This window comes from Shewanella sp. SW32 (assembly GCF_025653365.1).
In the GTDB taxonomy this organism is placed as follows: domain Bacteria; phylum Pseudomonadota; class Gammaproteobacteria; order Enterobacterales; family Shewanellaceae; genus Shewanella; species Shewanella oncorhynchi.
The window spans coordinates 1-57,671 of record NZ_JAKKSJ010000012.1 but is presented as its reverse complement, the minus strand read 5'-3'; the positions used below and the strand labels follow the sequence as shown (position 1 = coordinate 57,671).

The following is a 57,671-nucleotide window of genomic DNA, read 5'->3' as shown; positions in this document are numbered from 1 at the left end:
TCTAACAACTCTGCGCCGCTCAGGCTAAATGCTTGGCCAAAACCTTTGACGTAAAGACCCTGATGGGGCGCGAGCTTGTATAAGTTAAAATCGGTTAACGCCGCAAGGTTATCGGACATTTCGCCAAAACGTGCCGATAACACACCAACACCTTTACTGAAGGCGGGCGTATCGCGGGGCACTGCCTCGGCAATCGCATCGAAGGTTAAACGCTTGCGGGCAAAAACCGATTTGGCCGCAGTTTCGTCTTCAACTAACATCACAGAGACCTTAGATGAGTGCTTTAAATTATGACCGTGACGGGCTAAGTCACTCACCAAAATATAAAAACCATCATCTGCCAGTGCGAAGGGCGCATAGCTCGCATTCGGCTGGCCATCTGTACCAATGGTGGCCAGTTGCAAGGTCTCGCGCTGCTGTTTAAAGGCTTCGATTTCGGGTAAGAGTTTGTCTCTTAAACGCTGTTCTTGTTCGGTAATTTCAGGCTTCATTTGCTGTTTTCCTTAATACTTTTGTTAATGCTGCAATTCAGATGTGTGATTGCACCGAGGCAAAGGCAGTCGCGAGCGCTTTAAATTGGCGAACTTGCTCAGGAAACAGTGCTCTTTGTTTATCTCGACCTAAATACACTTTGAACACCACCTCACCCTCACTGCCGAAAAAGTTAATCGAATGGCTCTCGCTGCCTCTAAAAGGTCTGCTGATCAAGGCGATGCCGCGCATGGCATCTAATTTGAGATGACCATGCAAACCGTCGCCCTTGCTGTAGAGGTTGTAATAACCGTGGGCGTATTTCCCCTCGGGGAAATCCCCTTTAAATTCAAATACGCTGCCAGATAACATCACAATAGTGGTTAACTTTCCCCATTTGGGTAAGGCTTGCAGTAATGTATCGAGCTGAGTTAACGGAACAAACACCACTTGTTCGGGCGGCAGCGCAGCAACCACTTCAAGCTCGGCAATGCCTAATTCACTGGCGAGCTGCGCTGGCATTAAATCAGCTTGTTGTTCAAATCGTTGTCGCAATTGCGCCTGTTGCTCACTTAGCTGACGTTGCTCAGAGTTTAAATCTGGCGCGACATCGAGCTCGGTATCGAGTGTCATCTTCATTTTACTGTCTCCAGCGGTAGTGACTATTGAGTGGCTTAGAACATATAGCGCGCCGATAACTTCATATTACGACCCGGTTGATACAAGGTTTGCCACGCTTGTTGATACTTCTCATCACCGATATTTTCGATTGCGAAATCCACTCTCACGCCCGCCATGGGTCCCATAGTCGGTTCCCACGCAACATACACATCCCATAGGGTGTAATCGTCGTATTTCGCCACTTTAAAGCCGTCAGGCGTATTCGACTGAGTCGCCACATAAGTGACGCGAGTGCCGAGTTTCATGTCGCCTTCCATAATGCCTTGGGATAAATCGACATTGAACTTATTGGCGGGTATACCTTCTATGTCATCGCCCGTTTGACGATCTTCGCCATGGGTTTGGCCGTAATTCATCGCTAAGCGAGTTTGGCCAATACGGTAACGACCGCTAATTTCAAAACCTGTTAAACGTGCATCTTCAACGTTATTCCATGAGGTCGTTTGCTCGAATCCAGGAATGCCACGCCAAGGATTAGACACTTGCTGCACGATAAAATCGTCCACATCGTTACGGAAAACGTTAAACATTAGCGCCAGTTCATCATCACCCGCTAACTCACTGAAACGTAAGTCCGCTTTGATTTCTTTATTGCGCGCAGTCTCTGCTTTTAGATCCGAATTCACAGCGAAGGTGTTACATAAACCTTGGGGTAAAAATCCGGGGATTGGCGGGATACAATAATGGGTGCCGCTGGAAAACATTTCCTCTACCGTAGGTGCGCGGAAGGCTTGATCGTAACGGGCGCTTAAGGTCAGCCAAGGCTGAGTCTGCCACACCAAGCCAAGCGATGGTGATAACTCATTGTCATCTGAGGATAAGTTGAGATTATGGCTGTCATTTTTAAAGCTGTCATAACGCAGACCCGCATCAAGATTTAACGTCTTAGTCAACTCAATATCTGCCCGCGTAAAAGCGCCCCATACTGTGGTTTCGCCATCGATATTCTCTGGACGCTGGCCCACTTGGCCCGAATCATCACGCGTCGTTTCTATGGTATCGCGAAAACCATCGACCCCGTAGGTCAACAGAGTATTACCTAAACGCGAACTGTTATTAAGGTTAATCCCCACAGTGCGGAACTCAGTACTGTCTTGCTGACCTTTCGTAATACGGTCTTCATCGTAGTCGGTACTGTTCCAATACACTTGCATCTTAGTATCCAGATACGGGTTATTAGCAGGATTGAGACTGTAGTTTAGGGTGAGGTTTTGATCGTCAGTTTTGCGACGCACCAAAGGCACTGAACTACTCACAGCAGCAGAAGGATTGCTCGGTACTAATTCATTGTTTTTGCTGGCTCTTGCAGATAACTCTAACCGTGATGCCTCGTCGGCTTGCCAACCGAATTTAGCTAAACCACTGCTGCCTTGGGATGCACTGTTGTTTAGAGTTTCATCATTACCGGTTTTTATATTGTTTGAATCGTAATAGGAACCATTGAGTAACCAATCGATGCTGTCTTGTTGACCATAAATAGCGCCACTGGTTTTAGTGCGGGAGCCATTGGTCTCATAACCTTGTTTGAAATAACCACCAAAGGTCTCGTCTGGTGCTAAAAAATCTTGTGCCGACTTAGTATTCTGCGCTACGACGCCACCGAGGGCACCACTGCCCCACAAGCTACTGGCAGGGCCGCGCAGCACTTCGATGGATTTGAGCAACTCTGGGTCCATAAAGTAAGTACCTCTGTGACCAGAGCTGGTATTTTGTCTTGCGCCGTCAATTGTTTGCAACACACGATCGCCACTTAAACCACGGATTTCAACCCCTTGAGATGACGCTCTTGGGCCATTGGTCAGCGTAATATTCGCCTCATTTTTAAGGGCATTGGCAACTGATGATGCTTGGGCGACCGTAAGTTGCTCTTCATCCACTACTGCCACGCTACGGCTGGTTTCGGAAGCTTTTTCACTGATGCGTGTTGCACTCACCAATACTTCATCAAATTCAGTCGTGACCAGTTTTTTATTCGCATCCTGTTGAACAACAGGCTTAACACTTTCCTCTGCCGCTAACGTAAAACTTAGGGCCGTACCACTCAGTGCTATCGCCATGGCGATCACTAACGGCTTTTTTTTCATCTCTTCATCCTCAAGTGATATTCAGCTGTTTCCGTGCAATTTAATACTGAGCCTAGACTCTCTTTCCAGACGCCAATCCTTTCGAGATTGAGTCTGTTACAGATGATCCATTCCAGATTTGGCTCTTTCGAGATTGAACCCCTTCCAGATCGAGCCCAAGGCAATCAGTACCCATAAAGTAGGATAAATTGTCGGTTTAGCTGCTTTTTTAAGCGCTCATTCGAGCTATTGCAGGCACTCTACCTGAGATAATAAAATAGATCAAATGCAAATCATTATCATTTGCGATCTTGTTTATATTGAGATATCTTAATTAGGAAAATGGCTTTCATTGGAAAAAGAGGTTGCTGTGACACCAAAACGATATCTTGCCTTTGGCGCGTTAACGGTTGCCATCCAGACGGGTGTTATCGCCTCGCAACCCGCTATGACTATGCAGCCAAGCGCCCAAACATCGAGCGTAAACCAAGCATCACTCACTCCCAGCGCGAATACTGTCACCCTTAATTTTTCTACCGCGACTAGCGCTACAAGCAACACGAATGCAGAGCCCATCAAGCAAACAGACGCCAAAGTAGCCACTGTGAACAGTACAGTGCAAAAAAACATTACAGCGCAAAAAGTATCAACAGCAGAATCTGTCGATAAGGCGGTTATCCCGAAAACTAAAGCTGATCAACGAATTGACAGCCAACTCGCCAAAAAATCTTCAGCAACAAAACCCACGGCTAACAATCTTCCGGATACAGCTCCTTTAGCGACGAACGATTTAGAACCAAGTGCTTTAGCACATAAGCGACTTGAACAAGTTGAACAACAAACAGAACCAAAAACAGCACAAATGGATTTAATCGCTAACGCTGCCAAAGTTGATGCAAAAGCGACCCCAAATGTAGCCAGTGCAACAACTGACAGTGCCCAAACTAACATAGTGGAATTAGCCAAACCGCTGTTCGCTGCAGCACCACCGCAACCGACTTATCCAAAGATAGCGCGTAAAAAAGGGCTAGAAGGCACCGCAACCATAGAAGTGATGTTTAACGAACTTGGTGAGCAACTGGCACTGACGTTAGTAAAAAGCTCAGGGTTCAGTCTGTTAGATCAAGCCGCGTTAGATGCAGTTGAAAACTGGCAATTTGCGGCGCCAGCGCAAAGGCTAGCGAGTCATTATAAGGTCAGAGTGCCTATTCGCTTCGCGCTCAACTAACAGGCCCAATGTTGCCACTGAAAAATTAGCTCGTGGGAAGTTAGCTCGTGGAGTATTAGCCACCGCACAACTAGCCTGATTTTTGTTTTACTAACTTACATATAAAACTACTTTTTCAATCGATTGGAGAGGCTTAATGCCCGTAACTGATTTTTCAACCCTACAGACTCAGCTTGGCGTGCTCACTTGGCCCTTGTTGTTATGTGCTTTTTTAGCTTTGATGATCTGCCTTGAACGTAGCGCCTTGTTTTTGCATCAAACTTTGCTGTCAATCTGGCCCAAAAAACAGGCCTGGGTAAAAGCATTGCGTCAATCAAGCTCAGCGGCAACCACTGAAAACGTTAGCGCCCTGCTAGCGCAAACCAGCGCACAGCAAGATTTACTCGCCCGTGGCGCGACCTTGTTACTCAAACAAGTCCACCAGCCAAAAGTGCTAAGGGAAGAATTACTCAGTCTATGGCTCAATAAGCAACAACGCGACTTGCAAGCCGGACTCAAGGTTTTACAAGTGATTGGCATCATTAGTCCACTACTCGGTTTGCTCGGCACAGTATTGGGACTCATCGAAATGTTTGCCCAACTCGGGCAATCACAAGGCCCTGTCACGCCAGCACAACTCAGTGCTGGACTGGGCCTTGCGATGAACACCACAGCAGCCGGACTCATGATCGCCGTGCCCGCCATTACCGCCGCCCATCTTTTTGGGATCTGGACTCAAGGCCAATGCCTGCGCGCTGGGCATGTGCTCAATCAACTCAATCTCTGGTTAGCGGGTATCGAAGATATTTCAATTGATGCCAATCATTACCAAGCATTCACCCGAGTCAGTAAAACCAGCGTCGAGCAAAAATTAGCATCCAAGCCCCATTCTCAAATTGAGCCACAGACATGATAAGTGCAGATAAATCATTCTTATCGCAGGCTGGCATTGCTTCGCCTGAGCAACTTCCGAGCCTAGATTTAACCGCGTTAATCGACATTATTTTTATCGTGCTGGTGTTTTTACTGCTGACGGCAAATAGCCAATTATTGAGTTTGCCGGTAGATGTGCCACAAAGCCCAAGCTCAGCTATCACGGCAATCGACAACAAACAAACAATTGCCATCAATATCATGGCAACAGCGCCTTATTGGGCTATTGATGGCAAAGAGTTTGATGACTTAGCCACTTTTACCACTGAATTTACTGCACATTTTCAGACTATGCCGAAGGCGACGGTTGTCATTGCCGCCGACAAAGCCGCGCCAGTGGAACCTTTGATGCAACTGCTTGCACTGTTACAGACGCAGTCCATCAGTCAGACCCAAATTTTGATGGAGCACTAGCGTATCCGAACCAGCCATTTAAACGAGAAAGCAAAAGTCTGACATCAAAAAACGGCATCTAAGCCTGTGGCGAACAAGTTGTATTAGGAGTTTAACCATGTTGTTTCAAGCAACTAAAATACCAGTAAACAAAGGTTCCATTGCTCAACGTTATCAACATAGACGCACATATAAAGCATTGGAAAAAATTATTTTTTTCACGTCAGCACTTACGACCTTACTATCCTCAAGCGTTTTTAGCGCTGAACTGAGTGCCGAGCCAGAGATAAGACTCGTGAGTGCAGGTACAGGAGTCACAGAGCTCGTGCTCGCCCTCGACGCAGGCAATGAGCTAGTCGCCATCGACTCCACCAGCTATGTGCCTGAAAGTTTGAGCCATGTGGCTAAGCTTGGTTATCACAGAATGCTCTCCGCCGAAGGCATTATTGCCCTCTCCCCAACGCTGGTTGTCGGTTCAGATGTGATGGGACCAGAAACCACACTTAAGGTATTAAAACAGGCGAATATCCAAGTCGTGCAATTACCCGCAACAAATGATGAACCACAACTGATGAACAATGTGGATACCTTAGGTCACTTACTCAATCGCCAAGAACATGCGGTTAAATTAAAACAAGATTTACATCAACAACTGCAAAGCTTAGCGGGTAAAAAACAACAAGTGCGCGATGCGGGCTCTCAGCCAAAAATTCTCTTCATGCTGTTACAAGAAGGCCGCGGTGCACGGGTTGGCGGTAAAGGCACAGCCGCAGATACTATTATCGAGCTGTCTGGAGCACAAAATATCGCCGAGTTTGATGGCTACAAAAGCATGTCTCAAGAAGGGATTCTGTCCTTGCAGCCCGACATTATTTTGCTGTCAAAGCGTAGCGATAAACCCACAGATCAAACTAATGCACAAATTGCTCAAGAACTGTTGAAAGAGATGCCACTACTCGCCCATACCCCAGCAGGTGAAAACGGCCATATTCAAACACTAGCACCGCAAGCCCTTCTCGGTGGTTTAGGCATCAGTGCCATAAGCGCCGCGGATACGCTCGCCAGCACATTGCTCAAGCAAAACCATTCACAAACGCAGCGATGAGTACAGTTAGCACTAATTAACCCCAGATAAAAATAGAAAGGATATTTGAGATGTTCCTCAACCGCTGGCTCTGGCCGAGTCTAGTCACACTGTTAGCCCTAAGCGGCTTACTCTCGGTCAGCACTGGCCCTGTTAGCATCAGCTTTGTCGACGCCCTAAATGCAGTGTTCAATTGGGCTACCCAGCAAAATATCGGCAATATTGCGCCCCACGAGCAACTAGTAATCAACAATGTGCGCTTACCACGGACATTACTGGCGTTAGCAGTAGGCGCTACGCTCGCACAGTGCGGCGCGGTAATGCAGGGGCTTTTTCGCAATCCCTTAGCGGATCCCGGTATTATCGGAGTGTCATCCGGCGCAGCACTTGGCGCAGCCATCTGTATCGTGCTGTTACCCAACGCGAATCCGTTGATGATCCCCATCAGTGCGTTTGCATCGGGATTAGTGACCACCCTTATCGTCTACCGACTCGCCAGCAGCCCAACAGGTACATCGGTCGTATTATTACTTTTGTCGGGTGTTGCCATAGCTGCGCTGGCAGGCGCAGGAATAGGTGTTCTCACATATCTTGCCAACGACATGGCGCTACGTGACTTAACCCTATGGCAAATGGGATCGATTGCAGGTGCGCAGTGGCTATATGTCAGTCTGTGTCTTGTGACCTTAGCGCTACTGAGTTGGCGATTCCACCAAGATGCGGCGGCACTTAATGCCTTGCTGCTTGGCGAATCCGAAGCACGCCACTTAGGGATAGATGTCGATAGGCTCAAACTTAGGCTTATTTTGCTTTGCGCCTTAGGGGTTGGCGTAAGTGTAGCTGCAACAGGAATTATCGGCTTTATCGGCCTCGTCGTGCCGCATTTAGTGCGCATGATGTTAGGCCCAGATCATCGCCAACTGCTGCCCATCAGCGCACTTTTAGGTGCAGCCCTATTGGCATTGGCCGATATCGGCGCGCGCGCTTTTTTACCGCCTGCCGAGTTACCCGTTGGACTCGTCACCGCGCTCATCGGTGCGCCTTTCTTCATCTTTTTACTACTGCAACAGCGCAGTAAGCTAATCTAAGCGAGTTTTTATGGCTGCAACATCCTTTGCAAATCAACCATCACAATCGACAACTTATTCAGCCAAGGCGCAATTTGATCGCACCCAGCTCAGCATTTGTCAGCTCGATGTCAACATCGGTCCAAAAACCGTGCTCAGTGATATTAATGTACAGTTTCAATCGGGTGCAGTAACAGCCCTACTCGGCCCAAATGGTGCGGGTAAATCCACCCTGCTTAAAGCCCTTTGCCAAGAAATCAGCACACCAAGGCAAAGTATACGGCTAGGCCATAGCCAACTGGCGGATTGGCCTAGGAGCGAGCTGGCAAAATCCTTAGCTGTACTGCCGCAACACGCCAGTCTCACCTTTCCCTTCACTGTGTCAGAAGTCGTAGCAATGGGCTTATATCCCTTAACCATCAGTAAGATAGAAGGAGATGCGTTAGTTGCCGAGCAACTGGCGCAAGTGGGCTTAACCCACCTGGCTAAGCGCAGCTATCCAACCCTCTCAGGCGGCGAGAAACAGCGAGTCCAACTCGCCAGAGTCTTAACTCAACTCAGGCAATCGCCGTTTCCACCCGTACTATTACTGGATGAACCAACATCGGCGTTGGATCTTGCCCAGCAGCACAGAGTACTTGAATTAGCCCAAAACTTAGCTCACCAACAAGGCTACACTGTAATAGTGGTACTGCATGACTTAAACCAAGCAGCGCGCTATAGCGATCAATTAATTGTGTTAAAACAAGGGCGAATAGTCAGTGAAGGCAAGCCATCCGATGCACTGTCGGTTGATACCATTAGGGAAGTATGGGACTACGAGCCCGTATATATCCCCGCCCCACAGGGTGGACACCCACTGATTTTTTAATGGAAAGAAGATATTCATCTTACGTTTTTGAGGTCTAATGTGGGTATAATCGCTGCGTTTACACTTTAGCTATCACCTTTTAGCCACAGCCGCATTAATTTAGGCAGAGCCCAGATGAAACCCACTATCTCGACAGAAACTCAACAAGAAGCACTAGTCGCAGCCAAAGCCACCCAAAAGCCGGGCCAAACCAAAGAGCAAACTAAACTCATTGCCCAAGGGATTGAAAAAGGCATAGCTGAATATAAAAAGCTGCAAAAAGCCAAAGCTCGCGAACGGGATAAAGCACGTAAACAACAGTTGAGAGCAAAATCTCGCACAGTTAATGACACTGATGAACTAGAGGATTCAGACGAGTTATTCGAATCTCAACGTCAGTTCACCACCGCGACTTGGATTGCCATAACGCTTTTACTATTAAGTTGGGTAGGGTTTGCCACATATATCTTTGCAGATTAAAAGCTATGATTTATATATAAAAATTAAGACATCCATATATCACTTGTTAGGCAATATCCTCTAATACCTTACACACATCATTAATTGAAAAAATATTACCGTTAAGGCTTGCTCGGTCTTTTGATATATTCAGAACGAGCCTAAATACGTTGTTCGCATCAGGATAACGGGCAAGTTTTAAAATGATGTCATCACCATTTTCTTCTGCAGACCGAAAATCCCAGCCCTTCCCTGATAAATCAAAAAGCACTTCCGCCGTTTCAGTATTGATTAACACTGGCGCATAAACCCAATGCGACATTCGCATCTCACTGGGGTTGATATCCAGTGTTAACTTACCATTTTGAAAAAACAGCTTAGTGTCCATAAACAGTCCCTGAGTAACAAGTGCACAAGCGATAGGCCGATAGCTTGTATATTGAACCCCTTATCCATTTGTTGTCCATACCGCATCACTTCTAAAACGAACCGTTTACGCTCATTGCCATCAGGCAAAACCGTTAAATGCTTAAGCGAAAAAAAGACAAAAAAAAGCCTGCTCAATGAGCAGGCAAAGACATATTTCAAGCGTCCCTTTCGGGGAAGTACATTACCGCGCTAGCGGGAAAAACCTGGCATATTCATGCAAAAACATCAATGTGCTACTTGAGTCTAAACACGCCAAAAAAGGCGATACAAAGGTTGATGGATGATGGAAACTCAAACTTTAAGGAGGGTTAGGCCTTAAAGCTCATGGCGAATAAACCGCCACGCAAAACATCAGTGTTAAACCAAGTGTTTTGCCAATAAATATGGTTGTTGCCTGTATAAGACATAGTCAATACTCCTAAATTAGTTGTGATTAAGTACTCTAGTGAAGCTTGGCTCGGTTCCTTGGAACTAGAGATTCTCATATCCGTTGAGACGACTTGTCACTCAGGTCCTTGGAGAAAAATATCCATCCTGGATAGACTAGAGAGGAAAGGCGTAGTGCCTAATCCACGAAAGTAATTATATGGATTTGTAGTTTTATTACAACCTTTATTTGTATTTTTTTTGATTAAGGCTTTTTAATGTAATTAAATTACACAATTATAGTGAGGTTAATGGCGACCTGCTTCACAGAAAAACAGAAATAACCCTGTAAATATCTAATAAATAAGATATTACAGAATTATTTCTATTTGTTACCACAAATCGTTAGCGATTGATCAGATATTGATACAAGCCCACCAGCGGACTCGCTGTAGGTTTGCCGTAGAGCGGATCACCTTCTGTTGCACTGCCTGCGATATCTAAGTGTATGTAAGCCAATGGAATAGGGGCTGTTACACCATGGTCAAATAGCCCCGACGCTTTCAGTAAAAACGCCGCGGGATATTGATGTCCACGGGCGGTAATCGATGATGGCGCATTATTGGAAGATAATATTTCAGCAGCGCCTGACACATCGCGGATCTTAGCGAAGTCTTCAGGGCGTAATGTAGACACTTCAAAGGGTTCGCCCCATTGAGTCGCCTGCTGTTGTAAAGTGACAGCGCATTGCTGTGAACTCGCCACTGAGTTTTCCACCGCCGCGGGATAGCTGCCATAACAACGCACGACATGACCTGTGAGTGTTGCTACCGAAAACATCTCAGGCTTCACTGCCGACACGGCTTTGATGCGTAAATGGCTCAGTAAATCCGCCAGCACTAAGCGCCCTTCAGCATCCGTATTACCAATTCGTACCCGCACACCCGCATGGCTCGTAATAATTTCATCGGTCACGAAGGCTTCGCTGCCTATGCTGTTACGCACTAAACCTAACTCGGCAATCACTCGAATACCTTTAGGCTTTAGCATTGACAGAGTTTTAAATAAACCCGCCACGGCAGAAGCGCCGCCTTTATCACGACTCATACCCGCCATAGCGCCGCCGACTTTCAGATCGGCGCCGCCGGTATCGTAAATCACGCCCTTACCCGCAAACAGGAAAGTGCGAGTCACTTGACCCTCCGGCAGATACTCTAGTTTCACCACGCGAGGCTGATGACGACCGACGGCAAAAGAAGAACGCGCCACGGCGCTGAGTAGCGGATAATCACGCTCTAAAATATCTCTATCTTCTACCACTGCGGTTTTGATCACGCTGCCCGCTAAGGATTGCAGACAATAATCGGCAAAGGCTTTAGCCGACATGCGCTCAGGTTCAGTACCACACAAATCCCGCGCTAATAGGCGGCCAGCTTCTAAGGCATTGAGCAAATTGCTGTTATGGGTTGATGAAGATAATAACCCTATGGCCTCAAATGCAGGCGTTAAGCCAGTCGCTTCACGCAGCTCTAAGGTTTGCCACAGTTCTTGACCGCAGGCTAATGCTGCGACTTCAGAGGCAAAACTAAAACGTGAGTCCTTCGATGGCACTACATATAACAATGGACGTTTTGCGCCTGCGTCTTTTGCAATGGCAATCGCAGCCCTTGCAGCATTGGCATAGACTCGCACGTCCACATACTCGTCATTCACTTGGGTGACAGGGGCAATGATCAAACGCCCTCCCGCAAGCCCTGGGGCAAACAGTAATGTCGGGCTCTTACCCACGCGCTTATCCACGTGGGCACCGTGCTGAGCCAATAAACCTATCTCATCAAAACCGATAGAATCCAGATCGGGCGTCACCACCACAACCGCATCCCAGCCTTCACCATCAAAAATGGCATTTTCTGCTTTTACATCAACGAAGTTAACTTGAAACATGACCCATCCTTTTTCATTATTGTGCCTGCATTATTCCCGCTCTATCGCTTAATTACCAATCTAAAAGTGGTACCGACACTCCCAGAAAAAATCGAACTGGAAACTTTGGCTGCCAGCTCACCAAAAGCCTGTGACGCTGAGATTATTTGGCTGCACAGAATGTGGTAGAATGGCCGCAAATTTGCCCTATACCCACAAGACCTTATGAGGGACACTCAAGTGACAGCCTTAAGTCAGTTATACCCGCAGCCATTATGGCAATGGTTCGAACAAATTTGCGCGATTCCCCATCCATCTAAGCATGAGCAAGCCTTAAGCCAGCACATTCAAGCGTGGGCTAAAAGCAAACAACTTGCCGTCGTTGAGGATGCCGTTGGCAACTTGATCATCCGTAAACCTGCGACGCCGGGTATGGAAGATCGTAAAATAGTGGTTATTCAAGCTCATATCGATATGGTGCCACAAAAAAATGCCGATAAAGTGCATGATTTTACTAAAGATCCTATCGAAGCTTATGTCGATGGCGATTGGGTTAAAGCCAAGGGTACAACCTTAGGTTCAGATAACGGTATTGGCATGGCATCGGCTTTAGCCATTTTAGGCTCTGATGATATCAAGCACGGTCCATTAGAAGTGCTGCTGACGATAGATGAAGAAGCGGGCATGACAGGCGCCTTCGGTTTACAGGCTGGCATGTTAGACGCTGATATTCTGATCAATACCGACTCAGAGCAAGAAGGTGAAATCTACATGGGCTGCGCCGGTGGCGTTGATGCTCAAATCACCCTGCCTATGGTGTGGCAAGCCTCTGAGCAAAGTTACTCAGCCTTTAGCCTGCACTTATCTGGCTTAAAAGGGGGTCACTCTGGTGTGAACATTCACTTAGGTCGTGGTAATGCCAACAAGCTATTGGCGCGTTTCCTCTTTGAAAACGCAGATGATTTAGCGTTGGAGTTGACCCAATTTAGCGGCGGTTCACTGCGTAATGCGATCCCACGTGAAGCCAACATCAGCTTTATGTTGCCAGAAGAAAACGTCAGCGCCTTAAACGAAAAAGTCGCTGAGTTTGAAGCGCTTATCCGCACCGAACTCGCCATTGCCGATCCCGATATGCGTTTAGTGTTAAACACTATCCCCACGCCAAAACGTGTGATGAGCGAAAACAGCCAAAATACCCTGATCGATTTGCTGCATGTGTGCCCGAACGGCGTGATCCGCATGAGTGATGAAGTCGAAGGTGTGACTGAAACCTCGCTCAACGTTGGCGTTATCAGCACTAACGATGAAGAAGTCACTATCCTGTGCCTTATCCGCTCGCTGATCGATTCTGGCCGTACTCAAGTCGAAGGCATGTTAACTGCGCTGACCAACTTAGCCGGAGCCGATATCGATTTAAGCGGTGCTTACCCAGGCTGGAAGCCAGATAACAACTCACCTGTAATGGCAATAGTGCGCGAAACCTATCAAGACATTTACCACAAAGAGCCAGTGATCATGGTGATCCATGCAGGTCTCGAGTGTGGCCTATTCAAGAAACCCTATCCAGACATGGACATGGTCTCGATTGGTCCCACCATTCGATATCCACACGGTCCAGACGAAATGGTAAACATCACCACAGTCGGCCAATATTGGACCTTATTATTAGCCGTACTCGAGCGTATTCCAGTCAAGGCTTAATATTCTAACCTTACCCTAGCTCACTCAATTCAAGGCCATATCTGCTCAAGTCAGATGTGGCCTTATTTTTTACCGCGGATTCTATTTGTGTAGAAATGCCATCGATAAAATTTTTATGAAAGAACTGAATAACTTGAATTTTCTACTATAGTTGTTCTGTCTGACCCTAACGTATTTTTGCTTATCGCGCTTTTAGAGATAACCGCTTTCCCCTTCAATACTGTGACCTTAAGGAATAGAGATCATGAAATTTGGTAAAATCTTGTCAGCCGCTGCACTACTGCTCAGCAGTAACCTCAGTTTCGCCGAAGAAGTCCCCAAAGCCGTTATAGACCTAGCCGATTCACTGATGCCATTAGGCAGAGAAGTGGTACTGGTGAATGCTGTTAAAGCGCAAAATGCCCAAGGCAAAAGCTTAGATTCAATCAAAACATTAGATGAAAAATGGATTGCCACCGCAGGTATTGATGACTTTATGTCATCCCTGATGAACAACGAAGCGGCCAAGTTTCTCACGACCTTCGAAGCCAGCAAACCTTACTACCAAGAAATTTTCCTCATGGACAATCAAGGCGCGAACGTCGCCATGATCAGTAAAACTTCAGATTATTGGCAGGGTGATGAGGATAAATGGCAAAAATCATTCGCCAATGGCAAAGGCGATAAACACATAGGTCCGGTCAAATTTGACGAGAGCTCCCAAGCCTATCTAGTACAAATTTCTATTCCAGTGATGGATGGCGATGCTGCAATTGGTGCTATCACGATTGGGATCAACCTAGATCAATTTGGACTCTAATTACCAGAGAACGCCAGTGATGGGCTGCATCCTCTTACCACAGAGGTTATTGCGGCTCTCACCTTTTCAGTGCATCAATCAAGGAGGGCGTGACTATGGAATGGTATAAAGATCTATCCGTTAATCAGAAACTGACTTATCCGAGTCTGCTACTCGCTGGCGTAGTCATCTTCGCCTCTTCAACTGGTATTTTAGGACTCAAAGCCTTAAATCACAGCGCGAATACACTCGCGCTTGAATACTTACCTAGCCAATCTGAACTCCTACAGGCCGATAAAGAGCTTTATCAAGCTCAAGTGGCCGAGCGCAGCCTGATGTTTGTTAACGTGGGCACAGACTCTTACAACGACCTTTTAAAGCAGCACACTAATAGTATCTCTCTGGTTAAAGAACATATTGATAAGTTTGCCGATGTGACCACAAGTCCCCTCGCTAAAGATAAGCTCAATGAATTAAATCACAGTTTCGATAATTGGCGAGCGACAACCACAGAAATCAGTAATCAACGCACCCAAAATGGCCGTAACGGTAGAACGACGGCGATTGATCTTAGTTTCGGTCAAGCAGCAACGCAATTCGAGCAACTACACCAGAACATTAATCATTTAATCAATGATTTAAATAGTAATACTACCGCAGCGATAGCCCAAGTAGATGATGATGCCAATCATGGACAACAGATGCAGTTAATAGCCTTAGCCATCAGTCTCTTGATCTGCATACTCTTTATCGTTGCACTGCCTAAACTCATCAGCAAACCGCTGGCGGTTTTACTCGCAAAAATCCACGACATTACCGATGGTGATGGCGATTTGACCGAACGAGTCCACTTAACCTCTAAAGACGAGCTTGGTGATCTCGCCAAGGCATTCAATCATTTTCTCGATAACTTACACGGTATTATCTCGCAATTTAAACAGTCTACATCAGAGCTCAACACCGCTGCCGAAGGTCTAGCCAAAACCAGCGCATCAGCAAAACATAACTTGATGGATCAACAAGCTGCCACCCACAGAATCGCCGATGCCAGCGATCATATTGCCGCATCCGTGCAAGAAGTATCAGTCAGTGCCAGTCATGCCGCCGATGCCGCTAAACAAGCCGACGTATTTACCGCCGACGGTCAGGCAAGAGTGAAAAAAACCATCAATGTGATTCGTGAACTTGCGGGAGATGTAGGCACGGCAGAAATGCAGATCAATAAACTCGAACAGGAAGGCCAACATATTGGCCGCGTGCTTGAGGTGATTCAAGCCATTGCCGAACAGACGAATCTATTAGCCCTTAATGCTGCAATTGAAGCGGCGCGCGCGGGCGAACAAGGACGCGGCTTTGCAGTGGTTGCCGATGAAGTGCGCTCCCTTGCCTCTAAGACTCACCAATCAACCGAAGAAATTAAATTGATGATCGCCAATGTGCAAAATGGCACTCAAAGCGCTGTGGCAGCGATTAATATCGGTAATGAAAAGGCTATCTCAAGCGTAGAAGCCGCCAGTAATGCCGGTGAAGCCTTAGCGCATATTGCAGAAATGGTGAGCCAAATTAGTGAGATGAACAATCAAATCGCCCTCGCAGCCAAAGCGCAAACCACTATGGCCAATGAGAGCCATCAAAATATTCAACACATTGCCGAACAGTCGGAGGAGAGTCTACGAACCACTGATGAAATCTACGCAGCAAGCGTACAACTCTCGTCAATGGCGAGTAATCTCACTGCGCTGGTCAGCCGCTTTAAACTGTAATTTGTTGAGAGTGAAAGCTTTTATATAAGTTACCTTTTGTAAATCAGTGATGTTTGAAAGGTCCCCTCAAACGAATAAGGGAGCATAAACCTGTCGCAGTGATTATCTGAATTCAGGTGCTCCCTTATATTTAAACAGCAAAGCTAGCACCGATTAGCAGCGCTTAACCACTAAGCCTCTTGCCGCGCGTAAGTTGACTAACATAGGTAACATCAACGCAAGGATCACTATCAGCATCCCTACCAATTGAATTTCCGTCACCGCCTGCCCCATGGCTAACGCCGTTAATGCTGCAAAAACGGGCACGAGATTAAAAAAAATCGATGCCTTAGCGGGGCCAAGCGCCTTAACACCGTTAATCCAAAACAGATAACCGAGCACAGTGGCGAACAAACCTATGTAGAGCACGCTAGAAAAAGCCGTTGCCGACAGTTCCATCAACTCCAGCCAAGGGTGAAACTCACCTCGGCCAAGCCCAACCACGGACATAGACACACTGGCAGCTATCATACTCAGCAAGGTAAAGGGCAACACAGGCAACCAATGGCCGACCCGTTGCGAACAAATGGTATAACCACTCCACGCCAACATGCCGGCGGCAATCATCACATCACCTTGGTTAAAACTAAAGTTGAGCAACTGCTGCACACTACCGTTGGTGATCACTAGCAGTACGCCCGCCAATCCACCCACTAAGCTAAACACTTGTTGTCTGCTGAGCCATTCACGCTGTAATAGCGCATTGACGATTGAAGTCACCAGCGGGCTGAGCGCCATAATCAAGGCACCATTGGCAGCAGAGGTATGCTGCAGGCCATTAAATAACGCCAGATTTAAGCCGCCCACACCAATCACACCCACTAACGCTATGACAATATATTGCACCAAACTCAATTTGGGCCAAGCCTGACGAGTAAAAACGATATATAACGCTAGAGTCACAGCCGCAATGGTAAAACGCCAGAAGACGAGGGACTCTCCTGACATCTCCTCCAGCACTCGCTTAGCAATCGGAAACACACTGCCCCAGCTAAAAACGCAAATCAGTAGACAAACGAATGTCATGTAAGGTGTATGGGATTTCATATCGGCCTCTAGGGAGGTAATTGGGATTGAGCTTAGTTTATAAGTTTCATATATTATTAAAACCAACAAGATTGAGAGCTTAAATTCCAAATATGAAACTTAATTATTCCTTAGACGATATGCGCTTATTTTGGGTGGTGGCACAGCAAGGGAGTTTTAAGCTCGCGGCGCAGCACTTAGGCATTCCACCTTCAACCTTAAGCCGTCGAATCAATCTGTTAGAACAATCCTTAGGTCTGCGTTTACTGCACAGAGACGCCCATAGAGTCAACCTTACCGCCACAGGTCAGCGGTATCTCGAACGCTGCGGCCCGCTATTTATCGAGTTAAACCAGGTATCTGGTGAGTTGCATGCGGATAAACATCAAGCGGTTGGCAAATTGCGGATCTCGGCGCCCATCAATACAACCTATCGCTGGCTAGGTGAATCACTCAACGCCTTCCAACGGCATTATCCCAATATTGATATCGATTTAAGTCTGTCGAACATGAATATCGATGTCAGTGAAAACGCCATCGATATCGCCTTTCGAGTGGGCGAACCTAAAGATCCCGATTGGATTGCAAGGCCACTTACCACGATTAGCTTTGTACTTTGCACCAGCACATCGGCAACGCAGTGGCATGCGCTGCAATCCATTGAAGAGCTGGATCAGCATCCGGTTATCATCGCCAAGCCCACAAAAACGTGGCGTTTACAGCACAATAGCACAGGGCAAAATGTCGAGTTTGAACCAAGGGGGAATATCAAACTAGCCGTCGATGATATGGCGATTGCCTGTCAGGCCGTGGTGGCGGGGCTTGGGATTGGACTCATACCCATCAGCATGGCGAGTGAACAGATACGAAGTGGCAAACTCATTCAAATACTGCCCGAGTGGCAAGGTATTCCGCGCACCGCCTACTTGATGTATCGCGATCGGGACAACCTGCCCTTACGGGTCAGACTGTTAATTGATTTTATGTTGGCGAATCCACCCGAGGCTTATTGAGCCAATGCAGGCATGAGTCTGCGGCTTATCGACTCAATAAACGGCTAGAGTGCTAAATCCAGCTGAGTCTGGCCGTTTAAGCTTGTGGCGACGACAAGAGTAGAATCAGTAAGGCCAACTGAAATCCCCAATAGACGAATGCCGCGGCCTTCTTGCCTTTCCATAGCCTGTGCGAGTAGCTCATAGAACATTACAATCGAGACTTCATCGCTGCGGTGCTCAATTGTAGTCTGCTTGAAATCGTTAAACTTAAGTTTGACCACCTGTTTATGTATTTTGCGTTCCTTAGCACTGCGACTTAAACGCAACGACAGTTCTTGGATCAAACTCGGCATCACCTGCTGGCACTGCTCTAAGCTATAAATATCCTTTGCTAATGTGGTTTCAACCCCCACTGATTTGCGCTCTCTGTCGGCAGAAATCCCCCGTTCATCTATGCCTTGGGAACGCTCAATCAACACACCACCAAACTTACCGAATCGCGCTAAGAGCTCAGGTTTAGAATAAGCTTGCACATCACCACAGGTATTGAGCCCGAGCAAAGAGAGCTTTTCTGCGGTGACTTTACCAACACCGGGAATTTTACGCAGCGATAAGGTCTTAACAAACTCAGAAAGCGTCTCTGGCGTAATGACATATTGGCCGTTTGGCTTGTTCAGATCCGAGGCGACCTTAGCTAAAAATTTTACTGGTGCGATACCAGCCGATGCGGTTAAACCCGTTTCGGCTAAGATATCGCGACGAATCGCTTGGGCAATCAAGGTCGCAGAGCCCTTATATTGTTGGCACTCACTCACATCCAAATAAGCTTCATCTAAGGAAAGCGGCTCAATTAATTGGGTATAGCGAGAAAATATTTCACGAATTTGTAGCGACACTTCTTTGTAAACCTGCATCCGGCCTGGTACTAAAATCAGCTCAGGGCACAACTTAAAGGCATAAGCCGTTGCCATTGCTGAACGTACACCGAATTTACGTGCCTCGTAACTGCAAGTACTGATAACACCGCGACGGTCGCTACTGCCACCCACGGCTAAAGGCTTGCCACGGTACTCAGGAAAGTCGCGCATTTCCACTGCAGCAAAATAGCAGTCCATATCGATATGAATAATTTTTCGCACGTTGAATTCCTCCAACGCCAAAATACTGTATATAAAAACAGTAATCAAGTATTCCTGATAGATTTGGGGCCAATAAGATGTGGCCTAGCGCTGAAAAAGAGAACAAGACAAGTGTGAGGAACAACAGACATGCTTAATAACTGAGTTTCCTAGGCCATTACACTCAGTGGCCTAGGTATTTACTCAACCTAACAATCTAAGGCTCACATCTTAGTTTGCAGGTAGTTTTGCAGCCCAACACGGTCGATAAGCCCAAGTTGTTTTTCGAGCCAATACATATGGTCAGACTCTGTATCGTCGAGTAATACTTCAAGGATTTCACGTGTCTGGTAATCTTGCTTCTGCTCACACAGTGCAATCACTTTGCGCAAATCGTCCGCGACCTTGTATTCGTAGGCGAGATCATTACGTAGCATCTCTTCTACATCTTTACCTATGTTCAATGCCTCACGGGCGGCAACATTGGGTGTACCTTCGAGGAATAAAATGCGCTGCACTAATTTGGCTGCATGGGCTTTCTCATCATCTGACTCATGGGCGATACGCTCATAGAGTTCATTCAGGCCCCAATCTTCGTACATATGGGCATGGACAAAATACTGATCCATTGCCGAGAGTTCTCCCGTTAGGAGTCGATTTAACGCATCGATAACGTCTTTATCGCCTTTCATATCTTGCTCCTATTGGTCGCTAATTTGCGATTGTAGATAATTTTGAATACCGGTTAGCGTAATGAGCTCTTGCTGCGACTCGAGCCAATCTAAGTGCTCTTCTTCGTCTTCGAGAATATCTTCCAGCAGATCGCGGCTCACATAGTCCTGTTCGGCTTCACACAAGCTGATCGCATCACGCAGCAATGTAAGCTGCTCTTGCACCATGGCCAGATCGCAGTCGAGCATCTCTTGGCTATGTTCACCAATGCGAAGTTTTTCGAGTTGTTGCAGATTCGGCAGACCTTCCAAAAACAGCACTCGCTCGATGAGCTTATCGGCATGCTTCATATCTTGGATGGATTTTTTGTATTCGACGTGGTTTAACTTCTCTAAGCCCCAATGTTTAAACATGCGGGCATGGAGGAAATATTGATTGATGGCGGTCAACTCACAGGTAAGCACCCGATTCAGTTGCCCAACCACTTTAGGATGACCTTTCATAAGTTACTATCCTTGGTAAGCGTGAAAAGATTGATCTAAATCAAGCTTCTAGCCTAGTACAATTTATCGACCAACTCAAATTATCTTTATATTTCACTCACTTAATGATGAAAAGCATTCTCATTCCAGCTTAGATTAACTTGCTATCCCACTCTAATCCCAAGGATAAATCTCAAATGATTAACCCGTGTAAGAAAATACGAGGCAAAAAAATAGCCCCCTAAATCGGAGGCTATGATCGAATCAAGACTATTTAGATAATGCGGTCTTTCGTTAACTTTTCACGACGCGCTTCTTCAGCGGCCATACGACGTTTACGTTTGTCACAAGGGTCATCACAATCACACGCTTTTTCAATCCCTAGAACACCTAAACCGCCACAACTTCCTTCAACGGCTTTGCGCTTGATGAGATAACCAATCGACATGAGCAAAAAGAAGACTAACAAGATCACAAATGCCGCGATAAAAGAGGTCATGGTTTACTCCAAAAACTAAATAAGGAAAGGCTTGAAGGCGTCGCTGTAATAGACCTTAAATCCGTCGCCTTGCTTTTCGATTAGCATTATCGCCAAGTGTTCCTTCTTGGCAAGCTCCAATGATGCTTCTGTGCCCAAAACCATCATGGCCGTCGCAAAACCGTCGGCCGTCATACAATTTTGATGCAATACAGTCACGGATGCTAACTTATGATTTATCGGCAAACCAGTACGCGGATCGATTATATGCGTAAAACGTTGGCCGTCTTCTTCATAATAATTACGATAGTCACCAGAGGTCGCCATCGCCATAGTACCAGGTGCAATAACCTGCTGTACGGCTTCAGAGCCATCATTGGTCGGTTGCTCTATAGCAACACGCCAAGAGCTTCCATCACCTTTGGCACCTTTGATACTCAGTTCGCCACCGATTTCAACTAAATACCCTGTCGCGTGGTATTTATCAAGAATGGAAGCGATCTTATCAACCCCAAATCCCTTCGCGATTGATGATAAGTCTACATATAAATGGGTGTTGTGCTTACTTAGACGGTTACCTTCAATGGAAAGTTCACTAATCCCTGTTTTGGCTTTAGCCGCATCAATATCAGCCTGTGTCGGAACTTTCGTTGGACGCTTATCAGGTCCAAACCCCCACAGATTAACTAAAGGACCTAAGGTAATATCAAGTGCCTTATCCGTCACTTGATATAAACGTATTCCCTCTTGCACCACTTTTATGGTATCCGGTGAGACTTCAACGCTTTGCTCCAATGGCAATTGGTTGAAACGGGATAATTCTGAATTAGGCCGATAGGTCGACATCTGGTCATTGACCAGCTCAAGGGCTAAATCAATTTCCGCTTGAAGTAACTGCGCCGTCGGCATCTGCTCATTCGGGACGACTTTAATGTGATAAGTCGTGCCCATAGTGCTGCCGGCCAACGAAATGACTTCGTTTTGCTTTGAACAGGCTGAAACAAAAAAGGCCAGTCCCACGAGGACTAGCCAGTTAAATGAATGCTTTAGTGCTGAGGTATTGATCTTTAAGGTCTGAAACATAGTGACCTACTACTCTTATTTGGGCCCTTAAATGCAAAAGTTGCAGATGAAAGGTTAACCTCAACATCTGCAACTTTTCTATCTAGGACTAATGAACATTAGCCGCCGAAGTCATCCAACAGGATGTTTTCGTCTTCGACACCAAGATTTTTCAACATACCAATGACGGCAGCGTTCATCATTGGAGGTCCACACATGTAGAACTCACAATCTTCTGGAGCATCATGGTTTTTCAGATAGTTTTCATACAATACGTTATGAATAAAACCTGTGTAACCATCCCAGTTGTCCTCTGGTTGAGGATCTGAAAGTGCCACATGCCATACGAAGTTATCATTCTCAGCCGCTAGGCCGTCGAAATCTTCTACGTAGAACATTTCACGCTTAGAACGTGCACCGTACCAGAAGCTCATCTTACGTTTAGACTGAAGACGCTTCAGTTGGTCGAAGATATGTGAACGCATTGGCGCCATACCCGCACCACCGCCGATAAACACCATTTCTGCATCGGTATCTTTCGCGAAGAATTCACCGAATGGGCCAGAAATTGTCACTTTATCGCCAGCTTTTAAGCTCCAAATGTAAGATGACATCTTACCGCAAGGCAGTGTCAAGTTACGTGGTGGAGGCGTAGCAATACGCACGTTCAGCATAATAATGCCGAACTCTTCTGGGTAGTTAGCCATTGAGTATGCACGGATAGTTTCTTCATCAACCTTAGATTCAAGATTGAAGAAACCGAAGTGTTCCCAGTCGCCACGGTATTGTGCAGGTACATCAAAATCTGCATATTTAATATGATGAGCTGGTGCTTCGATTTGAATATAACCGCCAGCACGGAATGGTACAGACTCGCCATCAGGAATTTGCAGCTTCAGTTCTTTAATGAAAGTGGCTTTGTTATCGTTAGAGATAACTTCACATTCCCATTTCTTGATACCGAAGATTTCTTCGTCAAGCTCGATTTCCATATCGTTCTTAACGTTAACCTGACAAGAAAGACGACAACCTTTACGGGCATCACCTTTGCTGATGTGGTCAAGTTCCGTTGGCAAAATATCGCCGCCGCCAGACTTAATCACCACGCGACATTGGCCACATGAGCCACCGCCACCACACGCACTCGATACGAAGATACCGCTATTAGCCAAAACGCCTAACAACTTACCGCCCGCACCGGTTGTAATCGCTTTTTCAGGATCGTCATTAATGCCGATCGTGATGTCACCACTAGCCACTAACTTAGACTTAGCGAATAAAATCACTAATACCAAGATGAGGACGATAGCAGTAAACATACTCACACCGAGGTAAACCTCGAGCGGAGTAGATTTAAAAATACCAAGAATATCCATTAACTTATCCTTAGAAGGTCCAATTCAAGAAGCCGTTATGTGTCTCTTACAGAGACACACCTGAAAACGACATGAAACCTAAGGCCATCAAACCAGCGGTGATAAAGGTAATCCCTAAACCACGTAGGCCGTTAGGCACGTCGGCATACTTCAGCTTCTCACGGATACCGGCCATCAATACGATAGCTAATGCCCAACCCACTCCTGAGCCGAAACCAAACACCACACTCTCGCCCAGCTTGTAATCACGCTCAACCATGAATGATACCGCACCGAAAATCGCGCAGTTCACTGTGATCAAAGGTAAGAAAATACCTAATGCGTTGTACAAAGGTGGAAAGTACTTGTCCAGTGCCATTTCCAGAATTTGAACCAAAGCCGCAATCACACCGATAAAGGTAATGAATTTCAAGAAGCTTAAGTCAGCTTCAGGTGCGCCAGCCCAAGCAAGTGCACCAGGAGCTAGCAGCCCTTGATAGATAACTTGGTTTGCTGGGACAGAGATAGTTAACACTACAACTACCGCAATCCCTAGGCCCATGGCGGTAGTGACTTTCTTAGACACAGCCAAGAAAGTACACATACCTAGGAAGAAGGCCAGTGCCATGTTTTCAATGAAAACAGAGCGAATTAACAGGCTAATATAATGTTCCATCGCACTTACCCTTTTGCTTCAACTTGCTCTGGCTTATAGGTACGAATAATCCAAATCAAAACACCGATCAGGAAGAACGCACTCGGAGGCAGTAGTAGCAGACCGTTTGGTTGGTACCAGCCGCCATCAGAGATCTTGTGCAGGATTTCAACACCGAACAGAGAACCGTTACCAAACAGTTCACGTACGAAGCCAACAGCTAACAGAATCGCACCGTAACCTAAACCGTTACCGATACCATCCATAAAGCTCATCATTGGCGGTGTTTTCATCGCGTAGGCTTCGGCACGACCCATTACGATACAGTTCGTAATAATCAGACCGACGAATACCGACAGCTGCTTAGAGATCTGATAAGCATAAGCCTGCAGCAATTGGTCAACCACGATTACCAAAGAGGCAATAATGGTCATCTGTACGATAATACGCACACTGCTTGGAATATGATTACGGATCATTGAGATAAACAGGTTCGAGAACGCAGTTACCGCAGTTAACGCCAACGCCATTACCAGTGCAGTTTCGAGCTTGCTCGTTACCGCTAATGCACTACATACACCAAGTACTTGTAAAGCAATCGGGTTGTTGTTGACTATAGGTCCGGTCAGAACCTGTTTCAGTTCTTTAGCGTCAGACATTAGTTGAGACCTCCATTGCGTGCTTTTTCAATGAAACTCGCAAAACCTTCTTTACCCAACCAGAATGTCAGTGAATGTTGTACACCGTTACTCGTTAAGGTTGCGCCAGATAATGCATCTACACCGTACTCAGTGCTAGCAACAGTTGGGTTTTTCGTTACGCTGATAGCGAGTTTACCTTGCTCATCAAATAACTTTTTGCCATGCCATTTCGCTTTCCACTGAGCATTTTGCACTTCGCCACCTAAGCCCGGCGTTTCGCCGTGCTCGTAGTAGACTAAGCTTTGCACTGTGTTTAGGTCAGCATCCATAGCAAGGAAGGCATACATAGTAGACCATAGGCCATAACCATGGATTGGCAGAATGACACTGGTTAATTTACCTTGGCCGTCACGAACAAGATAAACCACAGCCTTATCAGCAACACGTTTCACTGAAGCGATGTCATTCTCAGGTACAAATGAGGTTTTCACATCACGAGACGCTTTACGTTGATCATAAGTGTCAGCATCAACACCCTCAACCCAAGCACCCGTTTTCAAATCGACCAGTTTAGCTTCGATGTGTTTGCCGTATGTATCCAGAATTTGCGCTTTGGTCACTTTGCCCGCTTTAGTATCGATAAGACCAGCGGCTTCCAGAATGTACTTTTGCTTATCAAGCAGTTTATTTTCTGCTTGAGTCGGTCTCAGTAACACTGCTGCAGTAGACACAAATATCGCACAAATTAGACACAGGCCAACGACGATAAATAAGGTTCTGCCGAACGAATCTTTATTACTAGCCACGGGCAATCCTCCGCTTGATATTTGCCTGAACCACGAAGTGGTCGAACAATGGCGCGAACAAGTTAGCAAACAAAATTGCCAACATCATGCCTTCAGGGAATGCAGGGTTAATCACGCGGATAAACACAGCCATTGCACCGATCAAGATACCGTATGCCCATTTAGCTTGGTTAGTAAATGACGCTGACACTGGGTCTGTCGCCATAAACATCATGCCAAACGCAAAACCACCTAACACTAAGTGCCAGTACCAAGGCATTGCAAACATTGGATTAGTGTCGCTACCGACAACGTTAAGCAGCGTAGAAATGGCAATCATGCCCACCATTACACCACCAACGATGCGCCATGAAGCGATACGCGTGTAGATGATGACCAAACCACCTAACAGAATCGCTAATGTAGACACTTCACCCACTGAACCTGGAATGAAACCGAAGAACGCATCCCACCAGTTTTGGTTAATGGCGTAATCTAAAGTGCCAGACGCCGCTTGGCTCAGTGCTGTTGCACCTGAGTAACCGTCAGCCACAACCCATGAGGTATCACCTGACATGTTCAACGGATAAGCGAAGAACAAGAAGGCACGACCCGCTAGTGCTGGGTTTAAGAAGTTACGCCCTGTACCACCGAACACTTCTTTCGCCACGACCACACCGAAGGTGATACCCAGCGCCACCATCCATAATGGGATAGTTGCTGGCAGCGTTAAAGCGAACAGGATAGAGGTAACGAAGAAACCTTCGTTGACTTCATGACCACGGATAGAGGCAAACAGCACTTCCCAGATACCACCGACGGCGAAGGTCACCGCGTAGATAGGTAGGAAGAAACAGGCGCCATACCACATCAGCGCAGGCCAGCCAGAGTTTGCCGTCAGTTCGGTACCGAACATGCTGAACAAGCTCACTTGCCATACGTCAGGGGTAGCAAAACCAGCCACTAAAGCTAATTGAGCTTGTAAACCTACGTTGTACATACCCACGAACATCGCTGGGAAAGCACAAGCCCAAACCGTAATCATCATACGTTTTAGGTCGAGGTTATCGCGAACATGGGTTTTGCCCTTGTTCACTTTACCTGGGGTATAAAAAATCGTGTATGCCGCTTCGAATAGGGCATAAAACTTTTCGTATTTACCGCCTTTTTCAAAGTCGGGTTCAATACGTTCGAAAAAATCTTTCAAGCTCATTAGCCTTCCCTCTCGATCGTATCTAGACAGTCACGCAGATATGAACCGTAGTCATACTTGCCTGGACATACGAACGTACACAGTGCGAGATCTTCTTCATCTAACTCTAACGCGCCTAAAGTAGCAGCACCGTCAAAGTCACCTGAAATCAAGTCACGCAACAACATAGTAGGAAGAATGTCCAATGGCATTACACGCTCATAGTTACCAATTGGCACCATAGCGCGGTCTGAACCACCTGTACTGGTCGTCATGCTGAACAGACGAGAAGGAGCAAGATGTCCTAAGAATGCACGAGTGATAGAATATTTGTCTGAGCCTGGTAATACCCAGCCTAAAAATTCTTTCTCTGTACCTTCTTCTAACAGACTTACTTGAACATGGTAACGACCTAAATACCCTTGTGGGCCAACGGCTGTACGACCATTCAGAACAGAGCCTGAAATCAGACGAACATTGCCATCTAAGGCTTCACCTGCGGTTAATTCAGTCATGCTCGCGCCCACAACAGTGCGTACGAGTCTTGGCTTAGCCGCTTTAGGGCCTGCGATCGCAATAACACGTTCGGTATTGAGTTCACCAGTCGTAAATAGCTGACCAATTGCTATTACATCTTGGTAACCAATATGCCAAACGGTACGTTTTGCAGAGGCAGACAATAAGAAGTGAATGTGAGTACCGACTAATCCTGCAGGGTGCACACCGGCAAATTCTTCAACTTGGGCGTTTGCGGCAGGAATATCAGCGCCAGGCGCTTTACAAAGGTAAACTTTACCGTCAGTAAGTCTTGCTAAGACCTTAAGACCATTAGCAAAATCTTCTTTATGCTCACGGATCACCACAACGGGATCAGCGGCAAGAGGTTGAGTATCTATTGCGGTTACAAAAATACCAGCAGCAGAAGAGTCTACAGCAGGAACTTTGCTAAAAGGACGAGTACGCAAAGCAGTCCATAAACCTGATTCAATCAGATTGTCACGGACTAACTGCGAGTCGAGCGTATCGAGTGCAGTGGCATCATATTTAGCAAAGGCAACGCTGTCGTTTCCTTCCACTTCAATGACAACAGACTGCAGAACACGCTGGGCGCCCCGGTTAATGTCTAATATAGTACCACTGGCTAAAGCCGTATATTTAACGCCTAAATTCTTCTTATCTTCAAAAAGAACTTGGCCTTTTTGTACTTTATCGCCCACTTTGATCTTCATCGTTGGACGTAAGCCAATATACTCTTCACCCAAAGTAGCTACATGTTTAATGGCTGGGCCATTATGGATAACTTGCTCTGGTCCGCCTGCTATAGGCAGTTCCAATCCTTTCTTAATTGTAATCATATCCACAAGCACTACGTTTGAAGGAAAGACAATGCGCCGCGTTCCTGCTAAATACTTAGGTTTTAAACAAAACCTACTGCATTGAGCTAGCGCAGATTTATCACAGAAATGCGATCGCAATCACGCTGGTCGCGCGCATTTTACCCCAATTGACTTGGCATCGCCACGAAAATTATAGGTGATTTCAAACCTAAAATACGGATTGAAAAGAATCATGCGCTGCGGCGTTCGCCTTCCGACCTAGTGACTGATCAGAAAGAGAGAATATTACGGCCACTGGGTACTATAGCATTAATAATTAAAGATTTAATTTAGCAAAAAGTCGAAACGTCCACTAAACGCAGCCGAAATCGATCTTATTTGTTTCAATTGATTTAAATTCAAACAAAATAAAACTCAATTTAAAAGCGCCATTGATAACCTAAATAGCTAATACGTCCATTTTCCGATCGAATTCCGCTATTTGATGCTGTTGTGACTAATGTCTCATCTAAGAGGTTTTCTACCCTAAAATAAATCTCATGGTGACGGTTAAAATGATAATTCGCCGCCAAATCTACTCGCCATTGTACTGCGATAGGCTGTAATTCAGCGCCAAATTGGCCCATTTCCCGTTCCGATTGATAAAAGATATTTGCATTCAATTCATATTCGGCATATTTCATTCCAGCACTAAAATGCAATTGCTGCTCAGGTAACCAAGCCACTCTATCACCAGCCACAACGCAACCTTGGATTTCGTTACAGCTATTGGTTTGATACTCCGAATTCGAATATTGATAATTTAAGACTAATGGTAACTGTACACTACCGATATCCCACTGGTAGCCAAGACTCAGCTCAACTCCTTTGGTCAGTACATCCACGACATTGCCTTGAACCCACAAACGACTGTCAGCACATTGCGCATACGCATCACAATTCACATGAAGATTATCAAAATCTTGAACGTAGGTTTTGATGTCAGCACTAAAATGCTCACTGGCATATTGGACACTGACTTGATATTGCAATGATACCTGCGCCTCTTGCTCAAGATTCCCCGCACTTGCGGCGGTCCATGAGCGGCGAATATCCGTACTAAAGCGCCAATCTCCAGCATCATATAAAACACCGAGTTGTGGCATCCAATCGCTGTCGGAGAAATCAGCCGCATCCAGTCCTACATAAGCTAAATCGACCTTGCGATTGACGCTCACTTGTTCATAGGCAAGCGCGAGCTTTATCTGTAATTCGTCCCAATTAAACAAGGAATCGATTGCCGAAGTAAATGCTGTTGCATCGTCGGTATAGGCCAATAACGGATTTTGTGCATCACTCACTAAACTCAAGTCCTGCTGCCATAGACTCTGTTGATCGCCAAGGTGCATCTCGGCTTTATCCGTATGATAACGGGCACTATAGATAATTTGATGGGCACCATACTGATTCACTGATTCAGTTTGTGCCCCAAAGGAGCTGAAATCATTGTCTTGCTGTAAAGAAGCCAGTTCGACGCCATCGACTGTCGGCTGACGTTCAAATGCGGCCAACGCAGCAAGACTCTGGGCATCGAGCATTTGCCCATCAAATTGATTGAGTTGGTTTAATTGCTGCGAATAGGACTGGTAGTAAAAGTCTGTGGTGACCTTATGCACACCATTGAGCGTAACTTGGTGAGACAGTTGGTACTTATGATGTCGCCCCTGATGTTTATCCGCCGCAGTGGCCGAATACAAACTCATAGGATCTTGTTGCCAATCGGCCTGTGTTAATCCAAGTTGAGAGCGATAGCTATCATCATCGAGAAACTGGTAAGTAAACTCAGTCACCTGTGGACTTCTGGCGCCGAGTAAACTCGCGGCGTTGATTTTAAATAAGATGTCTGTCGTTTGGTGGTCTGTGTCTTGACCATTGAGCAAGTGATCTGCGCCGCTTTTATCTGCATAATTAACCGCGAGTATCATGCCATACTCTTTTTGCTTAACTCCCCAATTCATATCGACACTGTAGTCTGAATCGGTATTGCCCTCGAGAGTCGCCTTACTATTCTCGGTCTGCTCAGCAACAGGTAAGGTTTGATAACTCACCACCCCAAACGCACCTTGCCCACCGACAGCCATATTTGCCATCGGGGTGGCAGTAACACTCTGCTGCTGCAGCAGATTAGGTAAGAGTTGTAATTGCGGTGCAGAATACGGCGCAGGGGAGAAATACACTCTATCTTGTAATACCGCAATACCTTGAGTCGCACTGCGCATGCTGATGCTCGCGGGATTTCCACTAAGATCCGCAGGCAAAACCGTCAAAGCCGTCAATTGACCTAATGCTAAACGATTAGACGTTGAATGAAATGTGTCATTGAGCTTGTTCAATTCAAGCATTTGACTGTGAAGATCATCGGCGAGCGTTGTGCTAGAACAGGCAAGAGATACAGAAATTGCACAAAGTGATACAGTGAAGTAACGACTAGGCATACCAAGCTCCCAAAAACTTTGTTAGCGTACGGTGTTTTTGTTATTAACTTGTAAAATAGCTGAATTTGAATGAAAAAAAAAGCGACTCTCGTCGCTTTCTCTTATTAACTTCAGGAAACTGAATTTTCTAACGAAGCACTCTCATACTATAAGAGTGCGAACAATTACAGGTTACCTAGAATTTCATCGCTTAATTTTAGATCGTCATTACGATTAACACTTACGCCCGCCGCAATAATATTACGGGCGATATCTTGTGCTTGCTCTAATGAATGCATCTCATACGTACCACATTGGTATTCGTTCAGCTCAGGGATTTCAGACTGCTCAACCACTTTAAGCACATCTTCCATCGCGGCTAACCACGCATCGGCCACTTGGCGCTCTGTGGGTTCACCAATCAAACTCATATAAAAACCGGTACGACATCCCATTGGCGAAATATCAATGATCTCAACATCGCTGCCATTTAAATGGTCACGCATAAAACCCGCGAATAAATGCTCTAGAGTATGAATACCACGCTCACTGAGGATCTCTTTATTCGGTGCGCAAAAACGTAAATCAAATACCGTAATGGCATCGCCCTTTGGCGTGCTCATATGCTTAGCGATACGAACCGCAGGGGCATTCATCCGAGTATGGTCGACGGTAAAGCTATCAAGTAATGGCATAGGGATCTCCAAATTCTCAGGGCGACATCAACGCCACTGTAACTGTCTATTTATGGCTTGCAAGCATAACATCAAATGAATTACGCCGATAACAAGATAATCTAAGATGAAATCATCTCATATAAATCAGATGCTAATGTGACAGTTTGCAGTAAAAAAAACATCATTTAGTGTTGACGCTGTTGACTGTAAGAATCCTCAGATATTTTATGGTACTGGCGCACACCTTGCTCATACGTGTGATAGGCATCATATACCTTTCGCATTAAGGGATCTTGATTCGCTTGATCTTCAATCACTTGTTTGGAGATTTTCTCAAGCTCCAACAACACGTTCGGTGGAAACGCTTTAAGTTCCACACCTTCGTCCTTCACTAACGTTTCAAGGGCGGTCACGTTACGGGTCGTGTATTCATCGAGCATATCTTGGTTAATGGCTCTCGCAGCAACTCTGACTATGGCCTGTAAATCCTCAGGTAAACTCTCGAAGGCAGCAGTATTAATCAAGAATTCCATATTTGAACCCGGCTCATGCCAACCTGGGTAATAGTAGTACTTCGCCACTTTATGTAAACCGAAGGCAAGATCATTCACTGGCCCTACCCATTCTGCGGCATCAATCGCCCCCGTTTGCAATGCACCATAAAGTTCACGCCCCGCCATATTTACAGGTACAGCACCAACGCGTTTCAACACTTCACCACCTAAGCCCGGCATGCGGACCTTCAATCCCTTAAAATCAGCAATAGTATTGATGGGTTTATTAAACCAGCCACCCATTTGCATCCCAGTATTGCCTCCCGCGAGGGGAATAATACCAAAGGGTTGATACACATCAGTCCACAGCTCCATACCACCGCCATAGTGAAGCCAGCCATTTATTTCCTGCGCGGTCATACCAAAGGGGATCGATGAAAAAAACTGCGCTGCGGGCGCTTTTCCTCTCCAGTAGAAAGAAGCGGAGTGGGCCATTTGAATTTTACCCTGACTCACACCATCAAATACGGCAAAAGCGGGCATCAACTCACCCGCACCATAAACGCTAATCTTTAACCGACCGTTAGACATTTCATCGACTAAATGCGCAAAACGCTCAGGAGCCATGCCTAAACCGGGGAAGTTTTTCGGCCAAGAGGTTGCAAGACGCCATTCAATAGCAGGTAAAGCGTGGGGAACATCAGTTGCGGCATGGGAAGCGGCTACGCTTTGCGCATCACTGGAGACGGGGTTACAACCGCTCAGTCCCATCAGCAGCACTGAGATAAACAAACTCCCTAACTTACGCATTTTTAATAGTCTCCCTGATGTCAAACGAGCGCATGGATCCAACTGACATGGAAATACACTCAGGATGGGTATCGACAATCACATCGCCCAACCTCTTAAAATAAAACATATTGTTAACACAGAAACTAAGGTAGGGAAACTAGAAACTAAGGTCGGCAAATCCAAAAACGGTCTTAAGTTGGCCTAAAACAAAAAGCCACTCTATGAAGAGTGGCCTTGAAATCTAAGCTAAACAGTATTATTGAGCGATTAATTAACCGCGACAATTTGGCGTATTAGGTACTTGTGCATTCGCATCCCACTCATTTTGAGTGAAAGTGTGAATAGACAAAGCATGCACGCCATTGGCTAACTCATGGGCTAAGTGAGTGTTGACCAATCGATGACGGGCTAATAAACGTAAGCCATCAAACTGCTCGCTCACCAGCACAACTTTAAAGTGGGTTTCTGAATTCGGTGGTACATGGTGACGATTACTTTCGTTAATCACTTCTAAATGGGTCGGCGAAAAGCATTCGGTTAATTTCTGCGAAATAGTGTTAGCCACAGTGCCCTGCACATGAGTATTGGACATATTCGAGTCTCAGAATGGGGAAATCCAGTTGCCGCAGAGTACTGCTTCAAATTGAAAAGATCAAATTCACGCTTTCAATTTGTTGATGCCCTACCACTTTATATCCAGTCATATTTCGCAGTGCTTCACCATAGGCAGTTAGCGGGAGGCAATTAACCATGGAAATTAACGATAAGTTGTCTAAAGGTGTAGTTCCAGCGCGGCTCTTTTACTTTCAAACGTTTAGGCAAACTGTGTAACCAGTCACTTTGCATAGGCCAGTGCATGATCAGTAGATCGCCACTGTGCAAACTTATGCTGTACTTGGTTTGACTGTGCTTATGCTTAAGCACAAAATCCCGCGTGGCGCCTAAGGTAATAGAAGCAATATGACTCCCCTGAGCAATTTCAGGTTCATCATCACTGTGGGCGCCCATACAATCCTTACCATCGGCGTAGCGATTCACTAATACCCCATTGCTCTCCAAGCCATAATCCCGCGCTAACTTATCCCTCAACTTGTGAGCATATTTAGGCCAAGGTAAGGCGCGGATAAACAGTCCTGAATATAAATAGTCGCAGCCCAAATCGCCAAACCACACTTGCTGGCGAGGAATCGCGTGAAGCTGACCAAAGACTTGGATTTCGGGGCGGCTTAAGGGATAGGTCAGCGCTTCTTTCATTAGCGCCGCTTGCTGCTCAGCATTAAGATAACCCCGCACTAAGGTGATGGGCGGTTTAATTTGAGCCTCACCCTCTGTATCAAACCCTAACTTACCTTGCTGCATTGACGTCCTCCATGTGAGCCGTCGCACTGCGCCATGAAATCTGCGATAATCTGCGCCTTAAATTTATTGGCGCAGTGTGGCACATGACAACACAATTTTCAGTAGCGGGTGTTGAACTCGAACTCTTACGGTATCCAGCTCAGCAGGAATCTAATCTTCAAGCTTGGGATGCCGCCGATGAACACTTACTCAAAAGCCTTATTGAGTCAGAGCAAGCCGCCGTGCCAACCGCCATTATCAACGACAGTTTCGGCGCTTTAAGCTGCGGTTTATCTAAATTGAATCCAAGTTGGCCACTGTGTGTTGAAACCGATGCCAGAACCAGCTTTTTAGGCACCGAACAAAACCATGGCCGCAATCAGTTGCCAATGGATAATCTGCAATGGTTTACCAGCCGCGATACCTTGCCAGAAAACTTAGCCTTAGTATTGATGAAGTTGCCTAAGAACTTAAGCTACTTTGCTCACCAGCTAACGCGCTTGTCGCAAGTGTTACCCGCAGGCACTCGTGTATTAGTGGCCGCCAAATCCAAATCGATTAATGGCGCCTTACTCGACATCTTTGCTAAGCATTTAGGCCCCGCAAGCGCCAGTTTAGCGTGGAAAAACACCCGAGTGATCACCTGTGTCAGTGATGGTAAACCAAGACTATTAGCCAAAGAAGTGACTTGGGCCGTACCCGAATATCAACTTGAGATCAGCAATTTAAGTAATGTGTTTGCCGCCAACAAACTCGATATTGGCGCACGCATCATGCTAGAGAATCTGCCCAAAGGGGATTTTAAGTCGATTGTTGATCTCGGCTGTGGCAATGGCGTTCTGGGGTTACGCACCGCCCAGTTATTCCCAGAGGCTGACATTCACTTTATCGACGATTCTGAAATGGCGGTCGCATCAGCCAAGGCAAACTGGGCTCGTAATCAATTACCGACAGATAAAGGCCACTTCTATTGGGACGACTGCATGACGCATCTGCCCGATGATGTTCAACCGGATCTGGTGCTGTGTAATCCGCCCTTCCATCAAGGTGAAGCCATTACCGATCATATCGCGTGGCAGATGTTTTTAGACGCTCGCCGCCGCTTAAAAGAGGGGGGGATCTTACATATCGTCGGCAACCGTCATCTGGCTTACCATGTAAAATTACAGCGCTTATTTAAGAACTGCACCACAGTCGCCTCCAACGGTAAATTTGTGATCCTGCAGGCACAGAAAAAATAACCTCATCGAAATTGACACGTTAAATGAGAGCCAGCAATGTTTGGCTCTTTTTTATACAGGGCTCTTTTTATGCTGAGCAATGACATGTTGGAAAAGTAGCAGTCGGAGATTTCCTAAAAATCAACAACAACTAGCCGAAAAATACACATACAAGTACACTTCTTGCCGACAAAGGTTTATGAGTTAAGCACTTAAACACTTAGGAATGAGATATGCCGTTAAAGGATGACGTTGCCCAACTAAAAGCTGAGCTGGCACAGTTACAATCGCTGCATTTATCGCAGCAATCTTCGCTCGGTCGTCAATTAGCAGAATTCTCCACTAAGCTCGAGACGTTAAGTCAGCAAATTGCGACTGAAGACGCAGCTGAAACCACTCTGAATATGGCAGCGAATGCTTCATCAATTGCATCTGTGCTCACCGCCGCCGATAACGCGCCTACATTAACCTATGCGGCACAAACACCAACCCTTGAGCCAGCTTCCGTAGAGCCAGCCCCAGCAGAACCCAACCCATGGCAGCAAGGCCCTATACCAAATGAACCTTGGCAAGAAGACCCTTGGCAAAGAAAAACGAAAAATACCTCGACAGAGCAAACAGCTAAAACCGAACACCTTTCTCAAGCGCAAAATCAACAGCTGAGTGATGAAGTCAAATTGCAGGCAAGCGTGCAAGCGGCGAGTCAATTTGATGAGTTGCTATCCCAAGGACTCGCGGCCGTCATGGCACCCTTTGCGGCAGTCAACGAGCAAGTCAAATCTTTCTACCATCATTATCAGGCTAAGGGATTAGGACCTGTCTTTTTAATGACTGTCGCAGGGATCATCACCCTGACCTTAGGCTTTGGTTATTTACTGCAATATTCAATCAACCATTGGTTTTCAGAACTTGGCAAAGCGCTACTCGGGTTTGCCAGCGCGAACGCTATCATAGTGGGCGGGATTTTTATTCGCCAAAAACGCGCGGGTATGGCGGATTTTGGCTCAGGTATTGTCGGACTCGGACTCATACTTAATTATCTCTGCGCGTACTTTATTGGGCCGTATTTTGAGTTAATTCCCAATAGCGCGAGTTTTATCTTACTGTTATTGATCACTTTGGCAGGTTATGGCCTGTCGATGCGCTTAGATGCCAAAGTGATCGCCGTGATCGCCTTAGTCGGTGGCTCGACCGCGCCTATGATGCTGTTATCCCAAAGCTATGCGCCGCTATTGTATCTGCCTTATTTACTGCTTATTGGTGCCGGCGCCCTTGCCCAGAGTCGCAAACTTAAGTGGCCGCTGCTACTGGAAATCACCGCCCTGTTGCACATAGGCTGCATCGAAGCTTTTAGCCATTTCATTGAATTGCCACTCAGTGACGTTGGCGGCGTCAGTCTGCTCGCATTTATCAGTATTAATGCGTTCTTTTACCTCTACGGCATCACAGGCCTACTATTTACCAAGCAGTTTACCCATCATGATGAAAAACATAATGCACTGAGCCATCGCATACTCGCCCTACCGATAGCATTGCTCGCCTTTGTGTTATTAGAGTTGACGCAATTTACTGAGTTCGCAGGGGAAATCTTTGCGGCCAACGCACTGATTTGCGCAGCCCTCTATTGGAAGCGCACAGGCAATCTAGAAAAAGCCCGCAGCGGCTTATTGTTAGTCTTTGCAGGAAGTTTTGCGGGATTTGCCGCACTGTATTTACTCAGCCACGATTTCCTTGGATTAGTATTACTGCTCGAAGCCTTATTACTCTTGTGGATTGGCACCAAAGAAGAACTGATTTCCGTTCGCGCCGAAGCCTATGTATTGCTGCTGATGGGATTAGGGCTCAATGCGTCTAGTGTACTGACGGGCATGAGCCTTTTAGCATCAAGCTTTATCGATGGGGCGCCAATTTCTCCCTTGTCAGCTTTTGGCTTTCCACTGTTAGCACTGGCCTTAAGTTGCGCCGCCTTAGTCTTAGTGATTCGGCTATTAACACTCCATCATACGTTACTTTCGACCCTAGAAAGTCAGCTAAACAGAGTGTTAAAAGAGCTATTAAGCGGTTTTTATGTGGCGATAATTATCCTCGCGGCTTACCTTTTGAGCAGCGATTACTATCTCGCTATCTTGCCACTGGTCAGCCTATTACTGCTGTATTTGAGCGCAAAGGACAGACTCGTTATCAGCGAGTTTGCTGCTTGGCTCTTACTATTGCCGCTGCTGTTTAAGGTTGTTGAAGGCATAACGCTCACAGGCAGTTTTAGCTTTAGCGCCCAGCCGCTTATGGCAAAACTGGCACGGTTTGAGTTATTTATCGTCCTACTCTTGGCCCATTATTGGTATCGTCGCCACTATAAAGATGCCTTATTTGCCAAAGCCGCTTATACGATGCAAATCTTCTGCTATTTGCTGCTGCCGCTTATTCTGCTGCCCAAAGTCATCCGCAACCATTGGGAATATACCGCTATTGCACTCTGGCTGAGCACCTTTATGAGCCTAGGTTTAGCCTACTTTGTTAAACATAAGAGTTTGAATATAGAAGCCAAAATCCTCACTTGGCTAGCGGTTCTGATGACAGCCTCGCTATGCCTTATTCACGCTTGGCAAGGACTCGCGGCGCTAGCCGTTGGCGCCCTCTTTATGGGCTTCACACTGCTTCGTTATCGCCAATTACCCGAGCATTGGCGCCCCTTACTGCAACTACAATGGCAATTGAGCCCTTATTACTTTGCACTGGTATTGGCCGTGATCGTTTATGGCTTTAATCATTCTGAGCTAGTAGGAATAGCCATGACAGCATTAGCCTTAAGTGGTTATTTTGCATTGCTAATCCAAAGAGGTTTAAGCCTGAGAGGTGTAAGTCAGGCATCTGTAGGCCAAACCTCATATAGCGCAAAATTCCCCCTCGCAGCCGAAATCCAAGCCGCAATAAAGGAAAGCTATCATCTCGCCTATGGCCTCACTTTAGGCTTAGCCCTGTTGCCCATCATGTTGCATTTTGAGCTAACACTCGGGCTTAATCGTGATAATGCCTCGTTTATGTTAATCGAGTTTTTATCACTGGCGCTCCTAGCAAGGCTTATCTTGCAGCACGGTGCAGCAATACGCTTGCATAGACGCATCTTACCTTTACAAGGACTTAAGTGGGGTTGGCATCTGTTACTCGCCTTGAGTTACTTCATGTGGAGTTATAGCTTCGATAACATGATTGCCGCCCCACTCAGCGCGATTTTATTGGTTATCCATGGCAGTGTGTTGATGTTTATCAGCTTAAAACCACAAAATGCCGATATGATCCGCCTCGCTGCTGGGCTATTTACCTTATCGACGCTTAAAGTGCTATTACTGGATATGGCGTCCTTCGAGCTAGTGCAAAAGGTGATTGCCTTTATGCTGATCGGGGTCATTTTGCTGACTGTTTCTTACTTCTATCAGAAGGCGAGAAATCGACTACAGCAAGATTAACATCGTTTTTAAAGCACTAAAAAAGCCGCCATCAAATTGAATCGATGGCGGCTTTTTACTGTTAACGATTTAATAAAGCGATGAGGTATCGGTTATGTAATATGGACTATTCGATACGAGCTATTTGCTCGCCAGTGCCTTATCGAGCGCCTGCGCCACATCATTAATGATGTCGTCGATATGCTCAATCCCAACCGAGATACGGATAAGATCCTCAGACACGCCAGCCCTTGCCAGTTCATCGGCATCGAGCTGTCTGTGCGTAGTGCTCGCAGGGTGGCAGGCCAAGGATTTCGCATCCCCAATGTTCACTAAACGCAGGATCATCTGCAGTGCATCGATAAAACGTCCGCCAGCAAGCTTACCTTCTTCTGCTGTGGCCGCTTTAATCCCAAAGCTGATGATCCCAGAAGCTTTTCCGCCAGTGATCTTGTGGCAATTATCCTGATAAGGGCTGCTCGGCAAGGCGCCGTAGTTCACCCAACTGACCGCCGGATGCAACACCAGATATTCCGCTAATGCCAAGGCATTCGAGCAATGGCGCTCCATTCTAAGGCTTAAGGTTTCAAGGCCTTGCAACAGTAAAAATGCACTGTGCGGTGACAGTGCAGCGCCGGTATTTCGCAGCGGTACTACACGGCAACGACCAATAAATGCAGCAGGACCAAAGGCTTCTGTGTAAACCACGCCGTGGTAGGAAGGATCAGCTTGATTGAGTAAGGCAAATCTTTCCTTATTCGCCACCCAATCGAACTTGCCTGAATCGATAATCACGCCGCCAATCGTTGTGCCATGGCCACCAATGTATTTAGTTAAAGAATGAATAACGATATCGGCGCCATGCTCAAAGGGGCGACATAACACTGGAGTCGCGACCGTATTATCGACAATTAAAGGCACGCCATGCTTATGGGCAATCTCGGCTAAACGTTGTAAATCGACAATATTGCCGGCAGGATTACCAATCGATTCGCAGAACAAGGCCTTAGTTTTGTCATCGATCAGCTCATCGAGGCCTTCAAAATCATCGAAGGCCGCCATGCGCACTTCAACGCCTTGGCGCGGCAATGTATGGGCAAACAGATTATAAGTGCCACCATAGAGCTGACTGGTGCTGACGATGTTATCGCCAACTTGAGTCAAGGCTTGAATCGCATAGGTAATCGCCGCCATACCCGATGCTACGGCCAGCGCACCTATGCCACCTTCAATGGCCGCCAGACGTTGCTCTAGCACGCTAGTAGTAGGATTCATTATCCGAGTATAAATATTGCCAGCGACTTTTAAGTCAAATAAATCAGCACCATGCTGGGTATCATCGAAGGTATAAGAGGTCGTTTGATAGATAGGTACTGCGGCCGCCTTCGTGGTCGCTTCTGACTCATAACCGTGGTGTAATGCCAGTGACTCTAATTTCATTTTCCCTTCCTTATCCGTAGCAGCCCAGTATTCAATCGACATTGAGAATTGCACAAGATTTGTGCATGTTCAACAAGCTAACAGATAGACATCTAGAAGTCTAAAACTTTTTAACCACAGCCTTTAACTTCGGCGCAAATTGTTGCGGATAAGTTCGGCCAGCACCACGACCGCTGAGACTATCTCTGGAGAGCACTCGTATGAGGTATTCAAACGCATAAAATGGCGGAATTCGACCTGATTACTAAAGAGATTTCCGGGTGCAATACTGATCCCACGCTCAATCGCCTGATAATAAATTTGTGTAGCATCCATATGTGCTGGCAGCGCTAACCAGAGAAAATAGCCGCCCTGCGCAAAGTTGACCCCCACAGATTCGGGCAGATGCGCGCACAATAATTGATACATGGCCAATTTACGGCTGGCTAACTTTTTACGTAACTGTTTCAAATGCCGTTCATATTGCGCCGACTGAATAAAATCGGCGATGGCGAGCTGCATCGGCGCACTGGTCGATAACGTCGACATGACTTGTAAACGTTGTAACTGCGGTGCATGGCATCCCGCCGCCACCCAGCCGACACGATAACCAGCAATCAAAGACTTAGAAAATGAGCCGCAGTGCAACACCCGTCCTTCGGTATCGAAGGCTTTTACTGGCCTTGGCGCGCTGGAGTCGACATAGAGTTCTTGATAAACATCATCCTCAATCAAACTGACTTTATGCTCATTTAGTAGCTGATAAAGCGCCTGTTTTTTAGCATCCGATAAGCTGCAACCTAAGGGATTTTGATGTTGGCTCATCAACCAGCAGGCTTTCACTGGATAGGTATTTAACACTTCTGCCAGCGCCTCGAGATCAATCCCCTGTTGTGGATCGGTCGCGACCGCAATCGCCCTGAGTTTAAGCCGTTCAATGGCTTGCATCGCGCCATAAAAGGTCGGTGATTCAATGACAACCCAATCACCCGCTTGAGTCAGCGTCGCTAAGCTCAAGTTGAGCGCCTCCATGGCACCCGAGGTAATGATGATTTCGTCGGGCGAAATGCTCATGCCCAATTTGGCATAACGTTGGGAGATAGCCTTACGCAATCCCGCATTGCCTGGCGGTAAATTATCGGCGGCAAAAGAAGGTGACATGTGCCGAGTCACCTTAACCAAAGATCGCGCCAGTGCTTGTTGCGGGAATAAACTAGGATCGGGAAATCCTGAGCCAAAGGGCACTATATCCGCCTGCTTTGAAGCCTGCAGAACATTGAATACAAACTCATTAATATCCACGCTATCGGAAAGATAAATCGGCTTTTGTCGCTCGGGATAACGAAAGGCTTCTCCCTGCCGCGCGATTAATTCCGGCTTTGGCGCCACTAAATAGCCAGACTTAGCCTGCGCCGAGATCACGCCTTGGCTTTCCAATAACTGATAGGCATTGAGTACTGTCATCAGACTCAAGCCCGAATCGGCCACAGTTTGACGCAGCGACGGCAACTTGTCCCCCGCCTGCCAGACACCTTGGGCTATTCGTGTCTTTAATTCCTGCGCTAACTGCTCGTACTTCGTCATCTGTTATAGCCAAGCCAAGATATTCTGTGTCTGTTATAGCTAGCATATCCCATGGTCTAATAGCACACAAGCTTTCACCGTCGAGCCAATTTAGGGCTCAGTGCACGCGACTAGATCAATGCCTTTGTAACGAGAAATGCCTATCGCTCGAGGAAATTATGTTTGATTTTGATGCCACAGTACTCGCTAGGATCCAATTTGCTTTTACCATCTCTTTTCACATTATTTTCCCTGCCATCACTATAGGCCTCGCCACCTATCTAGCAGTATTAGAAGGCTTATGGCTGAAAACAGCGAATGAGGTTTACCAACAACTCTATCAATTTTGGTCGAAGATTTTTGCCATAAACTTTGGCATGGGCGTGGTCTCAGGCATAGTGATGGCCTATCAATTTGGTACCCATTGGAGTGCTTTTTCCGCCTTCGCGGGCAGCGTAACTGGGCCGCTACTCACCTATGAAGTCCTCACCGCCTTCTTCCTCGAAGCGGGTTTTCTGGGGGTCATGCTATTTGGTCAGCAGAAGGTAGGTAAAAACCTGCATTTCTTCGCCACTTGTATGGTCGCCACGGGCACTATTATCTCGACCTTCTGGATCTTAGCTTCAAACAGCTGGATGCAGACGCCCCAAGGTTTTGAAATCGTGAACAATCGCGTTATTCCAGTGGATTGGTTTCAGATAGTGTTTAACCCTTCATTTCCCTATCGTTTAGCCCATATGACAGTGGCGGCCTTTATTTCATCGGCTTTCTTTGTGGGCGCATCGGCGGCTTGGCACTTACTCAAAGGTAACGACACGCCCGCGATCCGCAAGATGTTGTCTATGGCGATGTGGATGGCGTTAATTGTCGCGCCGCTGCAAGCTGTAATTGGTGATTTTCACGGCTTAAATACCCTTGAATATCAACCTGTAAAAGTCGCGGCGATGGAAGGCCATTGGCGTAATGAGGGTGACAAACCCACACCGCTTATCTTGTTTGCGATTCCTGATATGGACGCAGAGAAAAACCACTTCAGTCTCGAAATCCCAGGGCTGGCGAGCCTGATCTTAAAGCATGATTTAAGCAAACAAGTGCCAGCCTTGACTGAGTATCCCGCCGAGGACAGACCCAATGTGTTGTTAGTGTTCTGGAGTTTTAGGCTCATGGTTGGCTTAGGCTTATTGATGATTTTTGCTGGACTGTGGAGTGCTTATCTCAGGCGCAAAGGCAGCCTCTACAGCAACAAACACTTTCTGCGATTTGTACTCGTGCTCGGCCCCGCCGGATTGCTCGCCACACTGGCAGGCTGGTTCACTACCGAACTTGGCCGTCAACCTTGGGTGATCCAAGGGTTCATGCGCACTCAGGATGCCGTGTCTTCCCACAGCGTTACCCACCTGAGTATCAGCCTAGGGATTTTCATCGTCAGTTACTGCGGCATCTTTGGCGTTGGTTATCGATATATGATGCGACTCATCCGCAAAGGGCCAGATAGCGCGGCAACAAGCCATTAATTTTAAAGTAAATGAATCTAGTTTTACTTATTCAATCTTAAACATATTTAAGGGCTCACCATGGAATTCGATCTACCCTTGATTTGGTTCGGGATCATCATTTTTGCCACCTTAATGTATATCGTGATGGATGGCTTTGATCTCGGCATCGGCATACTGTTTCCCTTCATTCACGACGAGGACGACAGGGATATTATGGTCAATACCGTCGCCCCCGTTTGGGATGGAAACGAAACTTGGTTAGTGCTTGGCGGCGCCAGTCTGCTCGGTGCCTTTCCCCTCGCCTATGCCATAGTGCTCGAAGCACTAACCATACCGCTGCTCATCATGCTGCTGGCATTGATTTTTCGCGGCGTGGCATTTGAGTTTAGATTTAAGTCGGGCGCAGAAGCTAAACCATTCTGGGATAAAGCGTTTATGTTCGGTTCTATCACGGCCACCTTTTCACAGGGCGTAGTGCTGGGGGCGTTTATCTCCGGCATTTCGGTGAGTAACCAACAATTTAGCGGCGGTAGTTTCGATTGGTTAACGCCCTTCTCACTTTTCTGTGGATTTGGCCTTATGCTGGCCTATGCTCTGCTCGGCGCAACTTGGTTAGTAAAAAAATGCCAAGGCGAGCTTAAAACGACCATGCAACAACTCGGCAGAGCACTGACCTTATGCCTGTTGATGACCATAGGTTTAGTCAGTTTATGGACGCCTTTTGTGCAATCCAATATTGCCCTGCGCTGGTTTAGTTTACCGAATTTGTTTTACTTTGCCCCTGTGCCAATACTGGTATTAGCCTGCAGTTGGGCCTTGATAAAATCCCTAAATCGTGATGATAACTATCAGCCATTCCTACTCACTCTAGGGCTGATTTTCTTAGGATTTAGTGGCTTAGGGATCAGCATCTGGCCACACATTATTCCACCCAACATCAGCCTTTGGCAGGCAGCAGCCCCCGACAGCAGCCTGAGCTTTATGCTCGTCGGCGCCCTGATGATCATCCCGCTGATTTTGGTTTATACCTTTTGGAGCTACTACGTGTTCCGCGGCAAAGTGACCAAGGATGCAGGCTATCACTAGCCATGACTCAGATAAAAGAAGAGGCTTCCCAAAACGCGACCTAAGCTAACTTGGCTTAGGTCGCTGATTCACCTTAGATGACTTTACATATGCAGGAGATCAACATGACGACCCAAACGAAATCCCTCGCCTATCGACTCGGCTGGTTAGTGCTGATTTGGTGTACAAGCGTAAGCTGTCTGTTCCTCGTCTCTATGTGTATCAAAATACTTTTAAAAGGTGCGGGCTTAACAACCTAAGTAAATATTGACTTTAGAAGCTTATATTAAGGCTTAATTCAGTTAGTGCCCATAGCATCTAGCGACAATGCACTAGAACATTCAATGGTTGAATTAATTTGGCTTTCAGTTAAGCCAAATTAACAAGTGCTCAGTTTACTTTACGAGTGCTAGCATTAAATTGACGAAGACTAGCCTCAATATAGCAAAGTTAAAACTATGTTAAATCTAGCTTTGCTGTTATCAGTATATTCAGCAAGATTAGCTTAGTTAGGCTTGCTTTATATTTTTACTTGACCTATGGTATCAGCCAAGCAATTACTTATTTAGTTAATGGCAAGATTTAGTTAATGGCAAGACCGATATACTAAATCGATATACAAAAAATAAATAATCAATCGAATATCAACTTTTGACTGGAGATGTAACACTATGTTTAGCACTGCATTTTCATCACTATTTTCCCATGTGTTAGCTAACACATCTAGTTCAGTAAGCTCAATCCGCCTCTCGCTCAAATTCCCAGTCTAAGCCGAGCGTCACTCGCGCTCGGCAGAATTATAACTTCTTGTGAAATAAGCACAGAGTAATACTCATTTTAATTTCTATGCTTATATTTTAACTTTGTTATTTCAGAGGCGGCAATGGCATATTCTTTTTTTAGTGGTCTTTTCCAGAATTTTATTCTAAAAACTGAAACCTATTATTTACAAAACAGTTTTAATGCCTCTCTACGCCCAACAGCTTTGGCAGGCGTGATTAGTAAGCTTGAGCAGCTAAAACATGATACGACGAGTGATAAAGTGACTGTGGGACGAGAAATTCACTTAGTTAATCTGCAGGATCAACAAGAGTACCAAATTGAACTCGTGTATCCCCCAAGGCATAAACCCAGTGCAGGACGTTTCTCTGTCATATCAGATTTAGGCGTCAGCTTACTTGGGTTATCAAAGGGCGAACTGGCAGAGGTGAGCATTTTAGGCAAACCAGTTCTGTTTATGATTAAAGATGTCAGTTTAACGAAAAAACAACCTAAAAAGTCTGTATAGAAAAAATCATTTGGGCATACTTTTTGTAATAAATAGCTATTGAGTATTGCTACTTGACAACATTTCATAAAATTTTAAAGATATGATTATTAGGCTGTAAGCATTTTAAAATAAAGCATGTTCAATTCAGTGGCAACATGCTTTGAACTCGCTATTAGCGGCGGCTTATAGCGGCATTTTCAACAAAATATAATAAGAGGGAATGTTATTTTGAAGTCATTAACTGGCCGCGATATTTATTAAAGAGACACTTTAGATAAGTTTAACACTACAATTAACGACTCTTTGCAACTATTTACGTATAAGTCATGGCAGCGCTTTAGAGTAAACAGCAAAGGGGTTAAGAGGTTTAGCACGGCGCCTCAATCGTTAAATTTATTTTTATACTCTTTATAAATAAACCGTCTCAATTAAAGCCTGAAATAAAAAATTGAGCCCAACTATCGAAACCGATTTGCGGCGCGGGTTCGGATAGTAACCTTCACTTTGGAGTTTATATCTATGAGTAAAGAAAAAAACAAAAAACCGCCAATGAAAACCTTAAAAGAGAAGCGTCAAGATAAACGGAACCGCCAAAAGGCTTCCGACTAACTTATCTAACTCTGTAAAAAACCTTAAATCCTCTCTTTAAATAGGCCGAAAATAGGGTGTTAATACTTTAGCACCCTATCTTATTTCACAGTTTCCCCCAATATTTTTAGTGCATCATCTAGCGCAACTTTCGCATAGGATCTCATTATCTCGCCTTTATTAAGCCTTGCTCCATCAGCCACTCAATCACAATCGGCGGCGATACTGCTCAGGTGAGCACTGAGCATATTTTTTAAACATCACGATATAAGGCGAAGTTTGGTTATAGCCGAGCGTCAATGCCACTTCTTTGATCGCAAGTCCCTGACGTAATAGATGTAATGAATAGATAAACTTATGCCTTTGTCTTAGCTCAGTAAAACTCATCCCCAGAACCTCTTGGCAGCGACGAGCTAAGGTACGCTCTGTGGTATGTAATTCACTCGCCCAAGATTTAAAGGTTTTCGAACTCGCAGGGTCGGCTTCAAGTGCCAGCAACAACGGCTGTAACAGTTTATCTGAAACGGTGGGCAGAAATTGCGGTAGAGCTTTACCCAAGGTCAGCTGATCGAGCAAAACCTCAACCAGTCGCTTATCCGCCGCAGTTTCTGCCACAGTGACTTGCCGTTCCCGCAGATCGTTAACGATCGATTGGGCAATGGATGTCACGGCTAAAAGACAGGTCTCTATGGGAAAAGCCGCAGCCCGGTCGGCAACTATATTCATCGAGCAATAATGAATACTGCGCCGAGTATAACTTTCATGTTCTATCCCCGCAGGAACCCAAATCGCATATTGTGACGGCGATAAAAACCGTTGCCCTGCAGCATGTAACTCCATAATTCCACCGCTGATTAACTGCAGTTGCCCCCAAACATGTTGATGTTTTGGCGTTACCGTATTTGGCAGGAAAGCTTCATAGTTGAAGAAGATATCTGCAGCAGGCTCTTGCTCTGCCGTGAGCGGATGGTAAACCGTGCGCATTTTGATGCCCTCAAAGCTATAGTGGTCCAAAAACTCAAACGAAATCGCTAACCCAGATTACGCTTGTCCGTAGAGGAACTGACCTTGTCTGATAAGCGATATTTATATCATAACCGACCATGGATAATAGCCACTAATCTATTATCTGGATGCTTAAGTGATAAGCCATAAGCTATGGTCAGTCACTTTAGCCAGTACCTAAAGGCAAGACCATGCTGTATTTGTTCCCCCTGTTGGCCGTATTAATTTGGGCAGGCAATTCGATAGTCAACAAGCTCTCATTTGGGATTATCGATCCTGAAGCCATAGCATTTTACCGTTGGTTTTTCGCTATGTTATTGTTAACCCCCTTTGTCGCAAGTCGCGTCTGGCAAAAACGCCAAGTGATACTACCTTTGTTACCTAAGTTCGCTACTTTGGCTTTGTTAGGTATGGTGCTTAACCAAAGTCTGGCCTATTTTGCGGCGGCAACCACCACGGCAACAAATATGGCATTAATCACCTCTCTCGTGCCTATGATCAGTCTGTTTTTAGCCGTGCCATTACTCAAGCAAAAATTATCACCGTTAGCCTTTGGTGGCACCTTAATCTCGCTATTTGGATTGATTTTTATGCTCAGTCACGGCGATATGATGAACCTTGCCATCGGCGTGACTCAAGGTGATTTACTGTTGCTCTTTAGCGCCTTTGTATATGCACTCTATGGTGTATTACTGAAACGCTGGCAACTGCCACTACCGACTTGGGAATCGGTTTATATTCAAGGACTCATAGCCGTATTCATGCTAACGCCACTGCTGTTTACGAGTCCCAGCATAGCGATCAGTGCCCAATCGGCACCACTGATACTTTACGCTGCTATCGCTGCCTCACTTTTAGCGCCGTGGGCTTGGATCAATGGCATAAGCAAACTCGGCGCCGATCGCACCAGCGTATTCTTTAATTTAATGCCTATTATTGCGGCGATACTGGCGGCCATCATCCTAGATGAAACCTTAGCCATTTATCATTATATTGGCGGTTCTATGGTCATTATTGGCGTCATGCTAGTGCAGATAAAACCTAAGCCTAAAGTCATCCCTACCCTAGCTTGTCCTGAATAATCCAAAGTAATGCGTCAACGCCTTGGTAATAGTGACCAAGGCGATTTCGCTTATTTCAATACGTACAAAATCCCATCGCAATCTGCTGCACGCAAAGGCAATTCTATAAATAACGGCTAAGCTATTTATTAAGTTATTAATGGAGATCGTCCTATGTTTAATAGTATTCGCGTTAAGTTTTCACTGATGTTTGCCATTATGGCGACAGCCCTCATTGTCATGGCGGTCACCGACGCTATGCAAAGCCGTGCTACAGTGAAACAGATGCAGGAATTTAGTCAGTTATTTAATCCCGCAATTTCGGCAATTCTCAATGCAGATCGCGACCTTTATCAAGCGCAGCTAAGTGAAGAAGTGTTACTCAGGGAAGAATTATCTGCCGATAATCGCAAGAGTGAGATTGATAACTGGCAAGAGAATGTCGATCAAGCCCGTGACAGAATGGGCGAATTTAAAAAAATCCTTACAGATCACCTGCAAGTACTGCAATCAACCAGTGGCTTTGAGGCGCAGTTTTCGCTCTGGTATCAAGCCTCATCAGAGGTCATTAATGCCGTTAAAAGTAATGATTTTGAACGCGCGAAACAACTCCACGAAACCAAATCCAAGCAAGAATTTAAGGCATTAAGAGATATCTACAATGCCGCGGGCGAAGCCGCCGATAACAGAGTAAAAGAGCTAGATTTACAAGCAACGGAACAGGCAACCACCCAAACCCAAATATCCTTAACGATAGCGAGCTTAGTCGCCATTGTGGCGCTGTTGATTGCCTACTTCGGACCTAAAATCATAGTCAATGCAATTGAAGATATCACTAGCAGGATCAATGACATTGTCGATGGTGACGGTAACTTAACCCAAAGGATCCCTATCACACGTCAGGATGAAATCGGCGAGCTCGCCCATGCATTTAACTTATTTGTAGAGCAGCTACAGCAAATGGTCATCTCGATTATTGGTCAAACTAAGGATGTGAGCCAAACCGTTGAAAGTCTTGCAACTAAGTCAGCCACCACAATCAACATCAGCCATGAACAAGAGCAGTTTGTCGATACCATTGTCACAGCAGTAAATGAAATGAGTGCAGCCGTAAGAGAAGTCGCCAGTAACGCTCTTCATACAGCCACCGAAATCACTAAGGTGAATGACCAAACAGTAGAGGGTAAGAATATCCTCGCCCAGTCCGTTAATCATATTCAACAACTGTCTGAGTCGGTTAAAAATGCCGTGACTGTTATTGAAAAACTTTCAGTCAATTCTGCCAATATTGCCTCAGTGCTTGATGTGATTCGCTCAATCGCTGAGCAAACTAACCTCCTTGCCCTTAACGCGGCCATTGAAGCGGCGCGCGCTGGCGAACAGGGCCGCGGCTTTGCCGTAGTTGCCGATGAAGTACGTACACTGGCGAGTCGTACCGAAACCTCAACCCAAGATATTCAGCGCATGATTGAAGAGTTGCAACGCGGAGTAAATGATGCGGTTAAAAGCATTGAATCGGGAGCTAGCCTGACCACATCAACTGTCACCCTCGCCAGCCAAACCCAAGATGCACTAGATGAAATTCTAAACTCCACCTCTAAGGTCAGTGAGATGTCCACTCAAACGGCGACTGCGACCGAAGAGCAAACCCATGTGACCGAAGAAATTAATCGTAACTTGACCGAATTATCCGATAAAACAAGATACTGCAACTTAGTGATCCAAGAAACGCAGCAAATAGTCGTCAACACTAAAGCCATTTGCAGCAACCTACAAAAAGAAGTTGCGCGATTTAAAGTCGCTTAAGATAAATGACTAACGACACATGGTGAGCGATAAGCTATTGAAACGAAAAGAGTGCCCAATGTAGGCACTCTTTTTAATGGAAATAATACCAAGAAAAGCTTGAAGACAATAAAAGCCCACAACCGTATGCAAGTTGCAAATAACGGTAACGATACTGAACCCAAGTTGTATCGATTCACCCGTTAAAGTGCGAATAACAGTACTAACTGCTTAATGTTAACTCACAGTAATGATTGAATTTCTAATTCAATCATCTGCAAAAGCTGTAAAACAACCAAAAGATACATCAATCAAAACTGACTAATTGACCACCCAAGTGAGCAATTTTTTCAGCGGCCAAGTCGGGATTAAGATAGCCTGCGACTTTCGTTAACGCATCGGCGCGCCAAGCAAAAGAAGCTCTCACACTAACAATACGCTCGCTTTCAGCATCGACGTTCGTATCGGCAACATTGCCAGTTGGCAGTAATAGTGCAGGATAATCATGACTTAAGGTTTGTGAGACCCGTGAGCTGGCGAGCGCCATATTGCTAACGCAGAGCTTTTGGCTCGCTCCTAATGGACCGCGGCACACTACATTTAAAGATGCACTGCCAAAAACTTTTAAATCGCCACCCGCATTGACCCAACCTCCGCTCACGCCAGCGCGACGCAGCTCACTCACTGCCATATCAACCGCATAACCTTTAGCAATACCATCTAAGGTTAACATTAGCGGTCTAGCTAATCGCGCTTGATTACCTTTTATTTCAATATCTTGCCAGTCACCTTGCAATAATAATGGCATACCAAGGTAAGCAGGCAAAGCGCCGCGAGACATCATTTCGCCGCCAACGGTACAATTGAATAAGTTGTTGCTCGCCTTACCCAGCCCCTTAGCCAACTTGAGCACTCGTAAACTATCTTGGCTTAACGTTACCCAAATTCCCGGCTGCCGATTTAACTGATTTAACTCGCTGTCCTGTTGATGGAAGCTCAGCAACCGCCCAATATGGGTCACACGCGAAAAAGCCGCGCTAATAGCCGCTTCCAATGCTTTATCTTTAAGTAGTACCTCACCGCTTTGATTTGGCAGTGACTCGGCAGCGATTTCCACCAGCGTTCCGAGTAATGGCTTAGCGCGACGTATCATGATAATACCCACTGTAGTAGGAAGATCTGAGGGATCAGCAATAAACGCTTCATCCAGTTAAATTTAAACAAAGCACTAAGAGTAATTAACATAATTTGTGCGGATTCTATTAAAGTCTCTACTTCAATACAAATTGTTGCCATTAGTTTTTATGGGGATTTTAGATGCTTGAAACTGTTTTACATTTAAAAACAATAGATTGCTTATTAAGGTTTTATTAAAGTTATTTGACTTATCATTGCTATCACAACGCTGCACAAGCGAACTAAGTCAATACGTCCCTAAATGAGCCCTATTGATCAATGCCACTCATCATTTACGTTATTTATGCTGGCTTACCCACCAACAACTCACACTAAATGGAGCGATAAATAGCCGGCTTACTCCATCACACCAGTTATCCGATTAAATTTCATGCAACTCCGTTCAGTTGAAATACACGCTAAATCAGATATAAACCCTCTAACTCAACCTGAAAACAAACGATTAAAGCATTGATTAATAATTAAAATACAGACTAAGCTTCATCTTATACAACCTATTAATAACCTAGCGATCACAACGGAAGTAAAAACATCTAGACGTCTAAATTGACAGGTTGTCAGGGATCAAATATGCTTTGCCTCAAGTTGCTAGGATACGATGCCGAGGCAACACTGAATTTAAGCGAGTTTGACTGCCAAGGATCCTGCGGAAAAACCCTAAGCGAAAGAGAGATAACATTTGAGCAATCCAACAGCAACACAGCACAGCCCGGCATCTTTTATTGCCCTGTTGCCATTATTTGTTTTCCTTGGTCTTTTCATTGGCGCGGGTGTGTATTTCCAAAGCCAAGGTGTCGACTTTGCCTTCTATCAATTACCCAGCGTTATCGCTATTTTACCTGCAATCATTCTGGCGTTGATTTTATCAAAACAGAAATTAAATCAATCGATTGATACCTTTATTGGCGGTATTGGTCACAGCAATATTATTGCAATGTGTTTAATTTACTTACTTGCAGGCGCCTTCGCTGCAGTCGCTAAAGCCACTGGCGGCGTCGATGCTACTGTTGCTCTTGGTTTATCGTTAATCCCATCTAACCTGTTACTACCTGGTTTCTTCGTGATTGCCGCTTTTATCGCAACGGCCATGGGAACCTCTATGGGGACAATAGCGGCTGTCGCTCCCATCGCCCTAGGCGTAGCCGACCAAGCGCAAATCGACTATGCACTGATGGCGGGAGCCGTGATGTCTGGCGCCCTATTTGGTGACAACTTGTCGATTATTTCCGATACCACAATTGCAGCTACGCGCACCCAAGGCTGTGATATGAAAGATAAATTTCGTGAAAATTTAATTTTCGCTATCCCCGCATCACTGCTAACTTTAATCGCCTTTGTATTTGCCGGACAAGGCCAAGCAGAATTAGCAACGCAGAATATCGATCTTATTAAGGTCATTCCTTATCTGACCATTTTGATCTTAGCCGTGGCAGGTCTGAACGTATTTGTGGTCTTGACCTTAGGTATCTTATTAGCGGGCGCAACCGGCCTGTTTACTATGGATTACGGTGTGATCCAATTCGGTAAAGATATTTATGCTGGCTTTAGCAATATGCAGGAGATTTTCATTCTGTCTATGCTAGTGGGTGGTTTAGCCGCACTCATGCAGCAGCAAGGTGGTCTCGCCTTTGTGAGTAAACAGATTGAAAAGCTGATCACTCGTTTCTCCAAGGCGCAAGGTGAAGCTTCATGCCGCGCTGCTGAGCTAGGCATGGCAGGTATAGTCGCAGTGACTAACTCTTGTGTGGCTAACAACACGGTTTCTATCGTGGTGACGGGTGATATTGCAAAAGACTTAGCAGAGAAACATGGCGTGAGTCCGAAACGTGCCGCCAGCATACTCGATATTTTCGCCTGTATTATCCAAGGTTTAATCCCGTATGGTGCACAGGCACTCTTGATTGCTTCGACCTTTAGCATCACGCCATTAGCAGCGGTATCACACGCTTGGTACTGTATGATTTTAGCCGTAGTGGCTGTTGCGATTGTAATTTTCCGCAAACGACACTAAATGATATTTGAGTCGCATGAGTAAAATCTAACGTTTATGACAAGGGACGCACTAGGCGTTCCTTGTCATTTTAAAGCCCTCTTTTGACGAAAAAGCATCAACTCGCTTGCCTTCATTAAACAATTCAGGCAAGTTACCGCATTCAATGTGGTCATATCCCATCAGCATATTTTTAGTCTCCATGAATCCTCTTTATCACCAAGAACCAAGTTATTACGATCTACATCGTCTTATTACATGGTTGATTGTAGGCGCAGCCTTTATTAGTGCTTCTGGAGTTTTAATTGCTATTTATGCTGAATATCAAAACATTGGAGTTCAAGTCTTACAAATACGAGCTGATTTTTTAGGTAACTATATCAACTCCCCCCTCGCTTATGTGTTTAATTTAAGCTTATTGGCTGCAGGGCTCTGCATACTCATTTCAATGACCGGGCTCTACATACTAAAACTAGATACGTTTAGCCAATGCATAGCACTTACAGGTGCTTGGGTAGGAGTCTCTGTGATTTTGATGGGAATATTCCCCATTAATTTTTTGAGCATACACAGAATAGTTTCAACGAGTTATCTATTAAGCACCCTCATCTTACACAGCCTTGTGATTATAGCGGGGATAGTGCCTCGGTTTATTTGCCCAAAGCCACTGTTCTATTTGAGCCTGATCAGCTTTTGTAGTGCAGTGAGTTTAACCCTGCAATTAGATTGGACAATATTGGATTTCCCTCCCTGTGTGCCCCAAACACACTTTTGTACTGTTTCAGCCAATATGTGGCTCCAAACTAACTTGAGTATTATTTGGTGTTTAAGCCTAGCCTTTGCAATGCGGCGCCTATCAAAAATACTGTATCATCGCGCCCAAGAACGCCAAATACTTTAGGGTAATCCATGCGCTTAGCAAAATACCTCGCCCAGTGTGGCATAGGCTCACGCCGTGAAGCCTGCCGTTTGATTGAGGCTGGGCGCATCACACTCAATGGCGGTATCGCCCGCCACACAGATCCCATCTGTTTAGACGAGTCATTAAACTGCCTCGACCGTATTGAGTTTGATGGCAAACCTATCACTCAAACCGAAACGCTCGCCTATTGGGTATTTAACAAAGCTGTGGGCACGGATTGCCGTCTGCTTGAGCAGGATGAAACGAGCCTCATACACCTGCTTCCCAAAGCGCCAAGACTCTACCCCGTCGGCAGACTCGATAAAGATTCCCGCGGCCTGTTGCTGTTAACTAACGATGGTGAGCTGACCCATAAACTGATGCACCCCTGTTTTGCCCACAGCAAAACCTACCATGTGCGCCTCGATAGGCCATTCGCAGATGATTTTATTGAACAAATGGCCAGTGGAGTGCGTTATAAAGACCTGCAAACCCTGCCCTGCCAAGTCCGCCGCCTCAGTTCGGACAGCTTTGAAATCGTGCTGACTCAGGGATTAAATCGACAAATTCGTAGGATGTCCAAGGCGCTCGGATATCACGTTATCGATCTTGAGCGCGTCGCCATAATGACACTGAATTTACGCGAATTAGCATCTGGTGAGTTACAAGAAGGTCAAATGCGGCCATTAACAGAATCGGAAATTGCAGCGCTAAAAGCAGTGCTGGCGATAGTATAAATGTAACAAGCCGTTGATCTTATATGTTGAGCTAATAGCAGAAGTTCAATTTGGATCATATTTATTAAGCCAATAGAATTGACGAAAAAGGGAGCACGACCTATTAAATACAACCTCCCCCTCTATTTAACCATGAAGCTTTCTTATAATTTTTCCTTCCGACTTTTCAGATGAGAACATAGTATAAGCAACACCTTGTAGTGATTCCTTGATCACCGATGATTCTTCAGATGTAGCAAGAATCACTTGTCCCCCTCCTATACAAATTTCCGATGCTGATTTAAGAAGCGTAGTAAAACTAAATTTATTAGCTTCTTGCTGTCGAGGTTCATCAAAAACAACCAATTTAGGATGATTAGTTTCAATATCATTTGATAATTTAAATAAGCTCAGTAAATAACTCCAAATAAGACGAATTCCATCACTAGCTGATGTGTCAAAACCTATATCAAACCCCTCTCTCGTGGGAAGGTATGTTTCCCTAGATATTTCTAATTTATCTGGACTAAAACTTGAGAAACCATAATCTACCAATAGTTTCCTTAAGTGAAGTTCAAGTATAGAAATCTTCTTCATGTCTAAAGGAGACAATATACTTTCTGGTAGGTTTCGTCTTTGCTTAGTTAAACTGGAGTATTTCCTAAATATTGAGTCAAATTCCAGCCTGATATCTACAAGAGATCTTATGGTTTCACTATATGATTCAACGGAATTTTCAAGCTTTATTTTTTGGCGAAGCTCTTCTTCCTTCAAGATCATTTCTGGATGATGAATAGATTCTCTAATTTTTCTTAAAGATTTTCTAGCATCTACCAAAGCTAATTTTATATTTCCTAATTCGACTGTTTTCTTCTTCTTCTGAAATTTATAGTTTTCGGCCACACTCTTAAACGCTTGAACTTGTTGCTTAATAAAATCCAAACTCTCATCAACGCTCATCACTGAAGATCCAGAATCCATATCAATTAGATTATCAGTATAGTCCTGTCCGCAAGTCGGACAGTTTTCATGGTTCAGTTTAGTATTCGCAAATATTTTTAGCTCACCGATCTTTTTAAGATCTTCATATTTTCGTTGATCACTTAGCAAATTATCAACTCTAATATTCGTTGAATAGACCTGCTGATTAATAAATGATATTTCGCTGTCTAGCGACACATATCTTGAATCGAGATTTCTAATTTCTGATTCAAAACTATCTATTTTATACTGTATATCATTATCAAACTGAGAGTTTTCAGATTCAATTTTTCTTTTAATTTGAAATTCTAACAATTGCTTCTCAGTGTCTTCTGCTATATCTTGAATTGACAACCATCTTTCATCTTTTTTGATAGATATATCAATTTTATATTGGTCAAACTTAGCCTCAGGCGTATCTGCAACCCCTCGGATTTGGCCGAAAACTCTAGCAGCTAATATCTCTGACTTCTTATGTACGGCTTTCCATGTTTGTAATTCTGAATCAATATCTACTTTAAGTTTAGCTCTTTTCTTAACAGTATCATTAACATCCAAATTTAAAATAAACTCCAAAGCTCGCTTTTTTGCTTCTTTTATTTTCATAAATGTGGGCGTTGTTGATTGTATCGATGACCATCCCTTTTTCTGTTCCACAAACCAAGTAGGAAAAAATATAGATGGATATAATGGCACCTCTTTGCCATCAAAATTAGGCACAAGCGGTAAATTCCATCCAACAAAAGAATCAAGCCATTTAAAAAAACCTAAAGGACGAGTTGTATCACCTTCCCTGTGCAAAAACAATTTTCTATGATTTTTTAAATTTAAATTATCGATCCTTGAATCATATTGATATATTATACCCTCCTCATCTGAGCCAACAATTTGACGAGACAAAGTACAAATATTACCTGCCTTGTTGCCAATCTCTAGCATTACAGATGATTTAATTATTGAATACTCAGTTCCATCTTTTCCTTCTAGAGCTTTCGTCAGCGAAGGTGGAAATGGTAACTTTGAGCTTCCCAAACCAAGAGCTTTTTCCATACCTAAGGCGTATGCTATAGCGTTAATACAAGTAGATTTCCCGTGCGAATTATCGAGCCTTAGAATAAAGAGCCCTTTTTCAAATGGAATATCGACACCATAATCACCATCTATAGTTTTTGCTATTATTTTCAACCTTGATATAGATAACGTCATTACTACACTACCTTAAAAACTAGCTCAACATTAGTTTCTGTCATAAATTTCCTGACAACCAACAATCTATTTTTTTCAATTTCGAATACTGATGAATTCCTTAGTTTTTCAAAAGCATCCAATCCTAGCTCGGTAATTTCTAGTTTACCTTTTAACTTAGTAAGCAACTTGTCACCAACCATCAATTCAACTGCTCTATCTAATGCAGGTTCCATTCTAATATCAGGCCTTACACCTCTAGTATCATTTGCCCAATACAGAAAATCTTCAACATGGTCATCACTTTTAGTAATCCAATTTGCAATATGAAGCTTTTTAAGGCTGCATTTTTTACTTTTCCCAAGCAAGCCAAAGATTATTAGAACCAAAGCTGCCTTCCAAACTGGCCGCAGATCACTAGGTATCAACTGACTTCTACGAGTGAAAGTGAATGGCTGGTTAAGTATTTGATTAATATCCATTTAGAAATCCAAAGGGCATCTAATTAGCCAATCTGCAATCACGCCCCATTTTATTTTTTCCAAGTCAGTCCCTTTAAAAGATTTAACATCTTCCAATATATTGTCATGGAGTTTAAGCATTTCTTCTTTTATTACGTCACCGGGTAATATATTGTCAGAATCTAAAATGAAGCGACCTATTAAACTATTTTCCCTGTGTTGAATGCAGTTAAAAACTGTCGAATATATATCGCTCCATTCTAACCGCAACAAATCCATAAGATTTTGATAATCAAGATACTTTTGTATTATAAACGGGCTTTGTTTCCTAAATCGGTTGAACTAAAGCCGTAGCCGCTGATCTGATCGGCATCGCCTATCAACTTACCCATCAACCGTGTCAAAACCTCGCTATAAAACAACCAACTGGAAGCAATACAACCAAGCCTTAATCAACCGCGGTTCACTTACCTTCTGGATTGATGAGGATGCAATTGCTAAGTGGAAAGCCAAGGTCAAGCAGCCAAAGAAAGGTCGCCCTCAAGTGTTTAGCGACTTAGCCATTA

At 45.3% G+C, this 57,671-nt stretch carries 52 protein-coding genes (1 of these 52 running past the window's edge); 23 read left to right on the top strand and 29 right to left on the bottom strand.

Translation table 11 applies throughout. The features are described from left to right. The 3 genes in view from hutZ to L5M28_RS08980 are tightly spaced (at most 37 nt apart) and all read right to left on the bottom strand, a layout consistent with a single transcriptional unit that may run on beyond the window. A protein-coding gene (hutZ, locus tag L5M28_RS08990) for a heme utilization protein HutZ (protein WP_028761546.1) crosses the window boundary here: on the bottom strand, nucleotides 1–491 show its 5' portion. Its footprint begins 67 nt before the window's first position; 491 of the gene's 558 nt are visible here — the first part of the coding sequence; it begins with the start codon at nucleotides 489–491; its stop codon lies off the left edge, out of view. Nucleotides 492–528: 37 nt separating this feature from the next. Next, a complete protein-coding gene (gene hutX, locus L5M28_RS08985) occupies nucleotides 529–1,110 on the bottom strand; it encodes a heme utilization cystosolic carrier protein HutX (RefSeq protein ID WP_263203136.1) in 582 nt (193 codons plus the stop codon). Between the two features lie 35 nt (nucleotides 1,111–1,145). Further along, a complete protein-coding gene (locus L5M28_RS08980) occupies nucleotides 1,146–3,236 on the bottom strand; it encodes a TonB-dependent hemoglobin/transferrin/lactoferrin family receptor (RefSeq protein ID WP_263203134.1) in 2,091 nt (696 codons plus the stop codon). A gap of 349 nt (nucleotides 3,237–3,585) precedes the next feature. Here L5M28_RS08980 and L5M28_RS08975 point away from each other — a divergent pair, with 349 nt between their 5' ends. From L5M28_RS08975 to L5M28_RS08945, 7 genes are all read left to right on the top strand, one after another. After that, nucleotides 3,586–4,443, top strand: a complete 858-nt coding sequence (locus L5M28_RS08975) for an energy transducer TonB (protein WP_263203132.1) — start codon at nucleotides 3,586–3,588, stop codon at nucleotides 4,441–4,443. 136 nt (nucleotides 4,444–4,579) lie between these two features. Next, a complete protein-coding gene (locus tag L5M28_RS08970) occupies nucleotides 4,580–5,335 on the top strand; it encodes a MotA/TolQ/ExbB proton channel family protein (protein ID WP_263195849.1) in 756 nt (251 codons plus the stop codon). Beyond that, nucleotides 5,332–5,769: an ExbD/TolR family protein gene (locus L5M28_RS08965; protein ID WP_168824988.1), complete on the top strand. Its 438-nt coding sequence runs from the start codon at nucleotides 5,332–5,334 to the stop codon at nucleotides 5,767–5,769. Before L5M28_RS08970 ends, L5M28_RS08965 begins: the two co-directional genes overlap by 4 nt. A gap of 97 nt (nucleotides 5,770–5,866) precedes the next feature. Continuing rightward, nucleotides 5,867–6,853, top strand: coding sequence for a hemin ABC transporter substrate-binding protein (locus L5M28_RS08960; RefSeq protein ID WP_263203130.1), 987 nt, complete (start codon nucleotides 5,867–5,869; stop codon nucleotides 6,851–6,853). A gap of 50 nt (nucleotides 6,854–6,903) precedes the next feature. Then, nucleotides 6,904–7,920, top strand: coding sequence for a FecCD family ABC transporter permease (locus L5M28_RS08955; protein ID WP_028761552.1), 1,017 nt, complete (start codon nucleotides 6,904–6,906; stop codon nucleotides 7,918–7,920). A gap of 10 nt (nucleotides 7,921–7,930) precedes the next feature. Beyond that, a complete protein-coding gene (locus L5M28_RS08950; RefSeq protein WP_263141638.1) occupies nucleotides 7,931–8,770 on the top strand; it encodes a heme ABC transporter ATP-binding protein in 840 nt (279 codons plus the stop codon). Nucleotides 8,771–8,884: 114 nt separating this feature from the next. After that, complete coding sequence (locus tag L5M28_RS08945) at nucleotides 8,885–9,229, top strand: DUF2956 domain-containing protein (protein ID WP_113939881.1); 345 nt, start codon at nucleotides 8,885–8,887, stop codon at nucleotides 9,227–9,229. 46 nt (nucleotides 9,230–9,275) lie between these two features. On the opposite strand, the gene L5M28_RS08940 is transcribed toward L5M28_RS08945, so the two are convergent. Together L5M28_RS08940 and L5M28_RS08935 are read right to left on the bottom strand one after the other, a co-directional pair. After that, nucleotides 9,276–9,596, bottom strand: a complete 321-nt coding sequence (locus L5M28_RS08940; RefSeq protein ID WP_105252983.1) for a hypothetical protein — start codon at nucleotides 9,594–9,596, stop codon at nucleotides 9,276–9,278. Between the two features lie 812 nt (nucleotides 9,597–10,408). Then, entirely contained in the window at nucleotides 10,409–11,947 is a 1,539-nt protein-coding gene (locus L5M28_RS08935) for a leucyl aminopeptidase family protein (RefSeq protein ID WP_219250306.1), read from the bottom strand. A gap of 219 nt (nucleotides 11,948–12,166) precedes the next feature. Here L5M28_RS08935 and L5M28_RS08930 point away from each other — a divergent pair, with 219 nt between their 5' ends. From L5M28_RS08930 to L5M28_RS08920, 3 genes are all read left to right on the top strand, one after another. Next, nucleotides 12,167–13,627: an aminoacyl-histidine dipeptidase gene (locus L5M28_RS08930; protein ID WP_263203128.1), complete on the top strand. Its 1,461-nt coding sequence runs from the start codon at nucleotides 12,167–12,169 to the stop codon at nucleotides 13,625–13,627. 244 nt (nucleotides 13,628–13,871) lie between these two features. Further along, entirely contained in the window at nucleotides 13,872–14,426 is a 555-nt protein-coding gene (locus L5M28_RS08925; RefSeq protein WP_028761558.1) for a cache domain-containing protein, read from the top strand. Between the two features lie 95 nt (nucleotides 14,427–14,521). Beyond that, entirely contained in the window at nucleotides 14,522–16,168 is a 1,647-nt protein-coding gene (locus tag L5M28_RS08920; protein ID WP_263203126.1) for a methyl-accepting chemotaxis protein, read from the top strand. 153 nt (nucleotides 16,169–16,321) lie between these two features. Here the strand turns inward: L5M28_RS08920 and L5M28_RS08915 are convergent, their stop codons facing one another. Then, nucleotides 16,322–17,254, bottom strand: coding sequence for a DMT family transporter (locus L5M28_RS08915; RefSeq protein ID WP_212600395.1), 933 nt, complete (start codon nucleotides 17,252–17,254; stop codon nucleotides 16,322–16,324). Nucleotides 17,255–17,346: 92 nt separating this feature from the next. On the opposite strand from L5M28_RS08915, the gene L5M28_RS08910 reads away from it, so the two are divergent. After that, nucleotides 17,347–18,246, top strand: coding sequence for a LysR family transcriptional regulator (locus tag L5M28_RS08910; RefSeq protein WP_028761561.1), 900 nt, complete (start codon nucleotides 17,347–17,349; stop codon nucleotides 18,244–18,246). A gap of 44 nt (nucleotides 18,247–18,290) precedes the next feature. Here the strand turns inward: L5M28_RS08910 and dinB are convergent, their stop codons facing one another. The 16 genes from dinB to L5M28_RS08830 all read right to left on the bottom strand — a co-directional run bounded on the left by dinB (nucleotide 18,291) and on the right by L5M28_RS08830 (nucleotide 33,780). Then, nucleotides 18,291–19,367: a DNA polymerase IV gene (gene dinB, locus L5M28_RS08905; RefSeq protein ID WP_173246435.1), complete on the bottom strand. Its 1,077-nt coding sequence runs from the start codon at nucleotides 19,365–19,367 to the stop codon at nucleotides 18,291–18,293. Between the two features lie 203 nt (nucleotides 19,368–19,570). Further along, complete coding sequence (bfr, locus tag L5M28_RS08900; protein WP_011918791.1) at nucleotides 19,571–20,038, bottom strand: bacterioferritin; 468 nt, start codon at nucleotides 20,036–20,038, stop codon at nucleotides 19,571–19,573. 9 nt (nucleotides 20,039–20,047) lie between these two features. Continuing rightward, nucleotides 20,048–20,521, bottom strand: a complete 474-nt coding sequence (gene bfr / locus L5M28_RS08895; protein WP_006080475.1) for a bacterioferritin — start codon at nucleotides 20,519–20,521, stop codon at nucleotides 20,048–20,050. Nucleotides 20,522–20,774: 253 nt separating this feature from the next. Next, nucleotides 20,775–20,999, bottom strand: coding sequence for a (Na+)-NQR maturation NqrM (nqrM, locus tag L5M28_RS08890; protein ID WP_105250019.1), 225 nt, complete (start codon nucleotides 20,997–20,999; stop codon nucleotides 20,775–20,777). Between the two features lie 15 nt (nucleotides 21,000–21,014). Further along, nucleotides 21,015–22,061 (bottom strand): FAD:protein FMN transferase, encoded by a 1,047-nt coding sequence (locus L5M28_RS08885; protein WP_131523870.1) that lies wholly within the window; start codon nucleotides 22,059–22,061, stop codon nucleotides 21,015–21,017. Nucleotides 22,062–22,159: 98 nt separating this feature from the next. Then, nucleotides 22,160–23,416, bottom strand: coding sequence for an NADH:ubiquinone reductase (Na(+)-transporting) subunit F (gene nqrF, locus L5M28_RS08880; protein ID WP_028761565.1), 1,257 nt, complete (start codon nucleotides 23,414–23,416; stop codon nucleotides 22,160–22,162). A gap of 46 nt (nucleotides 23,417–23,462) precedes the next feature. Continuing rightward, nucleotides 23,463–24,071 carry an NADH:ubiquinone reductase (Na(+)-transporting) subunit E gene (gene nqrE, locus L5M28_RS08875; protein ID WP_006080469.1) on the bottom strand — a complete coding sequence of 203 codons (609 nt, stop codon included), beginning with the start codon at nucleotides 24,069–24,071 and terminating at the stop codon, nucleotides 23,463–23,465. Nucleotides 24,072–24,076: 5 nt separating this feature from the next. Continuing rightward, nucleotides 24,077–24,709: an NADH:ubiquinone reductase (Na(+)-transporting) subunit D gene (locus L5M28_RS08870; RefSeq protein ID WP_006080467.1), complete on the bottom strand. Its 633-nt coding sequence runs from the start codon at nucleotides 24,707–24,709 to the stop codon at nucleotides 24,077–24,079. Beyond that, the gene (locus L5M28_RS08865; RefSeq protein ID WP_028761566.1) at nucleotides 24,709–25,497 is read right to left on the bottom strand and encodes a Na(+)-translocating NADH-quinone reductase subunit C; all 789 of its coding nucleotides are present in this window, start codon (nucleotides 25,495–25,497) and stop codon (nucleotides 24,709–24,711) included. Before L5M28_RS08865 ends, L5M28_RS08870 begins: the two co-directional genes overlap by 1 nt. Beyond that, nucleotides 25,490–26,689, bottom strand: a complete 1,200-nt coding sequence (locus L5M28_RS08860; protein WP_105250021.1) for an NADH:ubiquinone reductase (Na(+)-transporting) subunit B — start codon at nucleotides 26,687–26,689, stop codon at nucleotides 25,490–25,492. The genes L5M28_RS08865 and L5M28_RS08860 overlap by 8 nt, the downstream gene beginning before the upstream one ends. After that, a complete protein-coding gene (locus tag L5M28_RS08855; RefSeq protein ID WP_028761568.1) occupies nucleotides 26,689–28,023 on the bottom strand; it encodes a Na(+)-translocating NADH-quinone reductase subunit A in 1,335 nt (444 codons plus the stop codon). The genes L5M28_RS08860 and L5M28_RS08855 overlap by 1 nt, the downstream gene beginning before the upstream one ends. 401 nt (nucleotides 28,024–28,424) lie before the next feature. Then, nucleotides 28,425–30,479: a TonB-dependent receptor domain-containing protein gene (locus L5M28_RS08850; RefSeq protein WP_263203124.1), complete on the bottom strand. Its 2,055-nt coding sequence runs from the start codon at nucleotides 30,477–30,479 to the stop codon at nucleotides 28,425–28,427. 164 nt (nucleotides 30,480–30,643) lie between these two features. Further along, the gene (gene luxS, locus L5M28_RS08845) at nucleotides 30,644–31,153 is read right to left on the bottom strand and encodes an S-ribosylhomocysteine lyase (protein WP_028761570.1); all 510 of its coding nucleotides are present in this window, start codon (nucleotides 31,151–31,153) and stop codon (nucleotides 30,644–30,646) included. Between the two features lie 167 nt (nucleotides 31,154–31,320). Further along, nucleotides 31,321–32,439: a TRAP transporter substrate-binding protein gene (locus L5M28_RS08840; RefSeq protein ID WP_263203122.1), complete on the bottom strand. Its 1,119-nt coding sequence runs from the start codon at nucleotides 32,437–32,439 to the stop codon at nucleotides 31,321–31,323. 253 nt (nucleotides 32,440–32,692) lie between these two features. Continuing rightward, entirely contained in the window at nucleotides 32,693–33,013 is a 321-nt protein-coding gene (locus L5M28_RS08835; protein WP_028761572.1) for a BolA family protein, read from the bottom strand. A gap of 152 nt (nucleotides 33,014–33,165) precedes the next feature. Next, a complete protein-coding gene (locus tag L5M28_RS08830) occupies nucleotides 33,166–33,780 on the bottom strand; it encodes an alpha-ketoglutarate-dependent dioxygenase AlkB family protein (protein WP_263195853.1) in 615 nt (204 codons plus the stop codon). An 83-nt stretch (nucleotides 33,781–33,863) separates the two neighbouring features. Between L5M28_RS08830 and L5M28_RS08825 the strand changes: the two genes are divergently transcribed. Beyond that, on the top strand, nucleotides 33,864–35,000 hold the full coding sequence (locus L5M28_RS08825; RefSeq protein ID WP_263195854.1) for a methyltransferase: 1,137 nt from the start codon (nucleotides 33,864–33,866) through the stop codon (nucleotides 34,998–35,000). A gap of 212 nt (nucleotides 35,001–35,212) precedes the next feature. Continuing rightward, nucleotides 35,213–38,443 (top strand): DUF2339 domain-containing protein, encoded by a 3,231-nt coding sequence (locus tag L5M28_RS08820; RefSeq protein ID WP_263195855.1) that lies wholly within the window; start codon nucleotides 35,213–35,215, stop codon nucleotides 38,441–38,443. A 120-nt stretch (nucleotides 38,444–38,563) separates the two neighbouring features. Here the strand turns inward: L5M28_RS08820 and L5M28_RS08815 are convergent, their stop codons facing one another. Both L5M28_RS08815 and L5M28_RS08810 read right to left on the bottom strand, forming a co-directional pair. Next, nucleotides 38,564–39,862, bottom strand: a complete 1,299-nt coding sequence (locus tag L5M28_RS08815) for an O-acetylhomoserine aminocarboxypropyltransferase/cysteine synthase family protein (RefSeq protein WP_131523875.1) — start codon at nucleotides 39,860–39,862, stop codon at nucleotides 38,564–38,566. A 123-nt stretch (nucleotides 39,863–39,985) separates the two neighbouring features. Beyond that, a complete protein-coding gene (locus L5M28_RS08810; protein WP_263195856.1) occupies nucleotides 39,986–41,425 on the bottom strand; it encodes a PLP-dependent aminotransferase family protein in 1,440 nt (479 codons plus the stop codon). A 158-nt stretch (nucleotides 41,426–41,583) separates the two neighbouring features. Here L5M28_RS08810 and L5M28_RS08805 point away from each other — a divergent pair, with 158 nt between their 5' ends. From L5M28_RS08805 to L5M28_RS08790, 4 genes are all read left to right on the top strand, one after another. Then, complete coding sequence (locus tag L5M28_RS08805; protein ID WP_263195857.1) at nucleotides 41,584–42,918, top strand: cytochrome ubiquinol oxidase subunit I; 1,335 nt, start codon at nucleotides 41,584–41,586, stop codon at nucleotides 42,916–42,918. A gap of 60 nt (nucleotides 42,919–42,978) precedes the next feature. Continuing rightward, entirely contained in the window at nucleotides 42,979–43,986 is a 1,008-nt protein-coding gene (cydB, locus tag L5M28_RS08800; protein WP_263195858.1) for a cytochrome d ubiquinol oxidase subunit II, read from the top strand. A gap of 104 nt (nucleotides 43,987–44,090) precedes the next feature. Continuing rightward, nucleotides 44,091–44,225: a DUF2474 domain-containing protein gene (locus L5M28_RS08795; RefSeq protein ID WP_105250029.1), complete on the top strand. Its 135-nt coding sequence runs from the start codon at nucleotides 44,091–44,093 to the stop codon at nucleotides 44,223–44,225. A gap of 623 nt (nucleotides 44,226–44,848) precedes the next feature. Beyond that, on the top strand, nucleotides 44,849–45,253 hold the full coding sequence (locus L5M28_RS08790) for a GreA/GreB family elongation factor (RefSeq protein ID WP_028759523.1): 405 nt from the start codon (nucleotides 44,849–44,851) through the stop codon (nucleotides 45,251–45,253). A 777-nt stretch (nucleotides 45,254–46,030) separates the two neighbouring features. Here the strand turns inward: L5M28_RS08790 and L5M28_RS08785 are convergent. Continuing rightward, on the bottom strand, nucleotides 46,031–46,807 hold the full coding sequence (locus tag L5M28_RS08785) for an AraC family transcriptional regulator (RefSeq protein ID WP_263195859.1): 777 nt from the start codon (nucleotides 46,805–46,807) through the stop codon (nucleotides 46,031–46,033). A gap of 212 nt (nucleotides 46,808–47,019) precedes the next feature. On the opposite strand from L5M28_RS08785, the gene L5M28_RS08780 reads away from it, so the two are divergent. Together L5M28_RS08780 and L5M28_RS08775 are read left to right on the top strand one after the other, a co-directional pair. After that, on the top strand, nucleotides 47,020–47,910 hold the full coding sequence (locus L5M28_RS08780) for a DMT family transporter (protein WP_113939865.1): 891 nt from the start codon (nucleotides 47,020–47,022) through the stop codon (nucleotides 47,908–47,910). A 153-nt stretch (nucleotides 47,911–48,063) separates the two neighbouring features. Then, on the top strand, nucleotides 48,064–49,695 hold the full coding sequence (locus tag L5M28_RS08775; RefSeq protein WP_113939864.1) for a methyl-accepting chemotaxis protein: 1,632 nt from the start codon (nucleotides 48,064–48,066) through the stop codon (nucleotides 49,693–49,695). A 286-nt stretch (nucleotides 49,696–49,981) separates the two neighbouring features. Here the strand turns inward: L5M28_RS08775 and L5M28_RS08770 are convergent, their stop codons facing one another. Beyond that, entirely contained in the window at nucleotides 49,982–50,827 is an 846-nt protein-coding gene (locus L5M28_RS08770; protein ID WP_263203119.1) for an FAD:protein FMN transferase, read from the bottom strand. Between the two features lie 723 nt (nucleotides 50,828–51,550). Here L5M28_RS08770 and L5M28_RS08765 point away from each other — a divergent pair. Beyond that, on the top strand, nucleotides 51,551–52,882 hold the full coding sequence (locus L5M28_RS08765) for a Na+/H+ antiporter NhaC family protein (protein ID WP_113939862.1): 1,332 nt from the start codon (nucleotides 51,551–51,553) through the stop codon (nucleotides 52,880–52,882). 51 nt (nucleotides 52,883–52,933) lie between these two features. Here L5M28_RS08765 and L5M28_RS08760 read toward each other — a convergent pair whose 3' ends face one another. Continuing rightward, nucleotides 52,934–53,065 carry a hypothetical protein gene (locus L5M28_RS08760; protein WP_263203116.1) on the bottom strand — a complete coding sequence of 44 codons (132 nt, stop codon included), beginning with the start codon at nucleotides 53,063–53,065 and terminating at the stop codon, nucleotides 52,934–52,936. Between L5M28_RS08760 and L5M28_RS08755 the strand changes: the two genes are divergently transcribed. Both L5M28_RS08755 and L5M28_RS08750 read left to right on the top strand, forming a co-directional pair. Next, nucleotides 53,064–53,762, top strand: a complete 699-nt coding sequence (locus L5M28_RS08755) for a hypothetical protein (protein WP_263203114.1) — start codon at nucleotides 53,064–53,066, stop codon at nucleotides 53,760–53,762. The two genes, L5M28_RS08760 and L5M28_RS08755, sit on opposite strands and share 2 nt — an antisense overlap. An 8-nt stretch (nucleotides 53,763–53,770) precedes the next feature. After that, entirely contained in the window at nucleotides 53,771–54,499 is a 729-nt protein-coding gene (locus tag L5M28_RS08750; protein ID WP_263203113.1) for a 23S rRNA pseudouridine(2604) synthase RluF, read from the top strand. Between the two features lie 126 nt (nucleotides 54,500–54,625). On the opposite strand, the gene L5M28_RS08745 is transcribed toward L5M28_RS08750, so the two are convergent. Together L5M28_RS08745 and L5M28_RS08740 are read right to left on the bottom strand one after the other, a co-directional pair. Then, a complete protein-coding gene (locus tag L5M28_RS08745) occupies nucleotides 54,626–56,665 on the bottom strand; it encodes a hypothetical protein (protein WP_263203111.1) in 2,040 nt (679 codons plus the stop codon). A gap of 2 nt (nucleotides 56,666–56,667) precedes the next feature. Then, the gene (locus tag L5M28_RS08740; RefSeq protein WP_263203109.1) at nucleotides 56,668–57,126 is read right to left on the bottom strand and encodes a hypothetical protein; all 459 of its coding nucleotides are present in this window, start codon (nucleotides 57,124–57,126) and stop codon (nucleotides 56,668–56,670) included. A gap of 376 nt (nucleotides 57,127–57,502) precedes the next feature. On the opposite strand from L5M28_RS08740, the gene L5M28_RS08735 reads away from it, so the two are divergent. Then, on the top strand, nucleotides 57,503–57,671 hold a 169-nt coding region (locus L5M28_RS08735; protein WP_263203170.1), incomplete at its 3' end, for a transposase.

Coding starts and splice junctions, on each gene's coding strand:
- hutX (WP_263203136.1), bottom strand. CDS start 1,110: ATGAAGATGACACTCGATACCGAGCTCGATGTCGCGCCAGATTTAAAC.
- L5M28_RS08980 (WP_263203134.1), bottom strand. CDS start 3,236: ATGAAAAAAAAGCCGTTAGTGATCGCCATGGCGATAGCACTGAGTGGT.
- L5M28_RS08970 (WP_263195849.1), top strand. CDS start 4,580: ATGCCCGTAACTGATTTTTCAACCCTACAGACTCAGCTTGGCGTGCTC.
- L5M28_RS08965 (WP_168824988.1), top strand. CDS start 5,332: ATGATAAGTGCAGATAAATCATTCTTATCGCAGGCTGGCATTGCTTCG.
- L5M28_RS08960 (WP_263203130.1), top strand. CDS start 5,867: ATGTTGTTTCAAGCAACTAAAATACCAGTAAACAAAGGTTCCATTGCT.
- L5M28_RS08955 (WP_028761552.1), top strand. CDS start 6,904: ATGTTCCTCAACCGCTGGCTCTGGCCGAGTCTAGTCACACTGTTAGCC.
- L5M28_RS08950 (WP_263141638.1), top strand. CDS start 7,931: ATGGCTGCAACATCCTTTGCAAATCAACCATCACAATCGACAACTTAT.
- L5M28_RS08945 (WP_113939881.1), top strand. CDS start 8,885: ATGAAACCCACTATCTCGACAGAAACTCAACAAGAAGCACTAGTCGCA.
- L5M28_RS08940 (WP_105252983.1), bottom strand. CDS start 9,596: ATGGACACTAAGCTGTTTTTTCAAAATGGTAAGTTAACACTGGATATC.
- L5M28_RS08935 (WP_219250306.1), bottom strand. CDS start 11,947: ATGTTTCAAGTTAACTTCGTTGATGTAAAAGCAGAAAATGCCATTTTT.
- L5M28_RS08925 (WP_028761558.1), top strand. CDS start 13,872: ATGAAATTTGGTAAAATCTTGTCAGCCGCTGCACTACTGCTCAGCAGT.
- L5M28_RS08920 (WP_263203126.1), top strand. CDS start 14,522: ATGGAATGGTATAAAGATCTATCCGTTAATCAGAAACTGACTTATCCG.
- L5M28_RS08915 (WP_212600395.1), bottom strand. CDS start 17,254: ATGAAATCCCATACACCTTACATGACATTCGTTTGTCTACTGATTTGC.
- L5M28_RS08910 (WP_028761561.1), top strand. CDS start 17,347: ATGAAACTTAATTATTCCTTAGACGATATGCGCTTATTTTGGGTGGTG.
- bfr (WP_011918791.1), bottom strand. CDS start 20,038: ATGAAAGGCGATAAAGACGTTATCGATGCGTTAAATCGACTCCTAACG.
- bfr (WP_006080475.1), bottom strand. CDS start 20,521: ATGAAAGGTCATCCTAAAGTGGTTGGGCAACTGAATCGGGTGCTTACC.
- nqrM (WP_105250019.1), bottom strand. CDS start 20,999: ATGACCTCTTTTATCGCGGCATTTGTGATCTTGTTAGTCTTCTTTTTG.
- L5M28_RS08885 (WP_131523870.1), bottom strand. CDS start 22,061: ATGTTTCAGACCTTAAAGATCAATACCTCAGCACTAAAGCATTCATTT.
- nqrF (WP_028761565.1), bottom strand. CDS start 23,416: ATGGATATTCTTGGTATTTTTAAATCTACTCCGCTCGAGGTTTACCTC.
- nqrE (WP_006080469.1), bottom strand. CDS start 24,071: ATGGAACATTATATTAGCCTGTTAATTCGCTCTGTTTTCATTGAAAAC.
- L5M28_RS08870 (WP_006080467.1), bottom strand. CDS start 24,709: ATGTCTGACGCTAAAGAACTGAAACAGGTTCTGACCGGACCTATAGTC.
- L5M28_RS08860 (WP_105250021.1), bottom strand. CDS start 26,689: ATGAGCTTGAAAGATTTTTTCGAACGTATTGAACCCGACTTTGAAAAA.
- L5M28_RS08855 (WP_028761568.1), bottom strand. CDS start 28,023: ATGATTACAATTAAGAAAGGATTGGAACTGCCTATAGCAGGCGGACCA.
- L5M28_RS08850 (WP_263203124.1), bottom strand. CDS start 30,479: ATGCCTAGTCGTTACTTCACTGTATCACTTTGTGCAATTTCTGTATCT.
- luxS (WP_028761570.1), bottom strand. CDS start 31,153: ATGCCATTACTTGATAGCTTTACCGTCGACCATACTCGGATGAATGCC.
- L5M28_RS08840 (WP_263203122.1), bottom strand. CDS start 32,439: ATGCGTAAGTTAGGGAGTTTGTTTATCTCAGTGCTGCTGATGGGACTG.
- L5M28_RS08835 (WP_028761572.1), bottom strand. CDS start 33,013: ATGTCCAATACTCATGTGCAGGGCACTGTGGCTAACACTATTTCGCAG.
- L5M28_RS08830 (WP_263195853.1), bottom strand. CDS start 33,780: ATGCAGCAAGGTAAGTTAGGGTTTGATACAGAGGGTGAGGCTCAAATT.
- L5M28_RS08825 (WP_263195854.1), top strand. CDS start 33,864: ATGACAACACAATTTTCAGTAGCGGGTGTTGAACTCGAACTCTTACGG.
- L5M28_RS08820 (WP_263195855.1), top strand. CDS start 35,213: ATGCCGTTAAAGGATGACGTTGCCCAACTAAAAGCTGAGCTGGCACAG.
- L5M28_RS08815 (WP_131523875.1), bottom strand. CDS start 39,862: ATGAAATTAGAGTCACTGGCATTACACCACGGTTATGAGTCAGAAGCG.
- L5M28_RS08810 (WP_263195856.1), bottom strand. CDS start 41,425: ATGACGAAGTACGAGCAGTTAGCGCAGGAATTAAAGACACGAATAGCC.
- L5M28_RS08805 (WP_263195857.1), top strand. CDS start 41,584: ATGTTTGATTTTGATGCCACAGTACTCGCTAGGATCCAATTTGCTTTT.
- cydB (WP_263195858.1), top strand. CDS start 42,979: ATGGAATTCGATCTACCCTTGATTTGGTTCGGGATCATCATTTTTGCC.
- L5M28_RS08795 (WP_105250029.1), top strand. CDS start 44,091: ATGACGACCCAAACGAAATCCCTCGCCTATCGACTCGGCTGGTTAGTG.
- L5M28_RS08790 (WP_028759523.1), top strand. CDS start 44,849: ATGGCATATTCTTTTTTTAGTGGTCTTTTCCAGAATTTTATTCTAAAA.
- L5M28_RS08785 (WP_263195859.1), bottom strand. CDS start 46,807: ATGCGCACGGTTTACCATCCGCTCACGGCAGAGCAAGAGCCTGCTGCA.
- L5M28_RS08780 (WP_113939865.1), top strand. CDS start 47,020: ATGCTGTATTTGTTCCCCCTGTTGGCCGTATTAATTTGGGCAGGCAAT.
- L5M28_RS08775 (WP_113939864.1), top strand. CDS start 48,064: ATGTTTAATAGTATTCGCGTTAAGTTTTCACTGATGTTTGCCATTATG.
- L5M28_RS08770 (WP_263203119.1), bottom strand. CDS start 50,827: ATGATACGTCGCGCTAAGCCATTACTCGGAACGCTGGTGGAAATCGCT.
- L5M28_RS08755 (WP_263203114.1), top strand. CDS start 53,064: ATGAATCCTCTTTATCACCAAGAACCAAGTTATTACGATCTACATCGT.
- L5M28_RS08760 (WP_263203116.1), bottom strand. CDS start 53,065: ATGGAGACTAAAAATATGCTGATGGGATATGACCACATTGAATGCGGT.
- L5M28_RS08750 (WP_263203113.1), top strand. CDS start 53,771: ATGCGCTTAGCAAAATACCTCGCCCAGTGTGGCATAGGCTCACGCCGT.
- L5M28_RS08745 (WP_263203111.1), bottom strand. CDS start 56,665: ATGACGTTATCTATATCAAGGTTGAAAATAATAGCAAAAACTATAGAT.
- L5M28_RS08740 (WP_263203109.1), bottom strand. CDS start 57,126: ATGGATATTAATCAAATACTTAACCAGCCATTCACTTTCACTCGTAGA.